The organism is Streptomyces sp. AB3(2024) (assembly GCF_041862025.1).
Classification (GTDB): Bacteria; Actinomycetota; Actinomycetes; order Streptomycetales; family Streptomycetaceae; genus Streptomyces.
The window spans coordinates 1-48,323 of record NZ_JBGWAB010000055.1 but is presented as its reverse complement, the minus strand read 5'-3'; the positions used below and the strand labels follow the sequence as shown (position 1 = coordinate 48,323).

At 73.0% G+C, this 48,323-nt stretch carries 47 protein-coding genes; 24 read left to right on the top strand and 23 right to left on the bottom strand.

All coding sequences use genetic code 11. The annotated features are described in order from the left end of the window. The 5 genes from ACEPPI_RS21780 to ACEPPI_RS21760 form a co-directional block, all read left to right on the top strand. A partial coding sequence (locus ACEPPI_RS21780; protein WP_373916922.1) for a PQQ-binding-like beta-propeller repeat protein occupies positions 1-1,223 on the top strand: 1,223 nt, incomplete at its 5' end. A gap of 190 nt (positions 1,224-1,413) precedes the next feature. After that, entirely contained in the window at positions 1,414-1,920 is a 507-nt protein-coding gene (locus ACEPPI_RS21775) for a peptidylprolyl isomerase (protein ID WP_373916921.1), read from the top strand. A gap of 96 nt (positions 1,921-2,016) precedes the next feature. Next, positions 2,017-2,646 carry a class I SAM-dependent methyltransferase gene (locus tag ACEPPI_RS21770; protein ID WP_373916925.1) on the top strand — a complete coding sequence of 210 codons (630 nt, stop codon included), beginning with the start codon at positions 2,017-2,019 and terminating at the stop codon, positions 2,644-2,646. A gap of 46 nt (positions 2,647-2,692) precedes the next feature. Next, entirely contained in the window at positions 2,693-3,898 is a 1,206-nt protein-coding gene (locus tag ACEPPI_RS21765) for an RNA-guided endonuclease InsQ/TnpB family protein (RefSeq protein ID WP_373916920.1), read from the top strand. A 94-nt stretch (positions 3,899-3,992) separates the two neighbouring features. After that, entirely contained in the window at positions 3,993-4,202 is a 210-nt protein-coding gene (locus ACEPPI_RS21760; RefSeq protein WP_373916919.1) for a hypothetical protein, read from the top strand. 15 nt (positions 4,203-4,217) lie between these two features. Here ACEPPI_RS21760 and ACEPPI_RS21755 read toward each other — a convergent pair whose 3' ends face one another. Beyond that, positions 4,218-4,661, bottom strand: coding sequence for an SRPBCC family protein (locus tag ACEPPI_RS21755; protein WP_373916918.1), 444 nt, complete (start codon positions 4,659-4,661; stop codon positions 4,218-4,220). Positions 4,662-4,932: 271 nt separating this feature from the next. Between ACEPPI_RS21755 and ACEPPI_RS21750 the strand changes: the two genes are divergently transcribed. Further along, on the top strand, positions 4,933-5,580 hold the full coding sequence (locus tag ACEPPI_RS21750) for a hypothetical protein (RefSeq protein WP_373916917.1): 648 nt from the start codon (positions 4,933-4,935) through the stop codon (positions 5,578-5,580). On the opposite strand, the gene ACEPPI_RS21745 is transcribed toward ACEPPI_RS21750, so the two are convergent. The 3 genes from ACEPPI_RS21745 to ACEPPI_RS21735 are packed head-to-tail and all read right to left on the bottom strand — an operon-like array spanning position 5,581 to position 7,968. Further along, entirely contained in the window at positions 5,581-6,357 is a 777-nt protein-coding gene (locus ACEPPI_RS21745; protein WP_373916916.1) for an enoyl-CoA hydratase/isomerase family protein, read from the bottom strand. Further along, complete coding sequence (locus ACEPPI_RS21740) at positions 6,354-6,806, bottom strand: Zn-ribbon domain-containing OB-fold protein (protein WP_373916915.1); 453 nt, start codon at positions 6,804-6,806, stop codon at positions 6,354-6,356. The genes ACEPPI_RS21745 and ACEPPI_RS21740 overlap by 4 nt, the downstream gene beginning before the upstream one ends. A 10-nt stretch (positions 6,807-6,816) precedes the next feature. Continuing rightward, positions 6,817-7,968 (bottom strand): lipid-transfer protein, encoded by a 1,152-nt coding sequence (locus tag ACEPPI_RS21735; protein WP_373916914.1) that lies wholly within the window; start codon positions 7,966-7,968, stop codon positions 6,817-6,819. Between the two features lie 94 nt (positions 7,969-8,062). On the opposite strand from ACEPPI_RS21735, the gene ACEPPI_RS21730 reads away from it, so the two are divergent. Continuing rightward, positions 8,063-9,760, top strand: a complete 1,698-nt coding sequence (locus ACEPPI_RS21730) for a FadD3 family acyl-CoA ligase (protein ID WP_373916913.1) — start codon at positions 8,063-8,065, stop codon at positions 9,758-9,760. Between the two features lie 21 nt (positions 9,761-9,781). Here ACEPPI_RS21730 and ACEPPI_RS21725 read toward each other — a convergent pair whose 3' ends face one another. Continuing rightward, entirely contained in the window at positions 9,782-10,927 is a 1,146-nt protein-coding gene (locus tag ACEPPI_RS21725) for an alpha/beta hydrolase family protein (RefSeq protein ID WP_373916912.1), read from the bottom strand. Positions 10,928-11,106: 179 nt separating this feature from the next. On the opposite strand from ACEPPI_RS21725, the gene ACEPPI_RS21720 reads away from it, so the two are divergent. Continuing rightward, positions 11,107-13,053, top strand: a complete 1,947-nt coding sequence (locus ACEPPI_RS21720) for an exo-alpha-sialidase (RefSeq protein ID WP_373916911.1) — start codon at positions 11,107-11,109, stop codon at positions 13,051-13,053. Here ACEPPI_RS21720 and ACEPPI_RS21715 read toward each other — a convergent pair whose 3' ends face one another. From ACEPPI_RS21715 to ACEPPI_RS21705, 3 genes are all read right to left on the bottom strand, one after another. Beyond that, positions 13,054-13,788, bottom strand: a complete 735-nt coding sequence (locus ACEPPI_RS21715; protein WP_373916910.1) for a class I SAM-dependent methyltransferase — start codon at positions 13,786-13,788, stop codon at positions 13,054-13,056. A gap of 404 nt (positions 13,789-14,192) precedes the next feature. Continuing rightward, positions 14,193-14,393: a hypothetical protein gene (locus ACEPPI_RS21710; protein ID WP_030236484.1), complete on the bottom strand. Its 201-nt coding sequence runs from the start codon at positions 14,391-14,393 to the stop codon at positions 14,193-14,195. A 218-nt stretch (positions 14,394-14,611) separates the two neighbouring features. Next, a complete protein-coding gene (locus ACEPPI_RS21705; protein WP_373916909.1) occupies positions 14,612-17,689 on the bottom strand; it encodes a BTAD domain-containing putative transcriptional regulator in 3,078 nt (1,025 codons plus the stop codon). 155 nt (positions 17,690-17,844) lie between these two features. Here ACEPPI_RS21705 and ACEPPI_RS21700 point away from each other — a divergent pair, with 155 nt between their 5' ends. The 3 genes from ACEPPI_RS21700 (at position 17,845) to ACEPPI_RS21690 (ending at position 19,815) form a co-directional block, all read left to right on the top strand. Then, positions 17,845-19,065: an amidohydrolase family protein gene (locus tag ACEPPI_RS21700; RefSeq protein WP_373916908.1), complete on the top strand. Its 1,221-nt coding sequence runs from the start codon at positions 17,845-17,847 to the stop codon at positions 19,063-19,065. Between the two features lie 106 nt (positions 19,066-19,171). Next, positions 19,172-19,402, top strand: a complete 231-nt coding sequence (locus ACEPPI_RS21695) for a type II toxin-antitoxin system VapB family antitoxin (RefSeq protein WP_373916907.1) — start codon at positions 19,172-19,174, stop codon at positions 19,400-19,402. Beyond that, a complete protein-coding gene (locus ACEPPI_RS21690; RefSeq protein ID WP_373916906.1) occupies positions 19,399-19,815 on the top strand; it encodes a PIN domain nuclease in 417 nt (138 codons plus the stop codon). Before ACEPPI_RS21695 ends, ACEPPI_RS21690 begins: the two co-directional genes overlap by 4 nt. Before the next feature lie 16 nt (positions 19,816-19,831). Here the strand turns inward: ACEPPI_RS21690 and ACEPPI_RS21685 are convergent, their stop codons facing one another. Together ACEPPI_RS21685 and ACEPPI_RS21680 are read right to left on the bottom strand one after the other, a co-directional pair. After that, positions 19,832-20,197: an alpha/beta fold hydrolase gene (locus ACEPPI_RS21685; RefSeq protein WP_373916905.1), complete on the bottom strand. Its 366-nt coding sequence runs from the start codon at positions 20,195-20,197 to the stop codon at positions 19,832-19,834. 11 nt (positions 20,198-20,208) lie between these two features. Continuing rightward, a complete protein-coding gene (locus ACEPPI_RS21680; RefSeq protein WP_373916904.1) occupies positions 20,209-20,736 on the bottom strand; it encodes an alpha/beta fold hydrolase in 528 nt (175 codons plus the stop codon). A gap of 84 nt (positions 20,737-20,820) precedes the next feature. Here ACEPPI_RS21680 and ACEPPI_RS21675 point away from each other — a divergent pair, with 84 nt between their 5' ends. Next, positions 20,821-21,663 carry a serine protease gene (locus ACEPPI_RS21675; protein WP_373916903.1) on the top strand — a complete coding sequence of 281 codons (843 nt, stop codon included), beginning with the start codon at positions 20,821-20,823 and terminating at the stop codon, positions 21,661-21,663. Between the two features lie 74 nt (positions 21,664-21,737). Here the strand turns inward: ACEPPI_RS21675 and ACEPPI_RS21670 are convergent, their stop codons facing one another. Together ACEPPI_RS21670 and ACEPPI_RS21665 are read right to left on the bottom strand one after the other, a co-directional pair. Further along, positions 21,738-22,178: an NUDIX hydrolase gene (locus tag ACEPPI_RS21670; protein WP_373916902.1), complete on the bottom strand. Its 441-nt coding sequence runs from the start codon at positions 22,176-22,178 to the stop codon at positions 21,738-21,740. A gap of 119 nt (positions 22,179-22,297) precedes the next feature. Then, positions 22,298-22,627 carry a hypothetical protein gene (locus ACEPPI_RS21665; RefSeq protein WP_373916901.1) on the bottom strand — a complete coding sequence of 110 codons (330 nt, stop codon included), beginning with the start codon at positions 22,625-22,627 and terminating at the stop codon, positions 22,298-22,300. A gap of 302 nt (positions 22,628-22,929) precedes the next feature. Between ACEPPI_RS21665 and ACEPPI_RS21660 the strand changes: the two genes are divergently transcribed. Further along, positions 22,930-23,760, top strand: coding sequence for a hypothetical protein (locus tag ACEPPI_RS21660; RefSeq protein ID WP_373916900.1), 831 nt, complete (start codon positions 22,930-22,932; stop codon positions 23,758-23,760). Here the strand turns inward: ACEPPI_RS21660 and ACEPPI_RS21655 are convergent. Next, positions 23,732-24,340 carry a hypothetical protein gene (locus ACEPPI_RS21655; RefSeq protein ID WP_285526355.1) on the bottom strand — a complete coding sequence of 203 codons (609 nt, stop codon included), beginning with the start codon at positions 24,338-24,340 and terminating at the stop codon, positions 23,732-23,734. The genes ACEPPI_RS21660 and ACEPPI_RS21655 overlap by 29 nt on opposite strands. Before the next feature lie 226 nt (positions 24,341-24,566). On the opposite strand from ACEPPI_RS21655, the gene ACEPPI_RS21650 reads away from it, so the two are divergent. From ACEPPI_RS21650 to ACEPPI_RS21620, 7 genes are all read left to right on the top strand, one after another. After that, a complete protein-coding gene (locus ACEPPI_RS21650; protein WP_373916899.1) occupies positions 24,567-25,514 on the top strand; it encodes an LLM class F420-dependent oxidoreductase in 948 nt (315 codons plus the stop codon). A 14-nt stretch (positions 25,515-25,528) separates the two neighbouring features. Beyond that, positions 25,529-26,314, top strand: a complete 786-nt coding sequence (locus tag ACEPPI_RS21645; protein ID WP_373916898.1) for an SDR family NAD(P)-dependent oxidoreductase — start codon at positions 25,529-25,531, stop codon at positions 26,312-26,314. Positions 26,315-26,424: 110 nt separating this feature from the next. After that, a complete protein-coding gene (locus tag ACEPPI_RS21640; RefSeq protein ID WP_373916924.1) occupies positions 26,425-27,546 on the top strand; it encodes an LLM class flavin-dependent oxidoreductase in 1,122 nt (373 codons plus the stop codon). Positions 27,547-27,791: 245 nt separating this feature from the next. Then, positions 27,792-29,531 (top strand): amidohydrolase family protein, encoded by a 1,740-nt coding sequence (locus ACEPPI_RS21635; RefSeq protein ID WP_373916897.1) that lies wholly within the window; start codon positions 27,792-27,794, stop codon positions 29,529-29,531. After that, positions 29,528-30,997 (top strand): aldehyde dehydrogenase family protein, encoded by a 1,470-nt coding sequence (locus ACEPPI_RS21630; protein ID WP_373916896.1) that lies wholly within the window; start codon positions 29,528-29,530, stop codon positions 30,995-30,997. Before ACEPPI_RS21635 ends, ACEPPI_RS21630 begins: the two co-directional genes overlap by 4 nt. 230 nt (positions 30,998-31,227) lie before the next feature. Further along, positions 31,228-32,835: an APC family permease gene (locus tag ACEPPI_RS21625; protein WP_373916895.1), complete on the top strand. Its 1,608-nt coding sequence runs from the start codon at positions 31,228-31,230 to the stop codon at positions 32,833-32,835. A 148-nt stretch (positions 32,836-32,983) separates the two neighbouring features. After that, positions 32,984-33,280, top strand: coding sequence for a hypothetical protein (locus ACEPPI_RS21620; protein ID WP_373916894.1), 297 nt, complete (start codon positions 32,984-32,986; stop codon positions 33,278-33,280). A gap of 37 nt (positions 33,281-33,317) precedes the next feature. Here ACEPPI_RS21620 and ACEPPI_RS21615 read toward each other — a convergent pair whose 3' ends face one another. Further along, positions 33,318-33,716 carry a VOC family protein gene (locus tag ACEPPI_RS21615; RefSeq protein ID WP_373916893.1) on the bottom strand — a complete coding sequence of 133 codons (399 nt, stop codon included), beginning with the start codon at positions 33,714-33,716 and terminating at the stop codon, positions 33,318-33,320. Between the two features lie 194 nt (positions 33,717-33,910). Here ACEPPI_RS21615 and ACEPPI_RS21610 point away from each other — a divergent pair, with 194 nt between their 5' ends. Beyond that, positions 33,911-34,504, top strand: a complete 594-nt coding sequence (locus ACEPPI_RS21610; RefSeq protein ID WP_373916892.1) for a dihydrofolate reductase family protein — start codon at positions 33,911-33,913, stop codon at positions 34,502-34,504. 178 nt (positions 34,505-34,682) lie between these two features. Continuing rightward, on the top strand, positions 34,683-35,021 hold the full coding sequence (locus ACEPPI_RS21605) for a hypothetical protein (RefSeq protein ID WP_373916891.1): 339 nt from the start codon (positions 34,683-34,685) through the stop codon (positions 35,019-35,021). A gap of 154 nt (positions 35,022-35,175) precedes the next feature. Here the strand turns inward: ACEPPI_RS21605 and ACEPPI_RS21600 are convergent, their stop codons facing one another. The 6 genes from ACEPPI_RS21600 to ACEPPI_RS21575 all read right to left on the bottom strand — a co-directional run bounded on the left by ACEPPI_RS21600 (position 35,176) and on the right by ACEPPI_RS21575 (position 40,138). Beyond that, positions 35,176-35,808, bottom strand: a complete 633-nt coding sequence (locus tag ACEPPI_RS21600; RefSeq protein ID WP_373916890.1) for a GNAT family N-acetyltransferase — start codon at positions 35,806-35,808, stop codon at positions 35,176-35,178. 61 nt (positions 35,809-35,869) lie between these two features. Continuing rightward, positions 35,870-37,009: a Fic family protein gene (locus ACEPPI_RS21595; RefSeq protein ID WP_373916889.1), complete on the bottom strand. Its 1,140-nt coding sequence runs from the start codon at positions 37,007-37,009 to the stop codon at positions 35,870-35,872. 23 nt (positions 37,010-37,032) lie between these two features. Beyond that, positions 37,033-37,287, bottom strand: a complete 255-nt coding sequence (locus tag ACEPPI_RS21590; protein ID WP_373916888.1) for a hypothetical protein — start codon at positions 37,285-37,287, stop codon at positions 37,033-37,035. 16 nt (positions 37,288-37,303) lie between these two features. Then, positions 37,304-37,795, bottom strand: coding sequence for a hypothetical protein (locus tag ACEPPI_RS21585; RefSeq protein ID WP_373916887.1), 492 nt, complete (start codon positions 37,793-37,795; stop codon positions 37,304-37,306). 121 nt (positions 37,796-37,916) lie between these two features. Continuing rightward, positions 37,917-38,777, bottom strand: a complete 861-nt coding sequence (locus ACEPPI_RS21580; RefSeq protein WP_373916886.1) for a TIGR03619 family F420-dependent LLM class oxidoreductase — start codon at positions 38,775-38,777, stop codon at positions 37,917-37,919. Between the two features lie 209 nt (positions 38,778-38,986). Then, positions 38,987-40,138 carry an ADP-ribosylglycohydrolase family protein gene (locus ACEPPI_RS21575; RefSeq protein WP_373916923.1) on the bottom strand — a complete coding sequence of 384 codons (1,152 nt, stop codon included), beginning with the start codon at positions 40,136-40,138 and terminating at the stop codon, positions 38,987-38,989. Between the two features lie 624 nt (positions 40,139-40,762). Between ACEPPI_RS21575 and ACEPPI_RS21570 the strand changes: the two genes are divergently transcribed. After that, positions 40,763-41,845: a tyrosine-protein phosphatase gene (locus ACEPPI_RS21570; RefSeq protein WP_373916885.1), complete on the top strand. Its 1,083-nt coding sequence runs from the start codon at positions 40,763-40,765 to the stop codon at positions 41,843-41,845. 64 nt (positions 41,846-41,909) lie between these two features. Here ACEPPI_RS21570 and ACEPPI_RS21565 read toward each other — a convergent pair whose 3' ends face one another. The 3 genes from ACEPPI_RS21565 to ACEPPI_RS21555 all read right to left on the bottom strand — a co-directional run bounded on the left by ACEPPI_RS21565 (position 41,910) and on the right by ACEPPI_RS21555 (position 46,098). Then, complete coding sequence (locus ACEPPI_RS21565) at positions 41,910-44,486, bottom strand: bifunctional FO biosynthesis protein CofGH (RefSeq protein ID WP_373916884.1); 2,577 nt, start codon at positions 44,484-44,486, stop codon at positions 41,910-41,912. 40 nt (positions 44,487-44,526) lie between these two features. After that, positions 44,527-45,312 carry an SDR family oxidoreductase gene (locus ACEPPI_RS21560; protein WP_373916883.1) on the bottom strand — a complete coding sequence of 262 codons (786 nt, stop codon included), beginning with the start codon at positions 45,310-45,312 and terminating at the stop codon, positions 44,527-44,529. 144 nt (positions 45,313-45,456) lie between these two features. Beyond that, positions 45,457-46,098, bottom strand: a complete 642-nt coding sequence (locus ACEPPI_RS21555) for a hypothetical protein (protein ID WP_373916882.1) — start codon at positions 46,096-46,098, stop codon at positions 45,457-45,459. A 451-nt stretch (positions 46,099-46,549) separates the two neighbouring features. Here ACEPPI_RS21555 and ACEPPI_RS21550 point away from each other — a divergent pair, with 451 nt between their 5' ends. After that, the gene (locus ACEPPI_RS21550; protein WP_373916881.1) at positions 46,550-48,256 is read left to right on the top strand and encodes a lytic transglycosylase domain-containing protein; all 1,707 of its coding nucleotides are present in this window, start codon (positions 46,550-46,552) and stop codon (positions 48,254-48,256) included. Positions 48,257-48,323 lie beyond the last annotated feature (67 nt).

Below are 48,323 nucleotides of genomic sequence, written 5' to 3'. Positions count from 1 at the left end.
GGGTCCGGCCGCCCGCGGGCACCCCGGCCGCCGCCGCGCAGGCGCCCGCCTCCTCGGCCTCGGTGCCGGCCCCCGGGCCGTCCCCGGACAGCGGCCGCTGGCGCCCGTGGCGCTTCCGCATGTCCAACGAGGTGTGGGGCACCCCGACCGTCGCGGGCGACCTGCTCTACGTCACCTCCTTCGAGGTGCACGCCCTGGACGTAGGCAGTGGCCGCCGCCAGTTCAAGACGCGCGACGTCGCCTGGTCCATGGCCGTGGCCGACGGCCGCATCCACGCCTCCGACGGCCCCTCCCTCTACGCCCTCGACGCCACCGACGGCTCCGAGCGGTGGCGGCTGTCCACCGACGCCTGGGTGTACGCCCTGCGCGCCGAGCGGGGCACCGTCATCACCGCCACGCGCGGCGGCGGCGTACAGGGCTGGGAGGCCTCCAACGGCCAGAAGCTGTGGGAGCTGACCGGCGCGCAGTGCGACTTCGAGACCCCGGAGGCGGCCCCCGTCCTGCAGGACGGCACCGTCTACGTCTGGCAGGACGCCCGGCTGCGCGCCCTCGACGCCCGCTCCGGCCAGGAGGCCTGGTCCTACCCGGTCGGCGACGCGGCCTCCTGCGGCAACGTCCCCGTCCGCGTCGCCCCGGCCCCCGACGGCAACGTCTACGTCAGCGCCGGCACCCGCGTCCTGTCCGTCGACCGGGCCTCCGGCCGGGTCCGCTGGCACTTCGAGGCCCCGGCCGTCTTCCTGGCGCCCCCGGCCTTCGCCCCCGGCCCGGCCGTCACGGGCGGCGGGGTCTACCTCGCCGACTACCTGGGCACCGTCTACGCCCTGGACGCCGCCACCGGCAAGGACCGCTGGCGCATCGCCACCGAGCCGCGCCCGGCGGCGGACCCGGTGCTGATCGCGGCGGGCAACGTGCACCTGGGCGCGGGCAGCGCCCTGTACACCCTCGACGCGGTCACCGGCACCCCGAAGTGGCGGTTCGCGGCGGGAGGCGAGATCACCGGATCCCCGGCGGTCGCGGACGGCCGGGTCCACTTCGGCTCCGCCGACCACTGCCTCTACACCCTGGACGCGGCGGGCGGCCAGCTCCGCTGGAAGCTGGCCACGGGCGGCGAGATCACCGGAGCCCCGGTCGCGGAGGCGGGCGTGGTCTACGCGTGCAGCAAGGACCGCTGCGTCTACGCCCTGGACGCGGCCAAGGGCACGGGCACGCGTACGTCCTCCTGACCTCGGTCGCGGGGGGGGGGGGGGGGGGGGGGGGGGGGGGGGGGGGGCCCCCCCCCCCCCCCCCCCCCCCCCCCCCCCCCCCCCCCCCCCCCCCCCCCCCCCCCCCCCCCCCCCCCCCCCCCCCCCCCCCCCCCCCCCCCCCCCCCCCCCCCCCCCCCTCCAGGTAGCGCAGGGCACCAGGAGTGACAGGATGGACCCCATGAGCAACGTCTTCTTCGACATCACCATCAACGGCGCCCCGGCCGGCCGCATCGTCTTCAACCTGTTCGACGATGTCGTCCCGCAGACCGCGCGCAACTTCCGCGAGCTGGCCACCGGCCAGAACGGCTTCGGCTACGCCGGCTCCGGCTTCCACCGCGTCATCCCGCAGTTCATGCTGCAGGGTGGCGACTTCACCAACCACAACGGCACCGGCGGCAAGAGCATCTACGGCGAGAAGTTCGCCGACGAGAACTTCACCCTGAAGCACGACCGTCCGTACCTGCTGTCGATGGCGAACGCCGGCCGCAACACCAACGGCTCGCAGTTCTTCATCACCACCGTCGTCACCCCGTGGCTCGACGGCAAGCACGTCGTCTTCGGCGAGGTCGTCGAGGGCCAGGCCCTGGTCGACCAGATCGAGGCCCTGGGCTCCCAGTCCGGCGCCCCCAAGGGCAAGGTCGAGATCTCGGCCTCCGGCGTCGTCGCCGCCGCCTGACCCACCCCTTCCGGCCGGCCCCGCCCCCTTCACGGGGGGCCGGGGCCGTCGCCGTTCCCCGTCCGCCCGCTCGGGCACGCGCCCCTTCGCGGCCGGATCGGCCCCTTTGCGCGGGTACCGCGCCGCGCGGTCGGCGCCGCGAATCGGGGGCATGCCCGCATACTCCGTTGGCCCAGAGATCATGGCCTTCTGCAGCGAGACGATCGACGAATCCGACCGGCTGAGCACCAGCGCGGACGGAGTGCTCGAAATGGTCAGTACCCAAGAGCTGCTGAGGCGTCATCTTCCCGCCGCCCCGCCCGGATCATCGAGATCGGGGCCGGCCCCGGCGCGCACGCCCGGTGGCTCACCCGGGACGGGTACGACGTCGACCTCGTCGACCCCGTGCCGCGCCATGTCGAGGAGGCCACGGCCGCTGGATTCCGGAGTGTGATCGGTGACGCCCGCGCGCTGGCGGCGGCAGACGACTCGTACGACGTAGCGCTCGTCCTGGGGCCGCTGTACCACCTCATCGACCGCGCCGGCCGGATCCGGGCGCTGCGCGAAGCCGCCCGCGTCGTCCGTCCCGGCGGGACCGTCGCGGCCGCCGCCATCGGGCGGTACGCGTCCCTCTTCGAGCACGTTGCCACGACCAGGCTGGCGATCGGTGCGGTGCGGGACGCCGTCGCCGACGTCCTCGCGAGCGGGAGCCGCGAAGTGGCGGAGTTCGTTGCATATTTGCTCTGACCTGCACTCTCTTCCGTTGTCAGTGGCGGGCGTTAGGTTGTGGAGCATGACGACGGCAGGGTCGAGAGCTGATGGTGGCGGGCATGCCCGGTACACCTTCCGGCTTCGAGTGTCGTCCGCCGCGCGGGCTGCCCTGGAAGGGGAGTGGGCGCGGTGCCGTTGGGTGTGGAACGAGTGCGTGGCGATGTCCCGCAAGGTCCACCGGCTCAACAAGAGTGCCGTCGAGAAGATCACGTGCGGTCCGGCGCAGCTCGACAAGATGCTTACCGAGGCCCGCCGGTCGACGGGCTGGCTGCGCGAGGGTTCTTCGGTTCCTCAGCAGCAGATCATCCGGGACTTCGCGAAGTCCCGCGCCAAGGCCCTCAAAGACGTCAAGGGGAAGGCGCCCGTCAAGCAACGTGCCGGGATGCCCCGCATCAAGCGCAAGCGCGAGGCGCTGCCGTCGCTGAACTACACCACCCGCGGGTTCCGGGTGCGGGACGGTCACCTGCACCTGGCAGGCGGGATCGCCCTGTCGGTGGTGTGGTCGCGTGATCTTCCGTCCGCACCCAGTTCGGTGCGGGTCTACCGGGACAGCCTCGGGCATTGGTACGCCTCGTTCGTCGTCGCCACCGAGGCCGTCCCGCTGCCTGCCACGGGCCGGGTGATCGGAGTCGACTGGGGCGTCAAGGAGACCGCGACCACCACCTCCGACGACCACGACCTCCCGCACGCCGAGCACGGCAGGTCAGCCGCCGTGAAGCTGGCCCGCTACCAGCGGATGATGGCCCGCCGGAAGACGCCGAAGAACCGGCCCGACACCACCGGATACAAGAGGGCCCGCAAGGCTGCGGCGAAGGTGTCGAAGAAGATCGCCCGGCAGCGGCAGGACACCGGCCGCAAGTGGGCCAGACAGGTTGTACGGGACTTCGACCACCTCGCCGTCGAAGACTTCCGCCCGCGGTTCCTTGCGAAGTCCACCCTGGCCCGCAAAGCGGCCGACGCCGCGATCGGCGCCGTCAAGGCGGCGCTGATCGAGATGGCCCGCAAATACGGCAAGACCGTGCACCTTGTCCACCCCGCGCACACCACCATGGACTGCGCGCAGTGCGGAGCGAGAGCCAAGCACGCACTCCCCCTCTCCGAGAGAACGTATACGTGCACCGCGTGCGGAGCAGTGTCCCCCAGGGACAAGAACTCCGCCCGCGTGATGCTCGTCCGGGCTGGTCTCAACCCGGCTAGTACTGATCTTGTAAGACCCGCCACCTGCTAGGTGCCAGGCAAAGTGAGCTAGGAATCCCCTCCGTTCAGGGAGGGGAGGTTTCAACAGCGCCTACTTCCACACCGGCGAGAGTCTGCACGGGGAGATGCGCGAGGCCGGTCTCCGGGCGCCGGTCGTGTACGGCGTCGAGGGCCCGGCCTGGTCCGCGCTGAAGGCGGCCGAACAGCACGGCGGGGAGGGGCTGGCGGAATCGAGGCTGTTCGAGGCCGCGCTGGCGGCGGCCCGGCTGGCCGAGCCGCACCCCGATCTGCTCGCCGCGAGCTCGCACATGCTCGCCGCGGCCACGGTGGCGTAGCCGTAGCCGCCGCCGTTACCGGGCGCTGCGGGCCGATTCCACGCGGGTGCGCAGGGCCTCGTTCATCCTCGTGAGGTCGCGGGCGGTGGCATTCAGGGTCTTGGTGCGGAAGGGGACGAGGAGGCCGCGGAAGCGTTCGCCGTGTTCCAGGCGGGTGCTGCGGTTCGGGCCCTCGGCGAGGCGGAAGTAGTGCTGGCGGTCGAACAGCCCGCGGACCGGGAGGCGGCGGGCCCAGCGGAACTCGACGTTGCGCGCGACCAGCAGGACGGTCGGCCGGAAGGTGGTCGGCTTCCCCGACTCCGGGTACGCCGTCAGCTCCAGCCGGGTGCCGGGCACCGCCTCGCCGACGGCCTGGCGGATGTACGGGTTCCAGATGCAGTAGCGGGGCAGGTCGATCAGCGTCGCCCAGACCTCTTCGGGCGTCGCGTCGATGGTGATCTCGGTGGCGATGGTGCGCACTGGTGCCGTGCTCCTCGTGGTGGTCGGTGCTCACCGAAGGGACGCGGGGACGTGCGGGTGCCGCCGGATTCGGGTGTCCCGGGATGGAACCACGGTTTCCGGGGTGGGGAGGTGCCTCTCGGGGACGTCTTCGCTGGTGGCGCAGAGAGTGGAGAAAGTCGCTCCGGTTGTTGGGTGGGTGTGTGCCGATACGTCGGGCGGGCGTTCGAACCGGTCCGGGCCGGGCTTGATAGCGTGGCCCGCCATCGGTCTCAGGGGGAGGGTCCACATCATGCTGGCTGGAACGGCACGCCGCATCAGGTTCGGCACGGTGCTCGCGGTGGTGGTCCTGAGCCTGACCGGGTTCTCCACCCATGGCGGGAGCAGCGGGAACAGCAGCGGCGGGGGCGGCTGCTCCAGCTCGAAGAGCTCCGGCACGGGAAAGACCAGCGGTAAGACCAGCAGCAGCAAGACCACCAAGAAGAACTACGGCGGCGGCACCGACGCCACCCCGGCCGCCTCGCCCTCGCCCACCGGACCCCCCGCCACGACCACCCTGATCTCCTGCGGTGACGTGAGCGACCCGTCCACCACCATCGAGGTGACCTCCCTCCTCGACCGGGCGGCCACCTTCGAGGTGTCCATGTACCGCGAGGAAGCGGGCGGGGCCGTCATCGAGACCACCTCCGGCAGGATCGCCCTGCCGGCGCGCGGGACCGGCAGGACCGTCATCTCCATGAAGAACCGGGCCCGGGCCGGCGCCGTGGCGGCGTGCCGGATCAGCTCCGTGCACGTGGTCCCGGACGCGAGCGCCACGCCCGGCGCCACGAACGGCCCCGCTCCCACCTCCGGGTCCGGAACGGTCACGTCCGGCTCCAAGTCCACCCCGAAGCCCGGGCCGAAGACCACGGGCAAGGCCGGCGCCACCTCCCGCCCCTGATCAGCGCAGCCGGAACCCCGCCCCCGCCCGCCGGGACCCGAAGAGCTCGGCCTGCCGCTCCGGCGGCAGGTTCCCCAGGGCGATCAGCGCCGGCGCCTGGTCCAGGGCCTGCGCCAGCGCGGCCCGCTTCGCCGACCACAGCGCCCGCACCGTGCCCTGCACGGCCTCCGTCGGGAACCCGGCCAGCGTCCGCGCCGACCGCAGCGCCGCCTCCAGCAGTTCCCCCGGTTCCGCCAGCTCCGAGACGAGGCCGATCTCGTGGGCCCGCCGCGCGGAGAGCCGTTCCGCCGTGCCCATCAGGGACATCCGGGCGGCCTCCCCGAAGGGCATGCGCTGCGCCATGTACACGGCCTCGTAGGCGCTGACCATGCCGTAGGAGGTGTGCGGGTCGAAGTAGGTGGCCCCGGTGGAGGACACGATGAACTCTGCCTCGCCCAGCAGGTAGAAGGCCCCGCCGCAGGCCATGCCGTTGACCGCGGCGATCACCGGCTTCCACAGGTCGCAGGACTTCGGCCCGATGCCGAGCAGCGGGTCGTCCACCGAGTACGGGGAGGAGGGCTGCGGCACCCGCGCCGAGCGGTCGATCCCGGTGCAGAAAGCGGCCGTCCCCGCGCCCGTGAGCACCACCGCCCGTACGTCCTCGTCCGAGCGGAACTCCCGCCACACCGACACCAGTTCGGCCGCGGTGTCCAGGTCGATGGCGTTGTGCCGGTGCTCCCGGTCCAGGGTGACGACGGCGACCCCGGCCCCCTTCTCCCGCTCCACCCGTACCGTCACGGCTTCTCCAGGATCCAGCGCGGCACGCTCACCCCGCCGATCTCGGTGAAGACGACCTGGACCCTGGCCCCGATGCGCAGCCGGGCCGGGTCCACCGAGTCCAGCGGCGCGTCGGCGGAAGTGACCAGGTTCCCGGCGAGCCGGATCCCGGGGGCCTCGGCGAGCTCCACGAGGATGACGTTGTACGGGGCCTGCGCGGCGTACGCGGGCAGCAGCGGGGGGTGCGGCCGTACGTAGGACCAGATCCGGCCCCGCCCGCTCATCGGGCGCCACTCGCTCTCGAAGGACTGGCAGTGCGGGCAGCAGGGGCGGGGCGGGAACCGCAGGCGGCCGCAGGCGGTGCAGGCCTGGATCCGCAGTTCGCCCCGGGCGGCGTACTCCCAGAAGGGGGCGCCGTCCTCGTCGGGGACGGGCAGGAGCAGCCCGTCGGCGGGCGCGGTCGTCGTCATGGTCGGCTCCTCAGGCTCGCAGCAGGATCGCGGACGTCGGGACACCCTCGCCCGCCGTCACCAGGCAGGTCGCGGCGTCGGGCACCTGGGCGGTGGAGATGCCGCGCAGCTGCTTGACGCCCTCGTTGATCAGGTTGAAGCCGTGCACGTAGGCCTCGGAGAGGCCGCCGCCGCCGGTGTTGATCGGGAGCCGGCCGCCCATCTCCAGGGCGCCGCCCTCGGTGAAGGCCGCGCCCTCGCCGCGTCCGCAGAAGCCGTAGCCCTCCAGGGAGAGCGGGATCAGGGGGGTGAAGGCGTCGTAGATCTGGGCGACGTCGACGTCCTGGGGGCCGAAGTCGGCCTGCTTCCACAGGTGGCGGGCGGCGGTCCAGGCGGGGCCGGAGAGGGGGTCGTCGTTCCAGTAGTTGACCATCCCGTGGTGCTGGGCGGGCAGGCCCTGGGCGACGGAGTGCACGTAGACGGGTTTCTGCCGGCAGTCGCGGGCCCGCTCGGCGGAGACGATCACGCAGGCCAGGGCGCCGTCCGTCTCCAGGCAGTTGTCGAAGAGGCAGAGCGGCTCGCTGATCATGCGGGAGGTCATGTACATCTCGCGGGTCAGCGGGCGTTCGTACATCATCGCGGCCGGGTTCTCGTTGGCCCGGTTGCGGCAGGCCATCGCCACGTTGAAGAGGTGGTCGCGGGTGGCGCCGTACTCGTGCATGTAGCGGCGGGCCAGCATGCCGATCTCGTCGGCGGGGCGCAGCAGGCCGAAGGGGCGGGTCCACTGGCCGGGGGTGGGGAGCTGGACGGCGGTGTTCTTCCAGGGGCGGGGGCCGGAGCCGCGTTTGCGGGAGCGCCAGGCGACGCCGACGGTGGCCTGGCCGGTGGCGACGGCGGCGGCGAGGTGGCCGACGGTGGCGCAGGAGCCGCCGCCGCCGTAGCCGACCTTGGAGAAGAAGGTGACGTCGCCGGCGCCTATCGCCTTGGCGACCTCGACCTCGTCGGTCTCCTCCATGGTGTAGGAGGCGAAGGCGTCCACCTCGGCGGGGGCGATGCCGGCGTCGGTGAGCGCCGCGAGGATGGCGCGGCAGGCCAATTCCTTTTCGGACGCGGGCAGTTGTTTGGCAAAGGCGGTCTGGCCGATGCCGACGATTGCCGTAGCGTCCTTGAGCGTTGCCGCCATCGCCACCTCCGGGGTGTGCCAGTACTGACAGCCGCGAAGGCTACAGCTAATCTGACGGATAGTCAGCTACTGGGATCGCGGGGAGGGGCGGGCGATGGACGAAGTCGCGGGCGCGGAGGGGTTCGGGCACGACCGGGGGGCCGGGGCGGCGGCCGAGGCCGGGGGAGGAGGCCGCGTCGACGCCCCCGACCCCCGTGGCGACCTCCGCTGGGGCACCATCGCCGGCCTCGTCCGGGACGCCGCCACCCGCTACGGCGACCGGGAAGCCGTCGTCGACGGACGCCTGCGCCTCGACTACGCCCAGCTCGGCGAACGGGTCGAACGCGCCGCCGCCGCCTGCCTCGCCGCCGGCGTCGAACCCGGCGACCGCGTCGCCGTCTGGGCGCCCAACACCCTCGACTGGATCGTCTGCGCCCTCGGCGCCGTGAGCGCGGGCGCGGTGCTCGTCCCCCTCAACACCCGCTTCAAGGGCACCGAAGCCGCCCACGTGCTCCAGCGCAGCCGCGCCCGCCTGCTCTTCGTCACCGGCACCTTCCTCGGCACGTCCTACGTCGCCTCCCTGCGCCGAGCCGCCGCCGAAGGCGCCGGCACCGGACCCCTGCCCGGCCTGCCGCACCTGGAACAGGTCGTGGTCCTCGCCGACGACGCCCCCGAGGACTTCCGCACCTGGAAGGACTTCCTCGCCGACGGCGACGCCGTCCCCGCCGGGGCCGTCCGCACCCGCGCCGAGGCGATACCGTCCGACGCCCCCTCCGACATCATCTACACCTCGGGCACCACCGGCAGCCCCAAGGGCGCCGTCATCACCCACGCCCAGACCCTGCGCTGCTACGCCGTCTGGAGCGAACTCGCGGGCCTGCGCGAGGGCGACCGCTACCTCATCGTCAACCCGTTCTTCCACACCTTCGGCTACAAGGCCGGGATCATCGCCTGCCTGATGCGCGGCGCCACGATGGTCCCGCAGCCCGTCTTCAACGTGGACACCGTCCTCGCCAACGTCGCCGCCGAGCGGATCTCCGTACTCCCCGGCCCGCCCACCCTCCACCAGTCCCTCCTCGACCACCCCCAGCGCGACCAACACGACCTGTCGGCCCTGCGCCTGGTCGTCACCGGGGCGGCCGTCGTCCCCCTCCGGCTCGTCGAGCGGCTCCGCGCCGAACTGCACATCGCCACCGTGCTCACCGCCTACGGGCTCTCCGAGGCCAGCGGCATCGTCACCATGTGCCGCCGGGGCGACCCGGCCGAGGTCGTCTCCGAGACCTCCGGACGCCCCATCCCCGACACCCGCCTGAGGATCGCCGCCCCCGACGGCACCGCACGGCCCGACGGCACCCCCGGCGAGGTGTGGGTCAGCGGACACCACGTGATGCAGGGCTACTTCGAGGACCCGGACGGCACCGCCGGCGCCGTCACCCCCGACGGCTGGCTGCGCACCGGCGACGTCGGCGTCCTCGACGCGGACGGCAACCTGCGCATCACCGACCGGATCAAGGACATGTTCATCGTCGGCGGCTTCAACGCCTATCCCGCCGAGATCGAGCAGCTCCTCGGTCTGCACCCGGACATCGCCGACGTCGCCGTCGTCGGCATCCCCGACCCCCGCCTGGGCGAGGTCGGCAAGGCGTACGCGGTCCGGCGCCCCGGCTCCACCCTCACCGCCGACGACCTGATCGCCTGGTCCCGCCGGGAGATGGCCAACTACAAGGTGCCCAGGGAGGTGGAGTTCGTCTCCGGCCTCCCGCGCAACGCGAGCGGCAAGGTCCTCAAGACCGAACTCAGGTCCCGCCGGTAGACCGCGGCGGCGCACCCCGCCCTACGGCCGGTGGAAGCGGACCTCCGGGAAGCCGGCCGACGGGCCGTCCAGCAGCGGGGCGTTCCTTCCCCGCAGGTGGGTGTCGACGAACGCGGCCACGTAGCCGCGGGTGATGGTGTCGACGCGGTCGCCGTCCAGCCTCTGGACGGGCCCGCCGCCGAGCTGCTTGGCCAGCGGCGCCAGGTCGGTGAAGGAGAGGTGCTGGGTGTCGTCGACGCTCAGCCATCGCTTCCAGCCGGTGAACTGCTTCCAGGTCGCGTCCCAGGTGCCGTCCTGGCCGCCGGGTACGTGGCCGGGGTTGCCCAGCATCAGCAGCGGCCGGTTCACCGGCGTTTCGTGGTCCGGGAAGCGGAAGTTGCCGTCCATGTTGACCCCCGCCTTGACCCGGGGGTCCTTCAGCATGGCCGGGACGGTGCTGAAACCGCCCGCCGAGTGCCCGACGACGGCGATCCGGTCAGGGTCGAGGGCCACGCCGCGGTCCCGGGCCGCCCGCTTCCCGGTCAGCTCGTCGATCACGAAGGAGATGTCGTCGGCGCGGACGGCGGCAACCTTCTCCAAGACCCTGTCCCGGTCCTCCACCCGGCACGCCACGCAGGAGGTCGTGTGCCCGTCGGGGAAGGTGATGCCGTCGGCCTCGTAGTTGTGCCCGATCCCGGCGACCGCATAGCCGCGGCTCGCCAGCTCCTCGGCCAGGCCCGTGAGGATGGCGCGCGGCATGCCGAAACCGGGCGACAGGATGACCAGGGGCAGTCCGCCGCGCACCCGCGCCGGCCGGGCGTCCACGGTCGCATGGGCCGCCACCTTGGTGAACAGGTCCTTCGGCAGGCCCAGTCCGGTGGATTCGGCGTACCGCTCGGACTCCCCGGACGTCATGTACGGCGCGGGCGTGCCCGAGGGGGCGGCGGCCGGGTACCAGAGGGAGAGCATCAGCTCCCGCTTCTCCGTCGGCACCCAGGGGTCGGGCCGGCCCTCGTCCCTCAGGTGGAGCGTCGTCCTGCCGACCGGCTGGTGCCCGGAGGGCGCGGGCAACGTCAGGGCGTCCGCGGCCGGCTGCGCCGCCGGGGTGTCGGCGTGGGCGGCCGTGGTGGCGAACGTGCCCGCCAGCAAGGCGGCAACGGCCGCACCCATCAGTACCCTGCGTCGCATCGCGTGCTCTCCGTCCGTGTTCCGTTCAGTCCGGCCCGGTCCGGGCCGGCACCTCGAACGCTAGGGCGGGCGGACGCGGCTGCCATCGGCCCGGGGATCTACGTCCGTGCCGGCCGTACATCCCCGGGGTGACATCCCCGGGGTGCTTGTGGTGATCGCACCCGCGTTAGCCTGCACGGGTGAGCGCGAACCAGCCGGTTGTCCGAATCCCCCGGGGTCCCCGGGCCCGGCTGTGGGCGGCGGCCGGGACCGTCGCCGCCCTCGCCGTGGTCCTGCTCCTCGCCCTCCTGCCCGACACGCCCGCCGGCCCGGACGGTCAGGGCGACGACGGCGGCGGGCGCGGCCGCCGCGGGCTGACCGCCGCCGTGTCCGCGCCCTTCAGCGCCTTCACCGAGGGCTACGACTGCTACCGCATCCCCACCCTCACCACCACCAAGGACGGCACCTTGCTGGCCATCGCCGAGGCCCGCACCGCGAGTTGCAACGACATCGGCGACATCGACCTCGTCATGAAGCGCTCCACCGACGAAGGCCGTACCTGGGGCCCCATGGAGGTCATCCGCGGCCACGACGACCCCGGCGCCTACGGAAACCCCGCCCCGGTCGTCGACTCCTCCTCCGGCCGGATCTCCCTCCTCTACGCCTACAGCACCTGGGCCCCCGACGCCGCCGGCAACCGCGTCCGCGGCCCCCGCGAACTGCGCCTGGCCCACAGCACCGACGACGGCGCCCACTGGAGCACCGAACCCGCCCCGCAGCCCCAGCTCAAGGGCACCGACTGGGCCTGGGTCTCGGTCGGTCCCGGGCACGGCATCCAGCTCACCCCGACCCGCCCCGACCGCCCCGGCCGGCTCGTCGTCGGCGCCGACTACCGCACCGAGTCCAACGAATCCGGAGCCCAGCTCCTCTACAGCGACGACGGCGGCCTCACCTGGCAGGCCGGCGCCCGCTGGGGCGCCCCCGAGGGCACCCCCGCCCCCAACGAACCCGCCCTCACCCAGCTCCCCGACGGCCGGATCTACGTCAACGCCCGCTCCACCGCCACCTGCGGCACCGACGACCACCGCATCGCCGCCCTCGTCGACGACGCCGCCGCCCCCGCCTTCCCCGCCCCCGGCTTCCAACCCGTCACCGGGCTGATCGCACCGCCCGCCTCCGGCTCCCTCCTCCAACTGCCCGGCGGCCCCCTCCTGCTGTCGGCGCCCAGCCGTCCCGGCGCCGAGTTCTCCGACCGCTGGACCCTGGCCGTACGCACCTCCGAGGACGGCGGACGCACCTGGTCCAAGAGCGGCGCCGTCGTCCTGCGCGAACGCGCCGGCTACTCCGACATGGCCGTCCTGCCCGGCGGCCGGATCGGCATGCTCTACGAGACCGCCAACGGCACCCCGCACGGCTACATCAAGTTCACCGCCTTCGGCCCCCGGGAACTGCACGCCGCCGCCGAGGACCTCACCCCCCGGCACACCCCCGACACCAGCGCGGGCCACCACGACGCCGTCGTCCACGGCGCGCCCCGCCTCGGCAACCGGCCGGACGGCGGCAAGACCATGCGCTTCGACGGCAAGGACGACTTCCTGCGCCTGACCGACTGCCCGGACGCCCTGCGCGTGGGCGACGGGGACTTCGCCGTCGCCACCTGGGTCAAGTACAAGACCCGCGGCCAGGACCGGGAGAGCGGCCTGCGCCAGCCGCTGCTGTGGGCCTACGGCCAGGGCCCGGCCGCCAGGCAGATCCGCATCGAGGCCGACCCGGAGACCGGCCGCCTCGAAGCCACCGTCAACGACGGGACGGGGCCCGTCTCCGTGGCCACCGCAACCCGGACCGACGACGACGCCTGGCACCACGTGGTCTTCCAGCGCGAGGGCGACCGCCTCGAACTGTCCGTGGACGGCGCACGGGCCGCCACCGCGCCGCTGGGTCCCGGCCGCCCCGACTTCCGGCCCACCGGAGCCTTCACGATCCACATCGGCACGCAGCCCGACTACAAGGCCTTCTACGCGGGCGCCCTGGACGACGTACGGATCTACGGGCGGGCCCTGTCCGGCAACGACACGGCCCGGCTGCGCGACGGCAGCGACGTCACCGACCAGGAGCGGGTCCGGCTCGCCTTCGACGGGATCCGGTGATCAGCCGGCCGTGCCGGACTTCCGTGCCAGCAGCAGGCGCCACCGCGGGCTGCCGTCCTCCCGGTACCCGAAGTGCTCCAGCGGGACCGTCTCCACACCGAAGCCCGCCGCCGCCAGGTCCGCGCGGACGGGGCCCAGCGGGAAGGTGCGGTAGTACATGACGAAGGGCGGCCGCCACACGGCGTTGCGCACCCGCATCGCCGCGTCGAACCCGGCCACCGCCCACCACAGGGGCGAGGAGAGCGGGATCGGGGCGCCCACCGGGAAGGCGAAAATGCCGCCGGGCCGCAGCGCCCGGTGCACGCCCGCGAAGAGGGCGGGCCGCTCGGCCGGCAGGAAGTGCCCGAAGGCCCCGAAGCTCACCGCCAGGTCGTACGAGTCCGTGAGCGCCTCCGGCAGCGCCAGCGCGTCGCCTCGCAGGAGGTCGACCCCCTCGGGGTGGCGGCGCGCGGCCTCGGCGAGCATGCCCGTACTGAGGTCGACCCCGGTGACCCGCTCCCGGCACAGGCGGCGCAGCATCGGCAGGCCCGCGCCGGTGCCGCAGCACAGGTCGAGGCCGTCGGAGAAGGAACCCTCCCGCTGGGCGAGGGCCTCCTCGACGGCGTCGAGCATCCGGTCCGGGGTGCGGAACGGGGTGTGGTCGAACTTCGGGGCGAGCAGGTCATAGCCGTGCTCGACGGAGGAGAGGGCCTGGACGGCCAGTTCGCGCAGGCTCGGGCCCTGGGAGGTGAACACGCTGCCAGCGTAGTCACCGGCGGGCCGCGGGGGCCGGTTTCCGGGAGGGTCCGCCGTCCCGGAAGTGCCGTTCTGCCGCCGTGCGGCAGGGATCATCCCCTCCGGGCCGGATTCCGGCCGGCCCGCCACCCCGCCCGGCCGCGGACGTGCGACGGCCGCGGTGGTCCCCCTCCTGGCCACCGCGGCCGCCGTTCCCCCGTATTGCTCCCCCGTACGTCTTCCCCCGCGGGTCCCCCGTACGTCCCCCGTACGTCCCCTCGGGGGAGGATCCCCCGTACGTCCCCCGTACGTTTCCCCCGTACGTCCCGCGAGCGGCCCCCGTACGTTCCCCCTGTACGCCCGCCCGCGGGTCCCCCGTACGTTTCCCCCGTACGTCGTGCCGTGCTGCCCGAAGGCCGGTGCTGCTACGGGAGGGAGCCGGACGCGTGGTTGTCCATTGTCACGATGTCCTCGCCCGAGGCGTGGTTGTCGAGCGGCTTCTCACCCGGCTGCTTCGGCGCCGGAGGGTCGAGCGGATCCAGAGGATTGATCTCGACGCCCGAAGCGTGGTTGTCGAGCGGTCTGATGTCGCCGTCGAGCGGCAGGCTGTTCTCGTTCGTCGTCATCGGATCTCCTGATGGATGAGTCGGGCCCGTTCGGCGATTCCCCCGCGGACCGCCGAACGGGTAGTCCTCCAGCCGGCCCGGGTGTCCCCCCGACGTACCGGGTCGATGCATCCATCGTGGCGGGTGGCGATAAACGAACGATGAACGCGCCCGTCCATCCGGCCCGGGTCCGGCCCTGGCCCGGTCCGGCTCCGGTCCGGGACCCGCGTCCGCCCCCTTCAGGCGGCCAGTTCCGCCGCCAGCAGGGCCTGTACCTCGGCCAGTTCGGACGAACCCAGCTGCGTGAACACCGTCTCCGCGTCCCGCCAGCAGGCCTGCGCCCGGTCCGGCTGGCCGAGCCGCCGCAGCGCCTTGCCCAGCACGGTCAGCACCGTCGCCCGGCGCCACTCCCCGCCGATCCCGCGCAGCGCGATCGCCTGCTCGGCGTGCTTGGCGGCCAGGGTGGGCCGCCGGGCCGCCAGGTGCGCCTCGGCGAGCCGGAAGTGCGTCACGCCCTCCCACAGGGGCTGGCGGTTGTCGTGGAACAGCGACAGCGCCTCCCCGAGCTGGGTCAGCGCCTCGCGCAGCCGTCCGGCCTGGGTCAGCGCGATGCCCAGGGCGTAGCGGCCGTTGGCCAGGCGCAGGGTCAGGCCCATCCGGTCGTAGATGGCGATGCCCTGCTGCGCCAGGTCGATGGCGCTGGGCAGGCGGCCCAGCTCGACGTGGATCCGGGAGAGGTTGCACAGGGCGCTGGCCTCGCCGATGAAGTTCGCGTCGGCCCGGAAGTTCTCGATGGCCTCCAGCAGGTAGCGCTCGCCGTCGCGGTACCGGCCCTGGTAGAGGGCGATGATCCCGCGGTCGTTGGGCGCCCAGCAGCTGGGCAGCGGGTCGCCCGCCTCGCGGGCCAGGTCCATGGCCTGGCGGGCCTCCTCGTCGCCCTCGGCGAAGCGGCCCGCGACGAGGTGGACCATGGTGAGCGCGGTCCGGGCGCGGCCCTCGGCCCGCGGGTCCTTCGCCGCCCGCGCGGCCTCGCGCAGGGTCAGCGCGGCGGACTCGTACTGCTTGGAGTTGGCTCCCGACTCGGCGAGGTCCTTGGCCGCCCACAGCAGGTCCACGGCCCGGCGCAGCGCGGCGGGCCGCCCGGCCGCCTGCCGTACGCAGGCCAGCAGCGGGTCGGCCTCGGCGAACAGCCAGTCCAGGGCGGCGCGGGGCTCGGTCAGGACCAGGCCGGGGTGGCGGGTGGGGGAGAGGTGGGCCGGGAGCCGGTCGCCGGGACGCTCGACGGCGTACACCCGGGAGGCGGTGGCCAGGTAGAAGTCGAGGAGCCGGTCGAGGGCGGCGTCCTGCCCCTGGGAGGGCTGCTCGTCGCGTTCGGCGCAGGCACGCGCGTAGAGGCGGACGAGGTCGTGGAAGCGGTAGCGGCCGGGCGCGGCCGATTCGAGGAGGGAGCAGTCGACTAAAGCTTCGAGGAGGTCCTCGGTGTCTTGCTCGGGCAGGTCCAGGACGGCGGCCGCGGCGGAGAGGGAGATGTCGGGGCCGTCGGCGAGGCCGAGGAGGCGGAAGGCGCGCTGCTGGGCGGGCTCCAGCTGGCCGTAGCCCAGCTCGAAGGTGGCCTTGACGGCGAGGTCGCCGGCCTGGAGCTCGTCGAGGCGGCGGCGTTCGTCGGCGAGTTTGGCGGCGAGGACGGAGACGGTCCAGGTGCGGCGGGCGGCGAGCCGGGAGGCGGCGATGCGGATGGCGAGCGGCAGGAACCCGCAGGCGCCGACGACGTCGAGGGCGGCCTGGCGTTCGGCGCCGACCCGCTCGGCGCCGACGATGCGGGTGAACAGCTGCAGGGCCTCCTCGGGGCTCATCACGTCGAGGTCGACGAGATGGGCCCCGGCGAGGCCCGACATCCGGACCCGGCTGGTGACGAGGGCGGCGCAGCCCGCGGTGCCGGGCAGCAGCGGACGGACCTGGGCGGCGTCGCGGGCGTTGTCGAGCAGCACCAGGACGCGGCGGCCGTCGAGGACCGTGCGGTAGAGGGCGGCCCGGTCGGCGGCCGAGTCGGGGATCGCGCTGTCGGGGGTGCCGAGGGCGCGCAGGAAGGAGCCGAGGACGGCCTCGGGCTGCACGGGGCGGGGGTCGGTGCCCTGGAGGTCGGCGTAGAGCTGGCCGTCGGGGAAGTGGGGCCGGGCGGCGTGCGCGACGTGCACGGCGAGGGTGGTCTTGCCGACTCCGCCTATGCCCGCGAGCGCCGAGACGGCCATGACCTGTCCCCCGGCGCCCGCGAGGATCTCCCCGAGCTCGCTGACGAAGGGGGCGCGGCCGGTGAAGTCCGGGACGGTGGCGGGCAATTGCGCGGGCCTTACGGGTGCGGGGGCGGCGGGGGTGGCGGGGTCCTCGGCGCGGGCGAGTTCGGCGTCGGCGTTCAGGATGCGCTGCTGGAGGGCGGAGAGTTCGGGCCGCGGGTCGACGCCCAGCTCGTCGGCGAGGAGGCGGCGGGTGTCGGCGTACACGGCGAGGGCCTCGGCCTGGCGGCCGCTGCGGTACAGGGCCAGCATCAGCAGTTCGCGCAGCCGCTCCCGCAGGGGGTGGGCGGCGGTGAGGGCGGTGAGCTCGGAGACGGCCTCGGCGTGGTGGCCGACCTCCAGGTCCAGGTCGAGGCGGGTCTCCAGCAGCTGGAGGCGCCATTCGGCGAGGCGGGTCCGCTCGGTGTCGGCGTGCGGGCCGGGGACTCCGGCGAGGGGTTCGCCGTCCCAGAGGTCCAGGGTGCGGGCGAGGAGGGTGCGGGCCAGGGCCCGGTCGCCGGCGGAGCGGGCCGTTTCGGCGTCGGCGGCGAGGCTGCGGGCGATGCCGAGGTCGAGGGCCTCCTGGTGGCGCAGCCGGATCGCGTAGCCACCGGCGTCGCTGACGAGCAGTCCGGGGTGGAGCACCTTGCGCAGCCGGGAGGCGTACGTGCGGATGGTGGCCAGGGCCTGCGGGGGCGGGTCCTCGCCCCAGATGGCGTCGATCAGCTCGGGGGCGGTCGCGGTGCGGCCGTCGCGCAGCAGCAGTACGGCGAGCAGGGCGCGCTGCTGGGGGCTGCCGGAGGGCAGCGCCTCGGGGCCGCGCCAGGCGCGGACGGGGCCGAGGACGGCGAACCGGTTGTCGGCGGGGGAGGGCTCCGGGGGCCGTGGGGCGTGCGGGGGCTCCGCGGCGGCCGGGGTCGCGGGGGCCTGGGCCGGGGTCTCGGGAGGGGCGGGGGGCTCGGGGGCTGCGGGCGCGTCTGCGGAGTTCCGGGACCGGGCTGCCTCGGGGTGGTTCCGCTGGTGCGGGATGGCCGGTATGCCGTCCATCTGTCGTCCCCCCTGCCTTCCGTCGGTTTAAGGGTCAGTCTGCCCTGTCTTGCACGCACACGTCAGCCCGCAGCGGAGGCGGTCACTCCTCGTCACAACGGCGAGTGTGGGACAGATAGCTGACGGTTCGTCAGATCAACGCTACCGTGGAAGGCATGGAGACCTTCCCGAAGATCATCTCGGTGGACGACCACACGGTGGAGCCCCCTCACGTCTGGCGGGACCGGCTCCCGTCGAAGTACCGCGACACCGGGCCACGGATCGTCCGGGCCCCCCTCAAGGAAATGACCTTCCTCGGCGGGAAGTTCGCCCCCGTCATGGGGTCCAAGGGGGACGACGGCCCGATCGGCGACTGGTGGGTGTACGAGGACCTGCACCGGCCGCTCACCCGCCTCGACACCGCGGTCGGGTACGACCGCGACGAGATCAAACTGGAAGTCATCACCTACGAGCAGATGCGCCCGGGCTCCTTCTCGGTTCCCGAGCGTCTCGCCGACATGGACGTCAACCACGTCCAGTCCGCCCTCTGTTTCCCCACCTTCCCGCGCTTCTGCGGCCAGACCTTCACCGAGGCCAAGGACCGCGAGCTCGGACTGCTCGGGGTGCGGGCCTACAACGACTGGATGGTGGAGGAGTGGTGCGGCCCCGAGGCGAGGGGCCGGCTCATCCCGCTCACCCTCGTCCCCCTCTGGGACGCCCGCCTCGCCGCCGCCGAGGTCCGCCGCAACGCGGCGCGCGGGGTCCGGGCGGTCGCGTTCTCCGAGATACCGCCGCACCTGGGGCTGCCGTCGATCCACACCGACGACTGGGACCCCTTCCTCCGGGCCTGCGACGAGACCGGCACGGTCATCGCCATGCACATCGGCTCCTCGTCGCGGATGCCCTCCACCTCGGCGGACGCCCCGCCGGCCGTGGGGTCCACCATCACCTTCGCCAACTGCTGCTTCTCGATGGTCGACTGGCTGATGAGCGGCAAGTTCGAACGCTTCCCGAACCTGAAGATCATGTACGCGGAGGGCCAGATCGGCTGGATCCCGTACATCCTGGAGCGCGCGAACGTGGTCTGGGAGGAGAACCGGGGCTGGGGCGGCGTCGCCGACAAGGTCCACCGCCCGCCGTCGGAGCTCTTCGCCGAGCACGTCTTCGGCTGCTTCTTCGACGACGCGTTCGGCCTGCGGAACCTGGACGCGATCGGGGTCGGCAACGTCCTCTACGAGACCGACTACCCCCACTCGGACTCCACCTGGCCGAAGTCCCGGGAGGTGGGCGAATCCCAGATGGGCCACCTGGCGCCGGACGTGGTCGACCGGATCGTGCGCGGCAACGCGATCGACCTGCTGGGGCTCACGGGGGAGGGGCTCTGGGCGGGGGCGTGAGGGGGTGGCGGGGCTCCTGGGCAGCAGAAACGATATCTCTTGTGGTTGATTTTGATATCGCTTAAGTGTGGCGAGGGCAGGTCGCCCCGCGCTGAGGAGGTCCCGCATGGCCAGAACCGTGATCGATGTGGACGACGCCCTGCTGGCGGAGGCCGCCGAGCTCTTCGGGACGAAGACGAAGGTCGCCACCGTCAACGCGGCCCTTCAGGACGTCGTGAACCGGCGCAAGCGGGAAGAGTTCCTGAACTGGCTCGCCGAGGGTGGACTGCCGGACCTGACGGGTCCGGTCGAGCCGTCCGCGGTCGAGGGTGATCACGTCCAGGACAGGGCGGCATGACCGGGCGCTTCCTGATCGACAAGTCCGCCCTCGCGCGGTACCCCGAGCCGGCCGTGCGCGCCGTTATCGACCCGCTGCACACGGCGGGAGTGCTCGCCGTGTGCGGTGCGGTGGAGTTGGAGGTTCTCTACAGCGCCCGCTCCAAGTCGGACGCCGACCGGGTCCGTGCGGGGTTGGGGGCCTTCGCCTGGCTCTCGACGCCGGACGAGGCGTGGGACCGGGCCCTGCGGGTGCAGGAGCAGCTCATCGTGGCGGGCAACTGGAAAGCGGTGTCCCTCCCGGACCTGATCATCGCGGCGACCGCCGAGCGTCACGGGGCGACCGTGCTGCACTACGACGGCGACTACGACATGATCGCCAAGGTCACGGGCCAGCCGACGCGGTGGGTCGTACCCCCGGGCACGGCGGACTGACCCCCGGGCCGGCCGCTCAGGCGCCGACGTTCCGCCCGGCCGTCACCGCCGGGCGGACGTGCTGGAGCAGCAGCTCCAGGAACCGCTCCGGGCGGTGCAGCGCCGCGAAGTGGCTCGCGTCCCCGATCAGCTCGAACGCCTTCACCGGCGCCTCGACCGCGTCGAAGAACTCCCGGGCGCGGGTGGCCGGCGTGATCACGTCCCGCTCGCCCTGGAAGACGAAGAACGGCATCTCGAAACGGGTCCCGTCGGCGAAGTCGTCGAAGCCCCCCGTCCCCTCGGTGACGGATTCCGAGAGGTCCTGCCCCTTGAAGTAGGCCTTCACCCGCCCGAGCGAGTACAGCGGCGACAGCCACAGCGAGCCCACGATCACCTTCTTCACGGTGTCCAGCGTCAGCGGGTCGCTGCCCGCGCACAGCTCGTCGTACGAGGACCGCTGCGACGGGGTCCACCGGCGGGGGTCGGACCCCATCGCCTCGACCGTGGCCACGCCCTTGGCCTTCCCCGTGGCCGCAGCCGCTCCAGGGTGGCGTCGTAGGCGGAGGTGTCCCGGCCCGCCTCCTGGGCGTTCTGGTCGGTGCCGACGTACGCGGAGTACAGCTCGGGGTGGTTGCGGGCCAGCCGCAGCCCGAAGACCGTGCCGAAGGAGTTCGGCATCAGCACCACCCGCTCCACGTCCAGCCGCGCCAGAACGTGCCGGGTGACCTCCACGGCGTCCTCGTAGAGCCGCTCGAAGCTGACCTCCCCCTGACCGTCCGCGCCACCGTGCGCGAAGGTCAGCCCGGCGCCGCGCATGTCCCAGCGCACCAGGGTGAAGTGCTTCTCCCAGGACCGGGTGCGGGCCCCGTAGGGGGAGTTGGCCGCGCCCGGCCCGCCGTGGATCTCCAGCAGGACGGGGTTGGCACGGTCCTCGCCGCGCACCGAGATCCACCCCCCACCCCCGTCTCCCCTTGCACCCCGCCCCGCCCCCGGGGCATGCTTCGCGAGGGCGAAGCGGGAGGGATCATGGCGGTGGACAAGCGGACCGTGGTGACGGCGGTGCTGTGTGCGGTGGCTGCCTTGGGCGCCTCGGCCGCGGTGGCCGAGCTGGTGCCGCCACCCGACGGGGCCGACGCTCCCGTGCACGCCAAGTCGGCCATGCCGTCCGGCTCGCCCACCGGGCCCTCGCGGTCGAAGGCCTCCAAGCCTCAGCTCGCCTCGCCGCCGCCGGCCGCCGTGACCCCCAAGCCCGGCGGGCCCGCCGCCTTCACCGGTGCCCTGTTCACCGGCGGCCTGGACGGCGATCACTTCTGCACCGCCACCGTCGTCCGAAGCCCCGGCAAGAACCTGCTGATCACCGCCGGTCACTGCCTCATGGAGGGCGAGCAGGCCCGCGACGGCGGTGCGGTCTTCGCGCCCGCGTACGCGAACGGCGTCGCCCCGTACGGGACCTGGAAGATAGAGCAGGTCTACGAGGACGAGCGCTGGGCCGACGGCACGGACGACGACTACGACCTCGCCTTCGCCCGCGTGGCCCCCGACGCCAAGGGCCGCAACATCGAGGACGTCATAGGCGGCGCCCCCCTGGACACCTCCGGCCGCGCGGGCGAGGAGGTCACGGTCACGGGCTACCCCGCCGACCGCAAGGTCCCCCGCACCTGCACGGCCGTCTCCGTCCGCCTCAGCCAGACGGAACAGCGCTTCGACTGCTCCGACTTCCCGGGCGGCACCAGCGGCAGCGCCTGGATCGGCCGCGACGGGAAGATCGTCGGCATCCTGACGGGCGGGGACACGGACGACGTGTCCACGAGCACAGTCCTCGGCGACTACGCGGCGCAGCTCTACGCGAAGGCCACCGCCAAGCGCTGACCCACCCCCACCCCCACCCCCGCCCCACCCGGAGCGCAGGGGCGGTCGACTGGGTGGAGCCTCCGCGCCCGGGGCTATGTCAGGAGCCCCAGGTGGACCGGTTCGGCCGGGGTGTCGGCGAGGAGTTCGGGCAGGCGCGGGGGCCAGAGGGGTTCGCCGAGGGTGGCGAGGCGCTGCGGGGAGAGCCACTGCCAGTGGATGTCCGGGGCTTCGAGGCGCGGTTCGCGGCGGGGGCCCGTGGTGACGTAGATGTGCTCGTGCTGGCGGACCGGGACGCCCTGGTGGGTGAAGTCGTGCTCCCAGGTGCACAGCAGCCGCTGCGGCTCCAGGTCGGTCCACCCGGTCTCCTCGCGCAACTCGCGCCGCACGCACTCCTCGGGACTTTCGCCGGGATCGATCCCGCCGCCCGGCGGCAGCCAGTGGATGCCGACTTCGACGTTGTTCTCCCGGAACAGGAACACCGATCCGCTGGGGGAGAGGACGACAATGCGCGCTGCCCGACGAGGAGTTCTCATCAGCTCAGGGTACGTCCGGGCCCCGGCGGGCGGGAGAGGTCGGCGGGACCGGCGTGACCGGCGGGACGGGCCGGTCACGCCCGCCCCACCGGCCACAGCGGCCCCGCCCGCGCCAGGAATCAGAGGGTGACGCAGATGCCGTCCTCGATGGTGCGGCCATCGCGCTCCAGGCCGCCGCAGACGAGCTTCGCTCCGGCCTGTTCGTAGCCGACGTTCCAGCGGTGGGAGCCGGCGGTGACCCGCCCCGAACGGAACTCCCCCCAGTAGGCGCGCAGGACGCCGGGGTTGCCGTCGCGGGTCTGGACGGTGATGTCCTGCACGAACCGGTTGTGGTGCGCCGTCATGACGCAGATGTACTGACCGCACTGGCTGTCCACCGCGGCGTTGGCGGGTGAGGCCCCCGCGAGGGCGAAGGCGAGGGCGGCGAGCACGGTCGCGGACTTCCGCATGACAGATCCTCCTGTTCGGTCGGCCGCACCCCCGTGCGGCCGGCCCCTCCAGTAGATCGCCCCGTGGCCCCGGGAAGGCGGTTCCGGCCGCCATTTCCCCTGATCAGGTGGCCTTTGCCGTCTGATCATGCGACCGGCGCGCCCGCCGTATCGTTTCTGCGCCTCCCTTCCTCCCCGCCCCTCCGTCCCCTGCGCCGCCTGGAGCATCAGCGTCGGGGAGTGGTCCGCCGGGGGTAGCCGCGCGGCGTCCGCGCGGTGCCCGTTCGGCGGGAACGAAGATCGCCTCCTGTACGGTCGGGTCAATGAGCAAGCACGCCCGAGCCCGCTCCCGTTCCCGTGGCCGTACCCGTACGCGCTCCCGTTCGGCCGCCCGCCGACCGCGGGCGCTGACCGCCGTCGCCGCCTTCGGCCTGCTGGCCTTCGGTGCCAGCTGGGTGCAGGCCCTCCACGAGCAGCCGGGGGCGCCCGTCCCGCCGGCCCGCTCGGACGCCCGCCCGCAGACCCCCGACCGGGCCGCGCGCGACGCGCACCGCCCCGACGCCCGCCACGGGCTGCCGGCCTCGCTCGGCGACGCGGCCCGTGCCCGGATCCCCGCCGAGACCCGGCAGCTGGTGCTGGTCACCGGCCGGGCGAAGGACTCCTCGGAGTCGGACGTCACCTTCTACACGCGGGCCGCGGCGGGCGCCGACTGGACGGCGGCCGGGCACTGGCCCGCCCGCAACGGCGCCAAGGGCTGGTCCACCGAGCGCGAGTACGGGGACCTGACCTCCCCGCAGGGGGTGTTCTCCCTCAGCGACGCGGGCGGGCGGCTGCCCGCGCCGCCCGGTACGAAGCTCCCGTACGACCGGGACGCGGCCTTCGTGGCCTCCGGCCGCGGGGTCAACGGGGAGTCCCTGGCGGGCTCCTTCGACTACGTCGTGGCGATCGACTACAACCGCCGCCAGGGCGTGTCCCCGCTGGACCCGGCCAAGCCGGACGGCGAGCGCAAGGGCGGCAACATCTGGCTCCACGTGGACCACGACGGCCCCTCGCAGGGCTGCGTCGGCCTGCCGAAGGAGGCGATGCGCAAGCTTCTGGAGACCCTGGACCCGGCGGCGCACCCGGTCATCGCGATGGGGCCGGCCGGCTTCTGAGCAGCAGGCCGATGTAGACGAGGTCGAACACGCTGCACAGCACGCCCAGTCCCAGGACGAAGCCGGACCCCTCCAGCACCCCGAACAGCACGGTCGGGGCGAGCGTGCCGAGCCATTTGGCGACGGCGATGAGCAGGGACTGCCCGCGCGGACCGCGCCGGGCGACGAAGAAGGCGATGAACAGCCCGGACATCAGCAGGTTCTGGAGGAACGCCGAGTAGCGGGTGGCGTCGTGCGTCCCGAACTGGGCCAGGAAGAGCCACTGCACGGCGAACGCGGTGGCGAACAGGAGCACGTTCCAGGCGGCGAACAGCGGCCGGGTCACGAAGCCGGGCAGCTCGGCGCGCCCGAAGCGCAGGTAGGTGTACACGATCACGAGGTCGGCGAGCGCCCACACCACGTTGACCACGCCCTGCGCGGAGACGCCGGTGCGGAACTCGTCCACGGCGTAGGTGGTCTCCCAGGCGAGGTTGAGCGCGAGCGCGGCGACGGGCATCGCGTACGTCCGGTCCCGCAGCCCGACGCGGATCGCCTCCACGTAGACGACGGTCCAGGCGAGCCCGCTGACGAGCGTGAGCATCAGTTCCACGCGCCGCACCCTAGGCGCTGGGCGCCGCGTGCGGAACGGGGCGCGGGCGTGCGGGCCGATGGCCGCGGGGCGCGGGGCGCGGGGCGCGGGCGGGTCGGACCGGGCGGATCGCCCCCGCCTCTTGCCTGACGGTCCGTCAGCTACGACGATGGCCCGGCACCGGTGCGACGCGCCGGCGCACGACGCACCCGGCAGACGAAGGCGAGGCGGGCCCGCCATGGCACGCGTTTTTCCGGAAGGCCGGCTGGCGTACGGGATGCAGCTCCCCGTCCAGTCGCAGAGCACGCTCTATGCCGAACCCTGGGAGGCCTCGGCCGGCGCCGCCGACCTCGCCGAGGTGGCCCGCGCCGCCGACCGGGCGGGCTTCGGGTACCTCGCCACCTGCGATCACGTGGCGATCCCGCGCCGCCTCGCCGGCCCCATGAGCACCATCTGGTACGACCCCGTCGCCACCCTGGCCTTCCTGGCCGGGATCACCGAGCGCGTCCGGCTGCTGAGCCACGTCGCGATCGTCGGGCTGCGCCACCCGCTGGTCACCGCCAAGCAGTACGCGACCCTCGACCACCTCAGCGGCGGCCGCCTGATCCTCGGGGTCGGCGCCGGGCACGTCCAGGAGGAGTTCGAGGCCGTCGGCGCGGACTTCCCCGGCCGGGGCGCCCTGCTCGACGAGACCCTCGACGCCCTGCGCGCGGCCCTCGGCCCCGAGGAGTTCCCGGAGTTCGAGGGGCAGCGGTTCTCCTTCCGGGACCTCGGCCAGCTGCCGCGGCCCGCCCAGGACCGGATCCCCGTCTGGATCGGCGGTTCCTCGCCCGCCGCCCTCCGCCGGGCCGCCGAGCGCGGCGACGGCTGGCTCCCGCAGGGCGATCCCCGCGAGAAGCTCCCGGCGCAGATCGCCCGGATCAGGGAGCTGCGCGCGGCGGCCGGGGTCACCGGCCCCGTCGAGTTCGGCGCGATCACCGAGGCCCTCTACGTCGGCGAGCCCGGGTGGGACACCGGCCGCCGCGCCCTGACCGGCAAGGCGGAGGCGCTCGCCGAGTCGCTGCGGGAGTACCGGGCGCTGGGCGTCGACCAGATCCAGGTCCGCTTCCGCAGCCGCGACCGCACCGAACTGACCGACCAGATCGCCGCTTTCGGGGCCGAGGTGGCCCCCCTGCTCAACGACTGAAGGGTGTAGTGGCCATGGGAAAGCTGGACGGGCGCGTCGTCCTGATCACCGGTGCGGCGCGCGGCCAGGGCGAGCAGGAGGCCCGCCTCTTCGCCGCCGAGGGCGCACGGGTGGTGCTGGGCGACGTACTGGACGAGCAGGGCAGGGCCGTCGCCAAGGACATCGGCGAGGACCGCGCGCGGTACGTACGGATGGACGTGAGCCGGGAGGAGGACTGGGCGGCCGCGGTGAGCGTCGCGAAGGAGGCCTTCGGCCCGGTCAGCGGCCTGGTGAACAACGCGGGGATCCTGCGCTTCAACGAGCTGACCGCGACCCCGCTGGAGGAGTTCCGGCAGGTGGTCGAGGTCAACCAGGTCGGCGCCTTCCTCGGGATCAAGACGCTCGCCCCCGAGATCGAGGCGGCGGGCGGCGGGACCATCGTCAACACCTCCTCCTACACGGGGCTGACGGGCATGGCGTACGTGGGCGCGTACGCGGCGACCAAGGCGGCGATCCTGGGCCTGACCCGGGTCGCCGCGCTGGAGCTGGCCGCGAAGAACATCCGGGTCAACGCCATGTGCCCGGGGGCGGTGGACACCCCGATGGCCAACCCCGGACTGCTGGACCCCGCCGGGATGACGGACGAGGCCCGGGAGGCGATGGCGGAGCTGTACAGGCGGGTGGTCCCGCTGGGGCGGGTCGGGCGGCCGGAGGAGATAGCGCGCCTGGCCCTCTTCCTGACCGGCGACGACTCCTCGTACATCACCGGCCAGCCGTTCGTCGTCGACGGGGGCTGGATGGCCGGGGTGAGCATCCTCTGACAGTTTCTGATGGACCGTCAGGTAGGGGTATTGACGGTCCCGGCCCGCGGTGGAACAGTCGGACCCATCAAATCTGACGGCATGTCAGAAACCAAAGGACGGTGAACCCCTTGGAATTCGGGCTCTTCGTGCAGGGATACGTGCCCCAGGCGCGGTCCAAGGTCGACCCCGAGGCGGAGCACAAGGCGCTGCTGGAGGAGACCGAGTACGTCATCCAGGCCGACCAGTCCGGCTTCAAGTACGCCTGGGCCTCCGAGCACCACTTCCTGGAGGAGTACTCGCACCTCTCGGCGAACGAGGTCTTCCTCGGCTACCTCGCCGCCGCGACCGAGCGGATCCACCTCGGCTCGGGCATCTTCAACCCCCTCGCCCCGGTCAACCACCCGGTGAAGGTGGCCGAGAAGGTCACCATGCTCGACCACCTCTCCAAGGGCCGCTTCGAGTTCGGCACGGGACGCGGCGCCGGCAGCCACGAGATCCTCGGCTTCATGCCCGGCATCACGGACATGAACCACACCAAGGAGATCTGGGAGGAGACCATCGCGGAGTTCCCCAAGATGTTCCTCCAGGAGGAGTACGAGGGGTTCCAGGGCAAGCACTGGTCGCTGCCCCCGCGCAAGGTCTTCCCCAAGCCGTACGGCAAGGCCCACCCGGCCATGTGGTACGCGGCCGGCTCCCCCTCCTCGTACGCGATGGCGGCGCGCAAGGGCCTCGGCGTCCTCGGCTTCAGCGTCCAGAAGGTCTCGGACATGGAGTGGGTCCTCGACCAGTACAAGACGGCGATCCGGGAGGCGAAGGCCATCGGCGCCTTCGTCAACGACAACGTCATGGTCACCTCGACGGCGATCTGCGCGGAGACCCACGAGAAGGCGGTGGAGATCGCGGTCAACGCGAACATGAACCGCTTCCAGTCGCTGGTCTTCCGCTACCACGACACCTTCCCGCGACCCGAGGCGATCCCGCAGTGGCCCGAGACCCTCCCCGAGTACAACGCGGAGATCATCGAGCTCCTCATCGCGGAGGAACTCCTCATCTGCGGAGACCCCTCGGAGGTGCGCGCCCAGTGCGAGCGCTGGGAGCGGGCGGGCGCGGACCAGCTGTCCTTCGGCCTGCCGACGGGGGTGTCGAAGGAGGACACGCTGACCACGATCAAACTGATCGGCGAGCACGTCATCCCCCACATCGACACGGACCCGGTCCACCGCACGACCCGCTTCCGCCAGTCGGCCTGACCCTCCGGGGGTCACCCACGCCCCCTTTCCCGGGGCCGGGGGAGCACACGGCTCCGGCTCCGGCGCAGGGCGGGGACGGCCCCGCAGGGCCCGCCCCACCAGGGGCCCCGCCAGACCCCCGCCGGGCCGGCGTCTTCCCGGACCGCCGTCCCGGCAGGGCATCGCCGAGGGCCGGAGTGGCCCGGCAGCGGCCTGCCGTCCACTCCGGCCCGACGCGGACCACACCACCCAGGAGGGGAACCGTCATGCTCGACCACCTCATCCGCGGAGCGACCGTCGTCGACGGGACCGGCACACCCCCGCGCCTCGCGGACGTCGGCATCCGCGACGGCCGCATCGTCACCGTCGCCGCCCCCGGCACCGTCACCGAGGCGGCCCGTACGAGCGAGGACGCGACCGGGCTCGTCCTGACCCCCGGCTTCATCGACCCCCACACCCACTACGACGCCCAGCTCTTCTGGGACCCGTACGCCACCCCCTCCATGAACCACGGCGTCACCACCGTCGCCGGCGGCAACTGCGGCTTCACCCTGGCCCCCCTCAACCCCGCCCGCCCCGAGGACGCCGACTACACGCGCCGCATGATGAGCAAGGTCGAGGGGATGGCCCTCGCCGCCCTGGAGGAGGGCGTCGACTGGAGCTGGTCCACCTTCGGCGAGTACCTCGACGCCCTGGAGGGCCGGATCGCCGTCAACGCCGGGTTCATGGTCGGCCACTGCGCCCTGCGCCGGCACGTCATGGGCGAGGCCGCGGTCGGCGGCCGGCCCACGCCCGAGCAGCTCCGGCAGATGGTCGACCTGCTCCACGAGGCCATGGACGCCGGCGCCTGGGGCCTGTCCACCACCCAGTCCTCCACACACACCGACGGCGCCGGCGCCCCGGTCGCCTCCCGCCACGCGGAGCCCGCCGAGCTGCTCGCCCTGTCCGCGGCCGTCGCCGACCACGAGGGCACCCAGCTGGAGGCCATCGTCGCCGGCTGCCTCGACCGGTTCTCCGACGCCGAGATCGACCTCTTCGTGCAGATGAGCGCCACCGCGGGCCGGCCCCTGAACTGGAACGTCCTCACCATCGACGCCGCCGTCCCCGAACGCGTCCCGCGCCAGCTGCTCGCCAGCGAGCGCGCCCGCGCGGCCGGCGGCCGGATCGTCGCGCTCACGATGCCGATCCTCACCCCGATGAACATGTCCCTCGGCACCTTCTGCGCCCTCAACCTCATCCCCGGCTGGGGCGAGGTCCTCGCCCTCCCCGTCCCCGAGCGGATCGAGAAGCTCCGCGACCCGGACGTCCGCGCCGTGATGCTGCGCCGCGCCGACAGCAGGGAGGCCGGGGTCTTCCGGCGTCTGGCCGACTTCGGCCGCTACGTCATCGGGGACACGTACAGCAAGGAGAACGAGGGCCTGTCGGGCCGGGTCGTGCGCGACATCGCCGCCGAGCGCGGGCAGGACGCGTTCCAGTGCCTGGTGGAGATCTGCGCCAACGACGACCTGCGCACCGTGCTGTGGCCGATGCCCACCGACAACGACCCGGCGAGCTGGGAGCTGCGCGCCGAGACCTGGCGGCACGAGGACGTGATGCTGGGCGGCTCCGACGCGGGCGCGCACCTGGACCGGATGTGCGGGGCCCCGTACACGACCCGGTTCCTCGGCGACTGTCTGCGCGGCCGCAAGCTGGTCCCCCTGGAGCAGGCCGTGAAGATGCTGACCGACGACCCGGCGCAGCTGTTCGGGCTGCGCGGGCGCGGCCGGATCGCCGAGGGCTTCCACGCGGACCTGGTGCTCTTCGACCCGGAGCGGATCGAGGCGGGCCCCGCGACGCTCGTGCACGACCTGCCGGGGGACAGCCCGCGCCTGGACGCCCGCGCCATCGGGATCGTCTCGGTACGGGTCAACGGCGTGGAGACCATCCGCGACGACGAGGTGACGGGCGCGATCCCGGGGATCGTGCTCCGTTCGGGCCGGGACACGAGGACGGTGAGCACCCGATGAGCGGTGAAGCGGCGCAGCGGCTCTACGTCGGCGGCGAGTGGGTGGAGCCGGACGGCGGCCACTACGAGGTGGTGAACCCGGCGGACGAGTCCGTCGTCGGTCTGGCCCCCGAGGCCTCCCGGGCCCAGGTGGAGGAGGCGGCCCGGGCGGCCGCCGAGGCCTTCGAGGGCTGGTCCCGTACGGCGCCGCAGGAGCGGGCGGCGATCCTGGACCGGGCCGCGGACGTCATGCAGCGGGAGTTCGAACCGTGGGCGGAGCTCGCGCGGGCCGAGACGGGCGCGCCGACGGGGATCGCGCGCGGGATGCAGGTGGGCGTCGGGGTGTCCCGCTTCCGGCGGTACGCGCGCGGCGCGCTGGAGCCGGTGGAGCGCGGGCTGCCGCCGCAGGTGACCGAGGCCGGCCCGATGGGGAGGGCGAGCGTGCTGGGCGCGCTGGAGGTGCGCCAGCCGGTCGGGGTGGTCACGTGCATCACCTCGTACAACAACCCGTGGGCGAATCCGGCGGGCAAGGTGGCCCCGGCCCTGGCCATGGGGAACACGGTGGTGGTCAAGCCGGCCCCGCAGGATCCGCTGTCGGTGTTCAAGATGGCCGAGGCGCTGCACGAGGCGGGGGTGCCGGCCGGGGTGGTGAACGTGGTCTCGGGTGCCTCGGTGGAGGTGGGCGAGGCGGCGGTGGACTCCCCGTACGTGGACATGGTGTCCTTCACCGGTTCCACGGGCGTCGGGCAGCGCATCGCCGAGGTGTGCGGGCGGAGCATGAAGCGGCAGTTGATGGAGCTGGGCGGGAAGGGCGCGGCGGTCGTCCTGGAGGACGCCGACCTCGACGCGGCGGTGCTGGGCATCGGTACGACGTTCTCCTTCTACTCCGGCCAGATCTGCACGGCGCCGACGCGGGTGATCGTCCACCGGTCGGTGTACGCGGAGCTGGTGGAGAAGCTGACGGGCTACCTGGCCTTCATGAAGGTGGGTGATCCGGGGGAGCGGGGCACGGTGGTCGGCCCGGTGATCTCGGGGGCGCACCGGGACCGCGTGGAGTCGTACGTGGAGCTGGGGCGGAAGGAGGGGGCGCGGATCGCGTACGGCGGCGAGCGTCCGGTGGTCGGGGACGGGCGCGGTTTCTACGTGGCGCCGACCCTCCTCGTCGACTGCACCCCCGACATGCGCGTGGTCCGGGAGGAGATCTTCGGGCCGGTGGTGGTGGTCGTTCCGTTCGACGGGGACGACGAGGAGGCGGTCCGGCTGGCCAACGACAGCGAGTTCGGGCTGCTGAGCTACGTCTGGTCGGGGGACGCGGCCCGCGCTTTCCGCGTGGCGCGGCGGCTGCGGGCGGGCGGGGTCGGGGTGAACACGATCGGCCGGAACATGGAGGCGCCGTTCGGCGGGTTCAAGCGGAGCGGTGTGGGGCGGGACGTGGGATCGTACGCGCTGCACGCATACAGCGAAATCCAGTCGATCGTATGGGCTTGACCAAAAATTGATCTGGAAAGTTTGAAAAGCCGCAAAATGGACACTGCTGCGGTTTCCGCATGGTGAAAGGTGAGCTCCGGGTCCGCCTAAACGATGTTTGGCGGCCCGGTGAACCTTTCATTGCCTGATCGTTAACTCGCTCAACCTCAAGATTCAAGGCATTTTCGGGCTCTGGGATCCGGACTTAAGTCTTCCGAATGTGGAAACCGCACCGTCTAACGTCCTGACCCATGACACAGCTGGACGTTCGGCAGACGGTCGGAGACACGGTAAGCGGCGTCGCCCAGGGCGATGGCCAGGGTCAAGGCGAGGGCCAAGGCGAGGGTCAAGGCGAGGTCCGCGGCAAGGGCCTGGGCAAGGGGTCCGTCGGCCTGGTCGGCAGCGCCGTCCTCGGCATCTCCACCGTCGCCCCCGTCTACTGCCTGACCTCCACCCTCGGCTCCACCGCCGGCGAGGTCGGCGTCCAGATGCCGGCCGTCTTCCTGGCCGGGTTCCTCCCGATGCTGCTGGTCGCCTTCGCCTACCGCGAGCTCAACAAGGCCATGCCGGACTGCGGCACCTCCTTCACCTGGACCGTCAAGGCCTTCGGCCCGCGGATCGGCTGGATGTGCGGCTGGGGCCTGGTGATCGCCACGATCATCGTGCTCTCCAACCTCGCCGGGGTCGCCACCTCCTACTTCTGGCTGCTGGCGGGCGAGATCACGAACAATCCGTCGATCGCGGACCTGGACGGCAACAAACTCGTCCACATCACCACCTGCCTGACGCTGATCGCCGTCGCCACCGCCATCAGCTACCGCGGCATGACCGCCACCAAGGGCATCCAGTACACCCTGGTCGGCCTCCAGCTCGTCGTCCTCGCGGTCTTCGTCGCGATGGCCTTCCAGAAGGCCTCCGCCGGCACCTTCGACACGGGACTCAGCTTCTCGTGGGAGTGGATGAACCCCTTCGCGGTCGGCTCCATGGCCGCCTTCACCGCCGGGCTCTCCCTCTCGATCTTCATGTACTGGGGCTGGGACACCTGCCTCACCGCGAACGAGGAGACGATCGGGTCCTCCAAGACCCCCGGCCGCGCCTCGCTCATCGCGATGGTCGTCCTCGTCGGCTCCTACCTGGCCACCGGCGTCGCCGCCCAGATGGCCGTCGGCTCCGGCACCTCCGGCCTCGGCCTCGGCAACCCGGAGACCTCCGCCAACGTCTTCGCCGCCCTCGCCGGCCCCGTCATGGGCCCGGTGCTCGGCATCCTGCTCTTCGTCGCCGTCCTCGCCTCGGCCGCCGCCTCCCTGCAGACCACCTTCATCCCGGTGGCCCGCACGGTCCTGGCCATGTCCACGTACGAGGCCCTGCCCGCCTCCTACGCCAAGGTCCACCCGAAGTTCAAGACCCCGGGCCGCGCCACCGTCACGGCGGGCATCGCCACCGGTGCCTTCTACACGGTCATGACCCTGGTCAGCGAGAACGTCCTCACCGACACGATCTTCGCCCTCGGCCTGATGATCTGCTTCTACTACTCGCTGACGGCCTTCGCCTGCGCCTGGTACTTCCGCGGCGAGCTGCGCCGCTCCGTGCGCGACCTGCTCTTCAAGGGGATCCTCCCGGTCATCGGCGGCCTCCTCCTCGCCGCGGTCTTCTTCAAGACCCTCACCGACGCCTGGAACCCCTCCTACGGCTCCGGCTCGACCATTCCCGGCCTCGGTGTCGGCAGCGTCTTCGTCATCGGCGTCGGCCTCCTCGCCCTCGGCCTGGTCATCATGTTCGTCACCGAACGCCGCAGCCCCGCCTTCTTCCGCGGCGAGGTCCTCACCAAGTCCACCCCCGCCCTGGTGGTCGAGGACTGACCCCGTCGTGATGGGGGTGCGCCGGGGGCGCGGGCCCCGGGTGCGGGCCGGCCGGGTGCGCCGGGGCGCCGGCGCCCGGAGTAACCCGATGCGCGGAACGCCCGCGGCGACCGGTGACCCGGGGCGCGGTGAGGTCGTTGGGCCGTGCATGAAGGCCATGAAGCGCACCCTCACCGCCCTGCTCCTGTCCGGCGGCGCCGCGATCGCACTCACCCCCGCCGCCGCCCACGCGGCGGACGGCAACGCCACCGCCGTGAAGCCCCTCGCCAAGCGCGTCGGTCAGATCGTCGACCACCCCGGGCAGGCCGTGCAGGACACCAAGACCGCCGTCGGCGTGACCGCCCAGGCGGCCGGCACCGCCTCCAAGGCCACCGACGCCTCCCTCACGGGCGCCGGCACGGCCCTCTCCGCCGGACTGCCCAAGGCCCCCAAGGCCGGCGTCTGACCCGGGGCCACTCACGCGCCGCGGCCGCCCGCCGGGCTCAGCCCCAGGTGCGGGAGCAGAGCACGAGCCGGTAGCCGTCCGGGTCGGCGACCGTGACCCCGTACTCGTCCCAGTACGGGTTGTGCGAGGGGACCCGGGTCCCGCCGTGGTCGACCAGCCGGCTCACGAGGTCCTCGTCGGGGGCCTCGCCGAGGTAGACGACGAACAGGTCGTCGACGGTGGGGGTGGGAGCGAGCGGGTTCTCGGGGTCCCGGGTCAGCTCGAAGTGCCATCCGCCGCCGGCGGGCCCCACCATGAGGAGGTCGTGCTCCCCGGGGACGTGACCGGCCGTCCGCCACAGGACGTCCAGGCCGAGCCCCTGCACGTAGAACCGCTCGGCGGTCTCCAGGTCGAGGGAGGGCCGGGCGACGCGGACGTGGGTGAGTGAATCGATCATGCGCGGAGGGTACGGCACCACCCGCGACGGCCGGATCCGTCCGTCCGGCGATGTGTCAGGTGCGGGGCCCTTCGGGGCCCGTACGGTCGTGTGGTCCGGATCACAGCTGCCGGAGCGATGATTTCCGGGAGCCCGGGTGGTCTCTTCTCCTGTAGGCCCGACGCCAGGCACCCCAGGGAAAAGGAACGAGTTCCATGCGCATCGTCATCAGCGAGTTCATCAGCCTCGACGGCGTCGTCCAGGCCCCGGGCGGGCCGGAGGAGGACACCGACGGGGGCTTCGCCCACGGCGGCTGGTCGCAGCCCTTCTTCGACCCGGAGGTCGTCGGCGGCGCCTTCGCCGACGCCACCGCCAAGGCCGAGGCCCTCCTCTTCGGGCGCCGCACGTGGCAGACGATGGCGGCCGCCTGGCCCGGCCGGGAGGGGGACCCCTTCGCGGACCAGATGAACTCCATCCCCAAGCACGTCGTCTCCGCGACGCTCACGGACGCCGACCTGACCTGGAACAACACCACCCTCATCCCCGGCGCCGAGGCCCTCGCCCGCCTCCGCGAACTGCACGCGGCCGACGGCGGCGACCTGCTGGTGATGGGCAGCCCCACCCTGGCGCGCACCCTCATCGCCGAGGGCCTGGTCGACGAACTCCGCCTGATCGTCATGCCGGTCCTCCTCGGCGGCGGCAAGTCCATCTTCCCGGCGGACGGCGGCCGCCGAACCCTGGAACTCGTCTCGACGGCAACGAGCCCGGCGGGCGTGAACGTGTGCACGTACAGGCCGGTGGGGGGCTGAGGGGCGGGGCTGGGCCCGACACGGAAGGACAGTGGACTGGCGGGACGCCCCCAGCCCTTCCCTGATACCGGCCGGGGGTGCACCGCCCACCCCGACCCCGACCAGGGGAGCGCCGCCCAGCCCCGCCCCGCCTGAAAAGCAGGTGCGGGCAGGTGGGGTGCGGCCTAGCGTGGCGTCGATGAGCAGCGACTATCCATTCGCCGACGGCTACAACCTCGTCTGGGATCTGATCGGCTTCCGTGATGCGGACGAGGAGATAGTCGAGTCCGTTTCCCTCTCGCGGGACCAGTTCCTGGCGATCAGGCACCTCTTCGTGCTGGGTGACGATCCCTGGATGGTGGCGGGCGAGTACCGCGTGGCGCCCGGCATCTGGGGGCACGTGCGCGACGCCGTCCCGGGCCTGCGGTTCCAGCGCGACGCAGACTACTTCCTCGGCGCCCGTCAGGCCCTGCCTGACGGGCGCTTCTGGCGTCCGGCCCCGGGCACGGCGACGCCGGGGCCCGTACCGCCCCCGTGAAGGGCACGTTCGGGTCGGGGAAGAACACGCGGCGCTTCCGCCGCACGGACGGCCTGTTGTACCTCAGCTCCTGCTACACGGCGGGGAGCGAGCGGCCGGCACTGATCGATCCGCACGGAGACCCCGTGCCCGACCCCACGGCGTACCTGCGCACCTATCCCGGCCGCGAAGACGCCGATGCTGGAGGGGGTGTTCGCGGGGGGAGGTGTCCGATGCCCGGAGGAACCGGCGCCCGGTGGTGCGTCCGGTGCGGCCACTCCTCGCGCAGGACTCCGAACAGCACGGTGTCGTAGCGCTCGCCCGCCACCAGTACGGTGGACCGGCGGCGGCCCTCCTCGCGGAAGCCCGCCCGGGTGAAGGCGCGGACGGCCCGTTCGTTGCCGCTCCAGGTGTCGAGCTCGATCCGGTGCAGCCCGAAGGCCCCGAACAGGTGGCCCACCAGCAGGCACAGTGCCTCGGAGCCGTGGCCGAGGCCCCAGCGGTCACGCTCGCCGATGGTGACACCCACCGTGGCCAGCCCGGCGAACGGGTCCAGGTCGCGGTAGTCCACCATGCCGATCACCGTGCCGTCGGCCAGGTCCTCGACCGTGAAGACGGCCGATTCCCTCGGGTCCAGCCGCAGCATCGTCTCGAAGCCGAGCCCGATGGCCTCCGCCGTGACCGGGCCGAAGCGCGGATCGCCACCGGCGGCCCAGTGGACCACCTCCGGATCGTTGCGCCATCGCAGATGGTGCGACGCATCCTGGGCACGCAGCGCGCGCAACCTCACCAACGTGCCTTCGATCATGCGCAGATCATAGATCTCACAGGTGTGCGAAGAACCGGGTCCAAGGTGTCCGTGCCCGGACTCACCCCGCGTACGGGTCGACGATCCTGTGCGGGCGCTTCGCGGTGTCCAGGGCGTTCTGAGGGAAGCGCGGCCCGGCGATGTAGTGGCGGCCCTTGGTCTGGCCGACCGCGGTGAGTACGTCGGCCTTCGTCAGGGCCTGGAGGTCCCGGGTCGCCTGCTGGGTGTTGATCGCCTCGGCCCGTTCGTACCTGGAGCGGCGTACCCGGCCCGTGATGGCGACTTCGTGCAGGGCGGTCACCTGGCGCTCGCTGATGCCGGCAGGCTCCGCGGCTTCGAGGAGCTCCACCCAGCACTGGTTGGAGCGGTTGACCCGGTGCTGCACCCGCTGGGCCTGCTCGTGGTAGGCGCGGAGGTTGAACTTGATCCAGGGCAGGGTGTCCCGCTCGGGCGAGTACACGGGCCCGCCGACCGTCCGTAGGACCTGGTAGTACTCCCAGGTGTGACCCGGCATCCCGAGCCACTCCTCGATGGAGGAGAACTCCGGAGCGAGTACGCCGTGGCGCGCGATCAGCAGGGTCTGGAGCGAACGGGACATGCGGCCGGTGCCGTCCGACCAGGGGTGGATCTTCACCAGGTTCAGGTGTGCCATGGCGGCACGGATGAGGAAGTGGGCTTCGAGGTCGCCCTCGTTGAGCCAGTCGACCAGCTCGGTCATCAGCGCGGGGACCAGCTCGCGGTCGGGGCCGTCGTAGTCGGTCGCGAGTTCGTCGCCGGGAGCGGTGATGCGGATGGAGGTCTTGCGCCACTGGCCGGCGGTCCTGCCGGGGTGGTGGTGGCCTTGGAGCATCCAGTGCAAACCGTTGAGCAGCTCCTTGCCGTAGCGGAAGTCGGGTGCGTCGTGGAGGGACTGGATGTACGTCATCGCCTGCTGGTAGGCGAGGGTCTCGGCCTTGTTCTCGTCGCTGGCGTCGACCTCGCGTTCGCCGTCCATCAGGTCGGCGACGTCCTTGGCGTCGACCCGGTACCCCTCGATCGTGTTCGACGCCGCGATCGCGCTGGCGGTCAGGGCCTTCCGCAGGTCCTGCGTCCACTTCACGGGTGCCTGCTGTACCGCGTCGCGCAGCTGTGCGTGCAGCTCGTCGACCTGCGCGAGGACCTGGAGGTCAACCGACTGGAGGCGGGGCGTGACATACAACATAAATGAATGATACCCGCTTCCTATCATTCATGCGGGATGCTGCTCACCCACACGCTCACCACGTGGGTCGTCGGGTGCGTCAGGCGGCCGCACAGCATGTCCAGGCGGACGTCCTCCGGGCGCAGGTCGCCGCCGCGCAGCAGCTCGTGGACGTACGCCCTGAACTCCGCCTGGTCCTGGGTGGCGAAGCGGCGTTCCCAGCGGCCGTCCTGCCGGGCCTTCCGCCGCGCATCGGACTCCCTGCGCCGCTGCGCCTTCCGCTTGCGCTGGCCCGGCATCCCGGCCGCCTTCCCGTTACTTCTTGGTCGGGAGGGCCGGGAGGGAGGGGAGCTTGCCCGGCTCGCTGCGCTGGAAGGTGTCCGTGCCGGCCGGGCCCTCCCAGGTGACCTTCAGGGTGGTCGCGTCGACCGAGTCGACCTTGCCCTTCGAACGGGTCGCGCCTGTCGGGCACTTCAGGTCGAGGGCCGAGCCGTTGCTGGTGCCCTCGCAGGTCAGGCCCGTGGCGGCCTCGACGACGAACGCCGTCTGGCCCTTGACGGTGAGGACCACGCCCTTGCCCGGGTTCTGCATGGAGATCCAGCCTCCGTCCAGGGTGCCGGCCTTCGCCGCGCCGCCCGCGCCGCCCGCCCCGCCCGCCGACGGGGTGGTGGCGGCGGCCGGGGCGGAGGCTGCGGCGGAGGGCTTCTTGTCCGCGGCCTTGCCGCTGTCGCTGCCGCAGGCGGTCAGGGTCAGGGCGGCGGTGGCACCGACGGCGGCGACGGCGGTGAAGCGCAGGTAGCTGTGCACGGGAAAGTCCCCCAGGGAAAGCGAGTTGATCGACGGAACGCGCCAAAATACCAGCCGGTCCGGCGGGCAGAGGCACCTTCGGACACGCGGGGGAACCCGCCCGCGGTTCCGCGTCACCGCCTCAGAGGTACTGCGCGAACCCGTCCAGCGTGCGCAGCACCTCCGGCTCGGGCGCCGAGGGGAGCTGCAGGACGACCTCCTCCAGGCCGAGTTCGGCGTAGTGGCCGAGCTTGCCCGGGGTGGGCTGCACGGCGTACGGGACGACCTGGAGGGTCTTCGGATCGCGTCCGGCGGCCTCCCAGGCCCGCCGCAGGACCGGCACGGATTCGGTGAGGCCGCGGCCGCCGATGGGGAGCCAGCCGTCGGCGTGGTCGGCGATGGCGGCGAAGAGCTTGGGGCCGGCCGAGCCGCCGATCAGCGTGCGGGGTCCGTACAGGGTGCGGCCGGCGCCGAGTTCGCGCGGGGGCGTCGACGGCTTGGGGTGGGCGGAGCTGGCCTGGACGGAGCCGTACGGGCCCTCGTACGCGGTGGGCTGCGGGGACCACAGGGCGCGCATCAGGGCCATGTGGTGGCGTACCCGGTCGCGCCGGGTGCGCCACTCGACGCCGTGGTCGGCGGCCTCCTCGACGTTCCAGCCGTAGCCGATGCCGAGGGTGACGCGGCCGCCGCTGAGGTGGTCGAGGGTCGCGGCCTGCTTCGCGAGGCCGATCGGGTCGTGCTGGGCCACCAGGGTGATGCCCGTGCCGAGGTGGAGGCGTTCGGTGACGGCGGCGGCCTGCCCGAGGGCGACGAACGGATCGAGGGTGCGGCCGTACTCCTCGGGGAGCTCGCCGCCCATGGGGGCGTCGGTGGCGCGGCTGACGGGGATGTGGGTGTGCTCGGGAAGGTAGAGGCCGGAGAAGCCGCGCTCCTCCAGGGCGCGGGCGAGCCGGATGGGGGTGATGGTGCGGTCGGTGAGGAAGACGGTCGTGGCGATCCGCATGGGCGAGGGCACCTCCGGGTCGTGGGGAGGGCCAAGGTACGGCGTTCGGCGTCAGGAGGGCAGGGTGCGCCGCGCCCCCGCGGGGAGATGGGGTGGACACGGGGCCGGCGCGTGGCTGCGCCACGGGTCCGGGGACCCGTGGCCGCCGGGCCGGGGCCGGGACCGATCCGGGTTCAGGCCGTCGGGCCGGGGGCGGGGCCGTCCCGGGTTCAGGCCGTCGGGACCGGGTAGCGGGCGAGCCACGCCGGGGCGGAGACCGAGGGGCCGTGCAGGGCGGGGCCCTGGGTCATCTCCAGGGCGAAGTCGTCGGCGAGTTCCAGGAGCGTGGCCCGGCCCTCCAGTGCGGCCAGCCAGGCCGCCGGGAGGGCCGTCTCGCCGTGCAGGGCGCCGAGGAGGGCCCCGCACAGGGCGCCGGCGGCGGCGGAGTCGCCGCCGGCGTTCACGGCCAGGCGCAGCCCGTGCGGGACGTCCTCGGCGACCAGCGCGCAGTAGACGGCGATGGCGAGGGTGTCCTCCGCGCCGGGGCCCCCGCTCCCGTCGCCGGGGGAGAGGGCCTCGACGGCGGCGGGGCCGGGCGTGCCCCGGGTGACGGCGGCGACCGCCCGGCGGAGGGCGTCGGTGACGGGCTGGTGGCCGGGGAGTGCGGTGAGCAGCGCGAGGGCGCGCCGGAGGGCGGTGTCCAGGGACTCGCCCCGGGTCAGGCCGTGGACGATCACGGCGAAGGCCCCTGCCGAGAGGTACGCGGTGGGGTGGCCGTGGCTCTGGACGGCGCATTCGACGGCCAGTTGCAGCACCAGGGCGGATTCCCAGCCGACCAGCAGTCCGAAGGGGGCCGAGCGGACGGTGGCGGCGGCGTCCCGTGCGGTGGGGTTCTTCGGCGTGTCCAGGGTGGCGAGGGTGTCGTCGGCGAAGCCGGTCAGGCAGGCCCGTTCGGGGGCGCGCCGGGCGTAGAGCCATTCCTCGTTGGCGAGCCAGCCGTTGTCCTCGCGGCGCTCGTCGGGGCCCCAGTCGTGCTGGGTCGCGGCCCAGCGGCGGTAGGCGCGGTGGACGTCGGTCGGCGGGTGCCAGGCGCCGGTGTCCCGGCGGACGTGGGCGCGGATCAGGCCGTCCACGGTGAACAGGGTCAGCTGGGTCGCGGCGGTGACGGTGCTTCGGCGGCCGTGCGCGGGGGCGGGGGCGGTGAGGCCCGCCGGGCCGTGGGCCTCGTGGACGGAGTGGAGGGAGGGTCCGGCGAGCGGTGCGCCGAGGGCGTCGCCGAGGGCGGAGCCGAGGAGGGTGCCGCGCACCCGGCTGCGGAAGTCCTGCTGCTCGGCACGGCCCCACAGCGCCGTGCCGAGTCCGCCGAGCGTGCCCCCGCCGATCGTGCCCCCGGCGACCGGGCCGGAGGGGCTCGTGGCCGAGGGGCCGCCAGGGGGCGTGCTCGCGGGGCCGGCTGCGGGGGCCCCGGCCGGGGCGTGCCCCGGTGTCCCTTGCGGAGGGGTGCCCGCCGCACCCGCCGGGGCTGCCGCACCCGCCGGGGCGGTGGGGGCCGCGACGGCCGGCGGAGCCACCGAACCCGCCGGAGCCACCAAACCCGCCGGAGCCACCGGACCCGCCGGAGCCACCGGAGCCGCCGGAGCCGTAGGGCTCCCGGGTCCCGGTGGGGTCATGGCAGCCGCAGGGCCCGCGGGGCCCGGTGGAGCGGCAGGAGCCGGGGGAGTCGTGTGAGTCGGGCCGTCGGGCGCGTGCGTGGTCGTCGTGCCCGCTGTGATCGTCGTGTCCATGTCGTTTCCCCCCAGGCTCCCGGGCACTGTAATGGACGGGCCCGGTCGAATCCGGAAGCCCTTCGGCACCTCGCCGCCAAGTGGGCGGAGAACGGCCGAATCGCGGACGGTTCCAGCCGCCGCCCTGGCGCATGGCACGTTTTGCCACTTGCCTTCCGGCCGGTCGTTTCCGGCCATGCCTCGTTCACGCCGCGTTCTCCGGTCGCCCAGAGCCTCGTAGCCATGAAGAAGGCACTCCTCGCCGCGACCGTCGTCGCCTCCGCACTCACCGCCTCGCTGATCGCGGCCCCCGCCGCCACCGCCGCCGGCTGGGAGCTCCCCTGGAACAACGGCCACCAGGGCCGCTCCGACATCCCCTTCACCGAGGCCACCGTCACCGCCGGAGCCGACGGCTCGTACACCCTCGCGTGGAGCGCCAAGGGCACCAAGCGCGTCGAGATCAAGGCCAACGGCAAGGTCGTCGCCAAGGGCGGCGCCCAGGGGCAGGCCGTGGTCAAGGGCCTGCCCGCCGCCGACCGCCAGTGGTTCGAGTTCAAGCCGGAGCGCGGCGAGGGCCTGCGCCTGGCCGACCGGCTGATCAAGCTGGAGGGCACGGTCAACTTCCGCGACGCGGGCGGCTACCGCACCGCGAGCGGCCAGTGGGTCAAGATGGGCGAGATCTACCGCTCCGACGCCCTGAACAAGCTCACCGCCAACGACCTGGCCAAGCTCCAGCGGCTGCGCGTCAAGACCGTCTTCGACCTGCGCATGCAGGACGAGCGCACCAAGGACGCCGACAAGGTCCCGGCGGGCGCCACCTACGTCGTCGCCGACGTCTTCGCCGGCTCCGGTTCCTTCCAGACCCTGCCCAAGACCCCCGACGAGGCCGTCAAGGCCATGGTCGACGCCGAGAAGGCCATGGTCGGCGGCGATGGCGGCAAGAAGGCCTACGCGCAGGTCTTCGAAGGGATCGAGAAGGACCGCAGCCGCTCCGTCCTCTTCCACTGCACCGCCGGCAAGGACCGCACGGGCTGGGCGAACGCCACCCTGCTGACCGCCCTCGGCGTCCCGCAGGAGACGGTCATGGCCGACTACCTGGCCAGCAACGACTACCGCAAGGCCGCCAACGACGCCGTCCTCTCGCACCTGCCCGCCCCGCAGGCCGCCGTCTACAAGCCGATGCTCGACGTGCGTCCCGAGTACCTCAACTCCGGCTACGACGAGGTCAAGGCGAAGTACGGCTCCTTCGACCGCTACCTCAAGGACGGCCTCGGCATCGACGCCCGCGAGCTGAAGCAGCTCAAGAAGGACCTCCTCGTCGGCTGATCCCCGCCGCCGCGGAACACGGGCCCGGCCGGGCGCCACACCGGCCGGGCTCCCGCGTTCCCGCTCAGTCCAGTACCGGCAGCAGCTGCGGCAGGTGGCCGTCCGAGGCGCGCGCCGCCTCCTGCCGTTCCCGCGGGACCTCCCCGTACAGCGTCGTACGGGCCTTCGCGGGCCGGCCGGCCGCCTCCGCGACCGCGACCAGGTCCCGGACGGACTTGTACGAGCCCCAGCCCGACCCCGCCATCCGGGAGATCGTCTCCTCCATCAGCGTCCCGCCCAGGTCGTTCGCCCCGGAGCGGAGCATCTCGGCCGCGCCCTCCGCGCCCAGCTTCACCCAGCTGGTCTGGATGTTGGTGATGTGCGGGTGCAGCAGCAGCCGGGCCATCGCCGTGACCGCCCGGTTGTCCCGGGCCGTCGGGCCGGGCCGGGCGATGCCCGCCAGGTACACCGGGGCGTTGGTGTGGATGAAGGGGAGCGTCACGAACTCCGTGAAACCGCCGGTCCGCTCCTGGATCCGGGCCAGGGTGCGCAGGTGCCCCAGCCAGTGCCGGGGCTGGTCCACGTGCCCGTACATCATGGTGGACGAGGAGCGGATGCCGAGCTCGTGCGCGGTGGTGATCACATCGATCCAGTCCGCCGTCGGCAGCTTCCCCTTGGTCAGGACCCAGCGGACCTCGTCGTCCAGGATCTCGGCCGCCGTGCCCGGGATCGAGTCCAGCCCCGCCTCCTTGGCGGCCGTGAGCCAGTCCCGTACGGACATCCCCGTCCGGGTGGCGCCGTTGACGACCTCCATCGGGGAGAAGGCGTGCACGTGCATGCCGGGGACCCGTTCCTTCACCGCGCGCGCGATGTCGAAGTACGCGGTCCCGGGCAGGTCGGGGTGGATGCCGCCCTGCATGCACACCTCGACGGCGCCCACGTCCCAGGCCTGGGCGGCCCGGTCGGCGACCTGGTCCAGGGAGAGGGTGTAGGCGTCGGCGTCCGTGCGGCGCTGCGCGAAGGCGCAGAAACGGCAGCCGGTGTAGCAGACGTTGGTGAAGTTGATGTTCCGCGTGACGATGTAGGTGACCTCGTCGCCCACCACCGCGGCGCGCAGCTCGTCCGCGATCCGGCACAGCGCGTCCAGCGCCGGGCCGTCCGCGTGCAGCAGGGCGAGGGCCTGCGCGTCGGTGAGCCGCGTCGGGTCGTCGGCGGCCTGCGCCAGGGCCGCCCGTACGTCGGTGTCGATGCGCTCGGGGACCATGCCGGGGGCCGCGGCCTCGCGCAGGGCCTCCCAGTCGCCGTAGACGTGGTCGAAGTCCTCGCGGCGGTCCCCGGTGCGGCCCTCGGTGTCGATGGCGGTGTGCAGGTCGGTGCGCCCGTACGCGGCGAACCCCTCGTCGGGCTCCTGCCACGGCCGGCCCTCCACCGTCGCCGCCGCGTCGGCCAGACCCGTCCGCGGGTCGGCCAGCGCGCGCACGTGCGGCAGCAGCCGGGGGTCCAGCCACGGCTCGCCGCGCTGCAGGAACTCCGGGTAGATCGTCAGCCGTTCGCGCAGCTCGAAGCCGGCGGCGGCGGTGCGCTCCGCGAGCTCCTCGATGTGCGGCCAGGGGCGCTCCGGGTTCACGTGGTCCGGGGTCAGCGGGGAGACGCCGCCCCAGTCGTCGATGCCGGCGCCGATCAGCAGGGCGTACTCGGCGTCCACCAGGTTCGGCGGGGCCTGGATGCGGGCGCTCGGGCCCAGGATGTGCCGGGCCACGGCGATGGCGGCGGCCAGCTCCTCCAGCTCGGCGTCCGGCATGCCGCGCATGGCCGTGTCCGGCTTGGCTCGGAAGTTCTGGACGATGACTTCCTGGATGCCGTGGTAGCTGCGCTGGATCCGGCGCAGCTCGAAGAAGGCCTCGGCGCGCTCCTCGTAGGACTCGCCGATGCCGATGAGCACCCCGGTGGTGAAGGGCACGTTGGAGCGGCCCGCGTCCTCCAGGACCCGCAGCCGCACGGCGGGCTCCTTGTCGGGGGAGCCGTGGTGCGGGCCGCCGGGCTCGGACCACAGGCGGGTCGCGGTGGTCTCCAGCATCATGCCCATGGACGGGGCGACGGGCTTGAGGCGCTGGAGGTCCGCCCACGACAGCACGCCCGGGTTGAGGTGGGGCAGCAGGCCCGTCTCCTCCAGCACCCGGATCGCCATGGCCCGTACGTAGGCGAGGGTGTCGTCGTAGCCGTGTGCGTCCAGCCACTCGCGGGCCTCGGGCCAGCGCTCCTCCGGCCGGTCGCCGAGGGTGAACAGGGCTTCCTTGCAGCCCATCGCCGCGCCCTGGCGGGCGATGTCGAGGACCTCGTCGGGGGAGAGGTACATGCCGTGCCCGGCCTTGCGGAGCTTGCCGGGCACCGTCACGAAGGTGCAGTAGTGGCACTTGTCGCGGCACAGGCGGGTGAGGGGGATGAAGACCTTGCGCGAGTAGGTGATCACGCCGGGCCGTCCGGCGGCGGCGAGCCCGGAGTCCCGGACGCGGGCGGCGGAGGCGGAGAGGTCCTCGAGGGCCTCGCCGCGCGCCCGCAGGAGTACGGCGGCCTCGGTCGCGTCCAGCGCGACGCCGTCGCGGGCCCGCCGGAGCGCGCGGCGCATGGCGTTGTCGGTGGGAGCGTCGCTCGGAGTGGTCATGCGGCGAGCATACGAGTCGGGGGGTGCCCCGCGGAGCGCGTCATCGCATCAGCTCACCGGCGTTGACCAGCAGGGACTGGCCGGTTATCGCCCGGGCCCGGTCGCTGGCGAGGAAGACGGCGGCGTCGGCGACGTCCCCGTCGGTGGCGAGGTCGGGCAGTGCCATCCGCTCGGTGAGGCGGGCGTGGACCTCGGCCTCCGGGACGTTCTCGGTGTGGGCGGTGAAGGTGACGAAGGCCTGGACGGGCGGGCCCCACATCCAGCCGGGCAGCACGGTGTTGACGCGGATCCGGTCCGGTCCGAGCTCGCGGGCCAGGGAGTACATGGCGGAGGTCAGCGCCCCCTTGGAGGCGGCGTAGGCGGCCTGGCGCACCTCGTTCGGGGCGGCCACCGCGGACTGGGTGCCGATGATGACGACGGAGCCGCCGCCCGCGGCCTTGAGGGCGGGCAGGCAGGCGCGGGTCATGCGCAGGGTACCGAGCAGGTTGACGTCGAGGATCTGCTGCCAGGTCCCGAAGTCGGCGTCCCGCAGGCCGCCGAAGTACGAGTCCCAGGCGGCGACGTGCACGACGGCGTCGACCCCGCCGAACCGCTCGACGGCCAGCTCCGCCAGGGCCCGGCACCGGGCCTCGTCGGTGATGTCGGTCGGCCGGTGGGCGGTGTGGGTGCCATCGGGGTCGATCTCGGCGGCGGACTTGGCCAGATTGGCCTCGGTCCGGGCCCCGAGCACGGCGTTGCCGCCGTCGCGGACCACGGCCGCGGCCACCTGGTGCCCGAGCCCGGCCCCGACCCCGGAGACGATGACGGTCTTCCCTCGCAGCAGCATGACGCGCCCCCTGGCGGCTGGATCCGGCAATGGATCTGACGGGGCGTCAGGGTAGGGGTGCGGGGCGGGGTTGTGAAGGGGTGGCGGACCCGGGGCGGCGGACCCGGCCGGCGGCGGACCCGGCCGGCGGCGCCGCCCCGGAGTTCAGCCGCTGACGTCCGCGATGATGTGCGTGATCACCCAGACCGCCCAGAGCAGCGGCACGATCGCCACGTACGCCAGCGGGCGCGCGTGCACCGGCGGACCCTCGTCGAGCTGCTGACGGCCGGGGGCCGGCTCCGACGGTTCGAGCTTGGCGAACTTGCTCGCGGCGATCAGGTTCCAGAACAGGGTGAAGGGCGTGAACAGCACCAGGGACAGGGGGCTCCACCAGCCCTGGAACAGCGTCTTGGTGGTCATGATCCGCACCAGGGCCCGCCCGCACCGGCGGCAGAAGGGGCCGTCGAGGCGGTGGAACCGCATCACGACGAGCACGCCGACGTGGGCCCGGACGGCGAAGTTCACGGCCTCGGGAGCCCCGCAGTTGCGGCAGCCGGTGGGGCCGGGCACCAGGTACGGGGGGTGCTGGGGGTGGGCGTACTGGGGGTGCGGCTGCTGGGGCTGCTGCGGGTACGGCTGCGCGTACGGGGGCTGCTGCGCCGGGACCGGTCCGCCGGGCTGGGGCGGGCCGTACGGGCTGGGCGCGCCGGCGCCCTGGGCGTACGGGTTGGGCGCGGCGGGGCCCTGGGCGTACGGGTTGGGCGGAACGGGCGCGCCCGAGTACGGGTTGGGCGGAGGAGTGCTCATGGGAGGGCCTTCGGGTTCTGCGGACGGCAGGGGAGCGGCGAACAGCCGGGGCGACGGTCCGCGTCCCCCCGCCGGAGGGTGCCTTCACCGCAGGGGGAGCGGAACCGAACGTCAGTGCTCTCGTGGGGCTCGAACGTACCAGCCGGGGCTGACGGTCCCGGTTCCGTCGCGCTCCGGCAAGCCGCGGACACCCGGGACATGCAGGTGAGTTCTGTGTCAGAGTGGGCTAATGGGGCGTATCGGTCCGGGTCTTGGGCGGTTCCGGCGGCCCACCGGAGGCGCGGACGAGGCATGCTGGACGTCCTGGGCCACAGGAGGGTGAAGCCGAGACGAATGGTGCGTCATATGTGCGGGGGTGACGGCGAGTCGTATCCGAATACCTGATAGACAGAAGAATCACGGCTCGACCAGCCGACGCCTTCGCCGGCCGCCTTGGGGGGATCGCCGCACTGTGAAGCCGCTTCACCGTCATGTAGTCAACACCTCGCGCAAGGTCTTGTGCACGGCCGCCCTCGCGGCCAGCCTGACCACCGCCGCCGTCGTGACCAACACGCCTGTCGCCGGTGCCGGAGAGGCCGAACCGACCCCGGACAGTCCGCAGGCCGCCGACCGCGGTGACGCCCGTCTGGACCTGCCGGCACCGCTCGCCGACCCCGTGGTGCCGCCCGCCGCCGGTGCCGGCGGGGCCGCGCCCGAAGGGGCCTCCGGCATCCCCGCCACCGCCCTCGACGCCTACAAGCGCGCCGAGGTGGCCGTGAAGGCGGCCCTGCCCAAGTGCAACCTGTCCTGGGCGCTGATCGCCGGCATAGGCAGGATCGAGTCCGTCCACGCCTCGGGTTACGGGCTGAAGGCCGACGGCACCACCGAGCGGCCGATCCGCGGCCCCCGCCTCGACGGCAACGGCTTCGCGAAGATCACCGACACCGACAAGGGCGAGTGGGACGGCGACACCGAGTACGACCGCGCCTTCGGCCCGCTCCAGTTCATCCCCTCCACGTGGAAGGACTGGAAGGCCGACGGCAACGGCGACGGCCAGCGCGACGCGAACAACATCTACGACGCGGCCCTCGGCGCCGGCCTGTACCTCTGCTCCGGCGGCAAGGACCTGTCGGTCCCGGCCGAGCTGGACCGCGCGATCCTCAGCTACAACAGCTCGCGCGAGTACGTGAACAGCGTCCTCGGCTACATGCGCCAGTACCAGGACGGCACCACCGGCGTCCCGAACCCGCCGGTCGGCACCTTCCCGACGCCGCCCGTGCCGACCCTGCCCACGCCGCCGCACGTCCCGACGCCGAACCCGCCGGCCTCGAAGCCGAACCCCGCGCCGAAGCCGACCCCGACGCCCACCCCGACTCCGAAGCCGACGCCCACGCCGACGCCGAGCGAGCCGACCAAGCCGACCCCGGCGCCCGCGACCCTCGCCAAGCTGGAGCGGGTGGGCGACGCGAAGCTGGAGGCCGAGGCCGGGAGCCTGTTCGCCGAGGGCGTCCGCTTCAAGGCGCTGCTCAGCGACGGCAAGCCGGCCGCGAACCAGGCCGTCGTCGTCGCCGTGGAGAAGGACACCACCGGCGGCACCGGCTTCGTCTTCGGCGACGAGCCGAGCGTGGTTGTCCGTACGGACTCCGAGGGCATCGCCACCGCGCCCAAGCTGAAGGCGGGCACCGAGGCGGGCACGTTCACCCTGCGGGCCACGGCCTACGACGCGAAGAGCCAGCTCACGCTGGCGCTTGACGGCAAGGTCACCGAGAAGGCCAAGCCTCTCGTCCTCACCCGCACCGATGGCACCGCCGCGGTCGAGGCCGCGGCCGGCACCGCGGTGAAGGGCCTGGAGTTCCTGGCCGCCGCGGGCGGGAAGCCGGTGTCCGGTGCGCAGGTCACCGCTGCACTGGTCGAGGGCAGGCCGGGCGCCTGGACCCCGGTGGACGCGAACAAGGCCAAGGGGCCGTACTTCGCGGGCAAGGACGGCGCCAAGCTGTTCTCCCTGGAGCTGCCCAAGACCGGCGCCGACGGCAAACTCGAGCTGCCGGAGCTGCTCACCACGGACGTGCCCGCGGGCACCTACCACCTCCGTCTGAGCACCCCGGACGGCGCGGAACTGATCCTGGACCTCAAGATCACCGCCCGGCCGGCCACCACCCCGCCGGCCGCCAAGCAGTAGCCGCCGGGCGGGTCCGTACGCGTACGAACGGCCGTGGCCCGGTCACCGTCCCCTGGACGGTGACCGG

Bases quoted from the DNA above. Each gene is read 5' to 3' on its own strand.
- ACEPPI_RS21775 (WP_373916921.1), top strand. From the start codon at position 1,414: ATGGACCCCATGAGCAACGTCTTCTTCGACATCACCATCAACGGCGCC.
- ACEPPI_RS21765 (WP_373916920.1), top strand. From the start codon at position 2,693: ATGACGACGGCAGGGTCGAGAGCTGATGGTGGCGGGCATGCCCGGTAC.
- ACEPPI_RS21760 (WP_373916919.1), top strand. From the start codon at position 3,993: ATGCGCGAGGCCGGTCTCCGGGCGCCGGTCGTGTACGGCGTCGAGGGC.
- ACEPPI_RS21750 (WP_373916917.1), top strand. From the start codon at position 4,933: ATGCTGGCTGGAACGGCACGCCGCATCAGGTTCGGCACGGTGCTCGCG.
- ACEPPI_RS21740 (WP_373916915.1), bottom strand. From the start codon at position 6,806: ATGACGACGACCGCGCCCGCCGACGGGCTGCTCCTGCCCGTCCCCGAC.
- ACEPPI_RS21735 (WP_373916914.1), bottom strand. From the start codon at position 7,968: ATGGCGGCAACGCTCAAGGACGCTACGGCAATCGTCGGCATCGGCCAG.
- ACEPPI_RS21730 (WP_373916913.1), top strand. From the start codon at position 8,063: ATGGACGAAGTCGCGGGCGCGGAGGGGTTCGGGCACGACCGGGGGGCC.
- ACEPPI_RS21725 (WP_373916912.1), bottom strand. From the start codon at position 10,927: ATGCGACGCAGGGTACTGATGGGTGCGGCCGTTGCCGCCTTGCTGGCG.
- ACEPPI_RS21710 (WP_030236484.1), bottom strand. From the start codon at position 14,393: ATGACGACGAACGAGAACAGCCTGCCGCTCGACGGCGACATCAGACCG.
- ACEPPI_RS21705 (WP_373916909.1), bottom strand. From the start codon at position 17,689: ATGGACGGCATACCGGCCATCCCGCACCAGCGGAACCACCCCGAGGCA.
- ACEPPI_RS21700 (WP_373916908.1), top strand. From the start codon at position 17,845: ATGGAGACCTTCCCGAAGATCATCTCGGTGGACGACCACACGGTGGAG.
- ACEPPI_RS21695 (WP_373916907.1), top strand. From the start codon at position 19,172: ATGGCCAGAACCGTGATCGATGTGGACGACGCCCTGCTGGCGGAGGCC.
- ACEPPI_RS21690 (WP_373916906.1), top strand. From the start codon at position 19,399: ATGACCGGGCGCTTCCTGATCGACAAGTCCGCCCTCGCGCGGTACCCC.
- ACEPPI_RS21675 (WP_373916903.1), top strand. From the start codon at position 20,821: ATGGCGGTGGACAAGCGGACCGTGGTGACGGCGGTGCTGTGTGCGGTG.
- ACEPPI_RS21670 (WP_373916902.1), bottom strand. From the start codon at position 22,178: ATGAGAACTCCTCGTCGGGCAGCGCGCATTGTCGTCCTCTCCCCCAGC.
- ACEPPI_RS21665 (WP_373916901.1), bottom strand. From the start codon at position 22,627: ATGCGGAAGTCCGCGACCGTGCTCGCCGCCCTCGCCTTCGCCCTCGCG.
- ACEPPI_RS21660 (WP_373916900.1), top strand. From the start codon at position 22,930: ATGAGCAAGCACGCCCGAGCCCGCTCCCGTTCCCGTGGCCGTACCCGT.
- ACEPPI_RS21655 (WP_285526355.1), bottom strand. From the start codon at position 24,340: ATGCTCACGCTCGTCAGCGGGCTCGCCTGGACCGTCGTCTACGTGGAG.
- ACEPPI_RS21650 (WP_373916899.1), top strand. From the start codon at position 24,567: ATGGCACGCGTTTTTCCGGAAGGCCGGCTGGCGTACGGGATGCAGCTC.
- ACEPPI_RS21645 (WP_373916898.1), top strand. From the start codon at position 25,529: ATGGGAAAGCTGGACGGGCGCGTCGTCCTGATCACCGGTGCGGCGCGC.
- ACEPPI_RS21635 (WP_373916897.1), top strand. From the start codon at position 27,792: ATGCTCGACCACCTCATCCGCGGAGCGACCGTCGTCGACGGGACCGGC.
- ACEPPI_RS21630 (WP_373916896.1), top strand. From the start codon at position 29,528: ATGAGCGGTGAAGCGGCGCAGCGGCTCTACGTCGGCGGCGAGTGGGTG.
- ACEPPI_RS21625 (WP_373916895.1), top strand. From the start codon at position 31,228: ATGACACAGCTGGACGTTCGGCAGACGGTCGGAGACACGGTAAGCGGC.
- ACEPPI_RS21620 (WP_373916894.1), top strand. From the start codon at position 32,984: ATGAAGGCCATGAAGCGCACCCTCACCGCCCTGCTCCTGTCCGGCGGC.
- ACEPPI_RS21615 (WP_373916893.1), bottom strand. From the start codon at position 33,716: ATGATCGATTCACTCACCCACGTCCGCGTCGCCCGGCCCTCCCTCGAC.
- ACEPPI_RS21610 (WP_373916892.1), top strand. From the start codon at position 33,911: ATGCGCATCGTCATCAGCGAGTTCATCAGCCTCGACGGCGTCGTCCAG.
- ACEPPI_RS21605 (WP_373916891.1), top strand. From the start codon at position 34,683: ATGAGCAGCGACTATCCATTCGCCGACGGCTACAACCTCGTCTGGGAT.
- ACEPPI_RS21600 (WP_373916890.1), bottom strand. From the start codon at position 35,808: ATGATCGAAGGCACGTTGGTGAGGTTGCGCGCGCTGCGTGCCCAGGAT.
- ACEPPI_RS21595 (WP_373916889.1), bottom strand. From the start codon at position 37,009: ATGTTGTATGTCACGCCCCGCCTCCAGTCGGTTGACCTCCAGGTCCTC.
- ACEPPI_RS21590 (WP_373916888.1), bottom strand. From the start codon at position 37,287: ATGCCGGGCCAGCGCAAGCGGAAGGCGCAGCGGCGCAGGGAGTCCGAT.
- ACEPPI_RS21580 (WP_373916886.1), bottom strand. From the start codon at position 38,777: ATGCGGATCGCCACGACCGTCTTCCTCACCGACCGCACCATCACCCCC.
- ACEPPI_RS21570 (WP_373916885.1), top strand. From the start codon at position 40,763: ATGAAGAAGGCACTCCTCGCCGCGACCGTCGTCGCCTCCGCACTCACC.
- ACEPPI_RS21565 (WP_373916884.1), bottom strand. From the start codon at position 44,486: ATGACCACTCCGAGCGACGCTCCCACCGACAACGCCATGCGCCGCGCG.
- ACEPPI_RS21560 (WP_373916883.1), bottom strand. From the start codon at position 45,312: ATGCTGCTGCGAGGGAAGACCGTCATCGTCTCCGGGGTCGGGGCCGGG.
- ACEPPI_RS21555 (WP_373916882.1), bottom strand. From the start codon at position 46,098: ATGAGCACTCCTCCGCCCAACCCGTACTCGGGCGCGCCCGTTCCGCCC.